This window comes from Streptomyces sp. NPDC030840, from assembly GCF_055572015.1.
In genome coordinates this window covers 91,431-149,101 of the sequence record NZ_JBVIEE010000010.1, presented here as the reverse complement: position 1 = coordinate 149,101, position 57,671 = coordinate 91,431, and the positions used below count along the sequence as shown (strand labels likewise).

The window sequence follows — 57,671 nt, the reverse complement described above, 5'->3', positions numbered from 1 at the left end:
GATCACGACGACGTTCGCCCCGTAGTCGGCGAGGTACAGCAGGCCGTCGCCGGAGCACTTCATCAGGGGCGCGCCCTCGCCGGTGGCCCAGTCCCGGGCGATCTGGCGCACGGCGGGCGGGTTGGGCTCGTACTGGACGAACCCTTCGTAGGCGACCATCGACCCCACGCGCGCGAGGAGGTCGTTCCCGGTCTGCATGGCGACCTTGAGCATGTGGTCGCCGTGGTTCTCCATGCGGGCGGCGACAGGAGCGGGGGCGAAGCCCGCGAGCGGCTGGTTCATGACGGGCTCCCTCAGACCTCGTACGGCTGGACGACGATGAAATTGCCGGGCGCGCCGCGGAACTGGAGGTTCACGCTCTCGCCTGTGTCACCGGGGTAGGCGTTGCGGCGCATCCGCACCTGGCTGGAGACGATCACCTGGGAGGCCGCGGACCAGGCGACCACGGCGTTGCAGTCGGCGAACGTCGTGGGCGTCACCGGCAGCACGACGGGCGCGCCGTGCGTCTTGACGACGATCGTGCCGGTCCCCTGGAACTGCATCGTGAACAGCGCGCCCCCAGGAATGCCGTGCCCCTCGACCCTGCGCACCTCGTACTGGAGGGTCTCGTCGAAGGCGAGGACGTTCTCCGCGGACACGCAGATCGCGTCGCCCTGGAGCTCGATGGGGTGCAGCATCGCGGAGTTCTCGGCGAGGAACACCTGTCCCTTGCCGGAGCACCGCATCAGCTGCATCTCCTGGCCGGTGGCGTTGCCCACGATCCGGCCCGCGAAGCCCGCTCCCTTGTAGCTGAAGTCGACCTTGCCCTGGTAGAGCACCATGCTGCCCTGCCGGGCCAGCACGGCCTGGTCACCGCTGACGCCGAGGTCGACGCGGACGAGCTTCTTGTTCTGCTGGGTCCACCGCTGCCCGGTGGGCGTCTCCTTGAACTTCTGGAGCGCGGCGGTCACTCCGGCACCGCCCTGCGGGGCGCCCTGGGGCACACCGTACTGCGACGGGGCGCCGGGAGCGCCGGGCTGGCCCGGGACCTGGCCGTACGGAGGCTGCTGGCCGTAGCCAGGGGGCGCGGTTGGGGGCTGCTGGCCGTAGCCCGGAGGCGGGGTGGGGGCCTGGGGAACCTGGGGCTGGCCGTAGCCGGGCGGCAGCGGCGCACTCGGGGCGGGGGGCTGCTGCCCGTACGGCGGAGGCGGAGGCGGAGGCTGGACGGCGCCGCCCGGAGGAGTGTTCACGGGCGCGACGATCGTGGGCTGCGCGTGCACCGCGGGCGAGGGCGCGGGGGCCGGAGCGGGGGCCGGGGGCGGCGCGAAGCCCTGCGCGGGCTGGGGCGCGGGGGCCGAGGCGGGCGCGGGAGCTCCTGCCGCCGGGGGCGCGAACGTCGGCGGCGCGGCGGCCTGGGCCGGCGGGGCGAAACCCGGCGCGGCACCGGACTGCGGCTGCTGCGGGGCGGCGGGCTCCTCCTCGGCGACCTCACCGCCGAAGTTCTTCAGCAGCGCGTCCAGGCCGCCGTCGAAGCCCTGTCCGACGGCGGCGAACCGCCAGACGTCCTTCAGGTAGAAGTCACCCAGCATCACGGCGCGTTCGGTCGAGAACTCGGCACCGTCGAACGAGTACCGGGCCACCTCCTCGCCGCCGGCGACGATGCGGATGTAGCCAGGGGCGATCTGCGACATCTGCCCGGCGCCGTCGATGGTCGCCGTGAACGACAGCTTCTGGATCTGCTGCGGGATCTTGTCGAGCGTGACGCGGAAGGACTCCGTGTCACCCGCCTGGGACCCCAGCAGCTGGATGGCTTCCTCCGGGGACTTCGGCTGGTTGAAGAAGATGAAGTACCGGTCGTCCGAAAGCCGTTCATCGGCGTCCAGACCGAAGCAGCTGATGTCGAAGGTCAGCCCGGGGGCCGAGATCTGTACACCCACGTACAGATCCGTGCCCGCCGTGAGGTCACTGATCCTGGCCTTGTGGCCGCGTTGGAATTCCCTGGCCATGCGTAACGACCGTCCCCCATCCCGAAAGCGAGTGCGTCGCGCCAGGCTAACGGCAAAATCCGACATTGGACGATGCCGGTACAGACCCGGTACACAACGCCCGCTTACGGACCGCTTCCCGTACGGGCCCGCGCACGCGTGGTGGCCGGTTTTCGTCGCCGCCGACGCGTCAGTCGGTCACTCGTCGCCGCCGGTGGGCCGATGGGGCAGCCGCTCGGCCGCGACCACTCCTTCGAGATAGCCGCGGGCGCGCTCGGTCCGCGGATAGGCGTCCAGCAGCCGCCAGAAGCGGGGACCGTGGCCGGGCACGAGCAGGTGGGCGAGTTCGTGGACGAGCACGTAGTCGACGACATAATCGGGCATGCCCTGCAACCGGTGCGAAAGCCGGATACTGCCCTCGGACGGGGTGCACGAGCCCCAGCGCGTGTTCTGATTCGTGACCCAGCGGACCGACGCGGGCCGGGCACGGCCGTCGAAGTACTGCAGAGACAGGCGCTCCGCGCGCTCGGCCAGCTCCGTGTCACCGATGCGCCGCTTGCTCTCCTGCGCGGCGAGCTTGTCGAGCATGACGGTCACCCAGCGCTGCTCCTCCGCCTCGGACATGCGGGCGGGAATGAGCACGACGGTGCGATCGCCCTCGCGGTACGCGGAGACCGTTCTGCGCCGGCGCGCACTCCTGCGGACCTCGATCGCGCTCGCCCCCGAGCCGCTCGGCGGCTGGCTCGTCGTGCTGCGCTCTGGCTTTCCGGCACGGTGCAGTGGGTCGGCGGGCACGCCCCGACGTTACCCGCTGCACAGGCGGGAAGTCCCGACTCCGGAACGGTTCGCTGCCGATCGGCGCTCCCAGCGCTGGATTTGTACGACTGATACAGCGGCCTGTGGACAACTCCCGACGCGAAACGGTGGGACCCCGGCATCCTGACGTTCGTCGGCGAAGCGGACACCACCCGGCCAGGGCCGCGGTGTCCGCGCGGTCGCCGGCACACGGGGACACACCTGGCGACACATCCATGGCTACGGGGGCCGATCATGCATCCGATGGTGAAGCCCGCGCTGCGGCGCGGCTGGCGGGACCTCAACACCGTGCAGTTCGGGATGGCACCCGCGCACGCGATGGTGCTGGGCCCGATGGACCTGGCGACGGGAAGCTTCCTCGCCCTGCTGGACGGGACACGCGGCTTGCCCCTCCTGCGCGACGAAGGACGCCGGATGGGACTGCCCGACGGCCATGTCGACGGGCTGGTGGAGCGGCTCGCCCAGTCGGGCCTGCTGGACGACGCGACGGGAGGAGGCCCGGACGCGGACGCCCTGCGGCAGAAGGAGTCGGTCGTGGACCGTCTGCGCCCCGACCTCGCGGCGCTCTCCCTCGTCTCCCCCGAACCTGGCGGCGCGATGGGCCGCCTGGCCACCCGCCGCTCCCTGCGGGTGCAGGTGCGCGGTGCCGGCCGGGTGGGCGTGGCGCTGGCCGCGCTCCTGGCGGGCGCGGGCGTGGGCCGCGTCGACGTGCGCGATGTCGGGCGGGTGGAGCCATGGGACGTGGCGCCGGGCGGGCTGCCTGCCGACTCGATCGGCGAGCGCAGGGAGGAAGCGGCACGCCGGGCGGTACGCAAGGCCGCGCCGGAGCGCCTCCCCCGGGCCACCACGTCCGGAGACGATCCCGGCTTCTCCCTGGTGATCCTCGCCCCGCGCAACGGGGTCGACGTCCACGCGCCCGACCCGCTCGCCGCCGAGCCGCTCATCGCCTCGGGAACGCCGCACCTGTACGCGGGAGTCGTGGAAGGGACGGGTGTGGTCGGCCCGCTGGTCCTGCCCGGCGAGACGGGCTGCGCGGGCTGTCTGCATCAGGGACGGGCCGACCGCGACGCGTGCTGGCCGCGTCTCGTCGCACAGTGGCGCTCGGGCAGACAGCGCCAGACCGAGGCCTGTGACCTGGCGCTGGCCTCGACCGTGGCCGGACTGGCCGCGGGGCACGCGCTCGCCTTCCTGGACGGTCGGGTACCGTCCAGCGCGGGCGCACGCTGGGAGGTGTCCTCCCCGGGGCTCGACTGGCATTCCAGGCCGGTGTGGGCACATCCCGCATGCCCGTGCGCGGCCGCGGAGAAAGGTAAGGAGGAACACACCTCGGAGGACGGGGAGTCACACGAGACAATGGCGGGGCAACAGCGGTCAACGAGCTTGTCCCGCACACCACACGCAGCACGGCGGTCTGGGACTTGGAGGGCGCATGTCTGATCTTCCCCGGAAGGCGGTCACCCGTACCGCCAAGCTCGCCGCGCTCCCGCTCGGCTTCGCCGGGCGGGCGACCTGGGGGCTCGGCAAAAGGATCGGCGGGAAGTCGGCGGAGATCGTCGGCCGTGAACTGCAACAGCGCACGGCGGAGCAGCTGTTCAAGGTGCTCGGCGAGCTCAAGGGCGGCGCGATGAAGTTCGGGCAGGCCCTGTCCGTCTTCGAGTCGGCGCTGCCCGAGGAGATCGCGGGGCCCTACCGCGCGGCCCTGACGAAGCTCCAGGAAGCGGCACCCCCGATGCCCACGAGCACGGTGCACTCGGTGCTGCGGGAGCGGCTCGGCGAGGACTGGCAGGAGCTGTTCCTTCAGTTCGAGGACAAGCCCGCCGCCGCGGCCTCGATCGGCCAGGTGCACCGCGCGACCTGGCACGACGGCCGTGAGGTCGCGGTCAAGGTGCAGTACCCGGGCGCGGGCGAGGCCCTCCTGTCCGATCTGAGCCAGCTCAGCCGGTTCGCCCGTCTTCTGGGGCCGCTGATCCCGGGGATGGACATCAAGCCCCTGATCACGGAGCTGCGCGACCGCGTGTCCGAGGAACTCGACTACGGCCTGGAGGCCCAGGCCCAGGAGGCGCACGCAGCGGAGTTCGCCGACGACCCGGACGTCCTGGTTCCGGCCGTCGTCCACCAGTCCGAGCAGGTCCTGGTGACCGAGTGGATCGACGGCACACCGCTGTCGGAGGTGATAGCGGACGGCACCCAGGAGCAGCGCGACCGTGCCGGCCAGCTGCTCGCCCGGTTCCTCTTCTCGGGCCCCGCCCGCACCGGCCTGCTGCACGCGGACCCGCACCCGGGCAACTTCCGCCTGGTGCCGGACGAGAAGAGCGGCTGGCGTCTGGGCGTTCTCGACTTCGGCACGGTGGACCGCCTCCCTGAGGGCCTGCCCACACCGATCGGGGACTCCTTGCGGATGACGCTCGAGGGTGAGGCCGAGGCGGTGTACGAGCTCCTCTGCGCGGAGGGCTTCGTGAAGGAGACCGTGGAGCTGGACCCTGACGCCGTCCTCGACTACCTGCTGCCGATCATCGAACCTGCCCAGGTCGACGAGTTCACCTTCACCCGGGGCTGGATGCGCACTCAGGCGGCGCGCATAGCCGACCCGCGCTCCCCCGCTCACCAGCTGGGCAAGCAGCTCAACCTGCCCCCGTCATACCTGCTGATCCACCGGGTGACACTGAGCACCATCGGAGTGCTGTGCCAGCTGGGCGCCACCGTCCGGCTGCGGGACGAACTGGAGGAATGGCTGCCGGGATTCCTGCCGGAGCAACAGCAAGCCGCGGAGGCGTGAGGGGCTGCCCGCCACTGCGGCTCCCCGGAAACCTGGTTGCCGTAACCAAGTACCGCTGAGAGGGTCTTGGACATGCCTGCCTTCGCCGCACATGACGGGATCAAGCTCACATATCACATGTCAGGAGACGGCCCTCCTGTGGTCTGTCTGCCCGGGGGCATGCAGGCCTCCGAGTACCTCGGCGACCTCGGCGGGCTCTCCGCGCACCGGCAGTTGATCATGCTGGATCTTCGGGGCACAGGCGAGTCCGCGACACCGGAGGACACCGCCTCCTACCGCTGCGACCGCCTCGTCGAGGACGTGGAAGCCCTGCGTGAGCACCTGGGGCTGGAGACAATGGACCTGCTCGCGCACTCGGGCGGCGCGAACGTGGCCGCCCGGTACGTCGAACGCCACCCGCAGCACGTCGACAGGCTGGCGCTGATCACACCGAGCGTCATGGCGGTCGGCATCGCGATCAGCGGAGAGCTCCGGCGCGAGACCGCACTGCTCCGCCGGGACGAGCCGTGGTTCGACACGGCCTTCGCGGCCCTCGAAGCGATCACCGCGGGGGATGCGACCAACGACAACTGGCAGGCCATCGCGCCTTTCTCGTACGGCCGTTGGGACGAGAGGGCACAAGCGCACAAGGCTGCCGAGGAAGGGCAGCGGAACATGGACGCCTTCGCCGCTTCCAACGCACCGGGCGCCTTCGAGCCGGACGCCACCCGCGCGGCACTCGCACGGTTCGGCCCACCGGTGCTCCTGCTCGCCGGGGAGGTGGACCCGGCGGCCCCTCCGCGAGCGCTGACCGAGTTCACCGCGCTGTTCGCGAACGCCAGGCTCGTCGTCCAGTCAGGAGCCGGGCACTTCCCCTGGCTCGACGACGCCGACCGGTTCGTGTCGACCACCGCGGCGTTCCTGGGGTAGCCAACCGCCTCACCACCACGTGGTTCCTCGGCCGGGGTGCCGCACTGGGTGCGGACCAGGCGGGGAGTGTCCCGTGGTCTCCGGCCACTGTACGGAGCCGCTGTTGTCGCTGCCTCCGGGAAGAACCGGCATTCGGGGACGATACCGCCGTATCGGGCGGTCCCGTGGACACAGCGCACAGCGGGGGCCGGCCCGTCCGGACCGGCCCCCTCAGATTCTGCTTCTGGTCAGTGCCCGCGTGACTGCGTGCCTGTCGGCGGCTACTGCATCACGGCCATGGCGAGCGCGCGGCGAGCCCGCATCGAGGCGCGCTCGGCGCGGCGCTGCATCCGCTGGGCCACCACCAGGCGCATGGCCCGGCGTTCCTGCTCAGCCTCCTGCAGTCGGTCGCGCATATGCGCACGAGCCAGGGCTTCTGGGATGAGTTGCATCTCTCGGGTCCTGTTCTGACGCGAGTCCGTCGCGCCGGTGGTGGTGAAGTCTGGAATCGCGGAGCCTGTGGGCTCGTTGGTGGACGGCTTCATTGGGGCCTGCTTCTTGGGGTCGTGCGTGAGAGGGCGGTCGATCGTTCCCAGGGTGTTCATGCCGTGACCGGGTTCTTGCGCGGGCGGCCACGCGGCCGCTTGCGGGCCACAACGACACCCTGGACGAACAGCTCGCCACCCCAGACGCCCCAGGGCTCACGCCGCTCCTTCGCGCCGGCGAGGCAGGCCTCGATCAGCGGGCAGGTGCGGCAGAGGGACTTGGCGTACTCGACGTCCGCCGGCGACTCGGCGAAGAAGACCTCCGGGTCGTAGGAGCGGCAGGGGACGGGTACGCCGAGGTTCTCGATGGCGTCGTCGAGCGCGGTGAGCGGAGTGAGCGGGGTCAAGGTGGAGTCCTCCGTGAGGCCGGGCGGGGGGATCGTTTCGGAAGGCGGTACGGACGGGGCGTGCGCTTCGAGTTGCACGATTCGTCTTCCTCGTCTGGTCGTTCCGGCCGGTTGGCCGGGTGGCGGCTGGTACCGGGTTCTTTTCTTGTCCCGAGGCCCCTTCGCTCCGTCGTCCCCGGTCAGGGACAAACAGAAGGGCCGCGGATCCCGGATGGGGTTCCGCGGCCCTGAAGGCGCCGGCCTGATCGGCGATCAGGCTGGATCACTCCAGGGGTCTGGCCCACGGAAGGCCCACATCGTGTGGTGCTGCGTCGTCTGCTTCTGGGATCCGGCACCGGCGGCCGCCGCAAAGGCATAGGCCTGCGCCTGTGCCACTACTGCTGCTTCCAGTGCCTTGGTCGGTCGCTCATTGCGCTCACGGACGGGAAGGCCCGCGAGAGACAGGGAGGAGGCCGGACGGACGGCACGGATGCCGGACAGACCGGTGCCCCGGTTGGAGACGCCGAGCATGCACAGGGAGACGGCCGAGCGATCGGTCAGTTTGACGGTGCTGACGGTGCTGGTGTTGATGCTGATCACTGGACTCGCCTCCTCTCGGCGTCTAGAGGGATCGAGATGAACCCGATCCGACGGATATTAAGTACAGCACGGAACCGGTGCCTCGGAGAAGGCCGCCGTTCCCGTGCCTAAGAACCTATGGGGATCGCTGGGGCATGCGCAAACTATTTTTTCGACGAGTTGGAATCAGTCACCCTTGCCACCTGCCTCAACCTCCTGACCTGCACAGATGGCCAGAACATCGGCCCCGTAGCGCTGCAGCTTGCGCGCGATGACCCCCGGGATGCGCGCCAGTTCGGCCGGAGTGGTCGGTACCGCTTCTGTGATGGCCATCAGGGTCCGGTCGGTGAAGACACAGAAGTCCGGCTGGCCACTGCGTCGCGCCTGCACCGCCCGCCACTCCCGCAATCGCTCGTAGAGGGCCTCGTCCATGTCGGAGGGGCAGTCCTCACACCGCATCAGTTTCATCTCACCGGCGTCCCTCAGGGTGCGACCGCACACGCGGCAGCGGGCCGGGGTCCGGCTGGCGGGCCGTGGGGCCACTGCGGCCGTGCCGCCCGGGACACCGCGCTCGATACCACCGGCGCCTCCCCCGCCGGCCCTGGCCGCGGTGGCGGAGGACCCGGGGCGCAGACCGTCGAGGAACCGGCTCGGGCGGCGGTTCGGGCGCCCGCCGGGCGAGCGGGACAGGGACCAGGAGACAAGGAGGCGTTGCCGCGCCCGCGTGATGCCGACGTAGAGCAGACGCCTCTCCTCCTCGATCTGCTCGTCGGTCCTGGCGTAGGTGATCGGCATCATGCCCTCGGCGACTCCGACGAGGAAGACGACGTCCCACTCCAGGCCCTTGGCGGAGTGCAGCGAGGCGAGGGTGACGCCCTGCACCGTGGGCGCGTGCTGGGCGTTCGCCCGCTCGTCCAGCTCCGCGACGAGGTCGCCGAGGGTGGCATCGGGCTTGGCCGCGGCGAAGTCCTGCGCCAGGTTCACCAGCGCGGCCAGCGATTCCCAGCGCTCTCGGACGGCGCCGGAGCCCGCCGGAGGCTCGCTGGTCCAGCCCTCCCCCGACAGCACGGCCCGTACCTGTGAGGGCAGGTCGACGGTGTCGGCGAGAAGGGAGTCGTTGGCACCGAAGCGGGCCGCTCCGCGCAGGGCGACCCCAGCCTTGCGTACCTCGGGGCGGTCGAAGAACCGTTCAGCCCCGCGGAGCTGATAGGGCACCCCCGCGTCGGCGAGGGCCTGCTCGTAGGTCTCCGACTGGGCGTTCGTACGGAACAGGACGGCGATCTCACTGGCGGGAACACCGGAGGTGATGAGGTCGCGGATACGGCGGGCGGCGCCCTCGGCCTCGGCGGGCTCGTCGGCGTACTCGGTGTAGACGGGCTCGGGGCCGGGGTCGCGCTGGGAGATCAGTTCCAGGCGGTGCTCGGCGGCACGGCCCCGGGCCTGGGCGAGCAGGCCGTTGGCGAGGCGGACGACCTGGGGTGAGGAGCGGTAGTCGCGGACCAGCTTGACGACCGTGGCTCCGGGGTGGCGGATACGAAAGTCGAGCAAATGGTCCGGAGTTGCACCCGTGAACGAGTAGATGGTCTGGCTGGCGTCGCCGACGACACACAGGTCGTCCCGCTCGCCGAGCCACAGTTCCAGCAGGCGCTGCTGCAGCGGGCTGACGTCCTGGTACTCGTCGACGACGAAGTGCTGGTACTGGCGCCGGACCTGCTCGGCGATGTCGTGCCGGTCCTGGAGGACACCCACTGTGAGCAGCAAGACGTCCTCGAAGTCGATGACGGCGCGCTCACGCTTGAGGTCCTCGTACGCCGCGTAGATCTGGGCGATCTCGGCCGGGTCGCGTGGGGCCTCGCGGCCGTGCTTGGCCGCCATGGCGGCGTAGTCCGCGGGGACGGTCCGGGTGACCTTGGACCACTCGATCTCGGCGGCGGCATCACGCAGCTCGTTGCGATCGAGACGGATTCGGCAGGCGGCCGCGGCGTCGGCGACGATCTGGACCTTGCGGTCGATGAGCCTCGGCATGGAGCCGCCGACCGCCTTCGGCCAGAAGTACTGGAGCTGGCGGAGGGCGGCCGAGTGGAACGTCCTCGCCTGGACACCGGCGGCACCGAGCTGGCGCAGACGGCCGCGCATCTCACCTGCTGCCCGGTTGGTGAACGTGACGGCCAGCACACTGGACGGCTGCAGTATCCCGGCACGCACCCCGTAGGCGATGCGGTGGGTGATCGCCCGCGTCTTGCCCGTGCCGGCCCCCGCCAGCACGCACACCGGGCCGCGCAGGGCGGTCGCCACCTCGCGTTGCTCGGGGTCGAGCCCTTCGAGCACCGCGTCGGGAGTGTCCGGAACCTGCGGGAACAGGGTGGAGTGCGTTGCTGCTGTCACCCCGCCATGCTGCCAGGTCCCCGGTGACGGATGCGCGAGTTGTCCACAGGCCTGGCCCTGCGGTCGTACTAATGCGGCAGGCGCCACGGGATGCGCCTTGTGCCCCTGTCGCGCGGGCAGGACCGCGGAGGCGCCCGCGCAAGGGAATGACGGACCGGCCCCGCGCGTTCACCTCACAGCCTCTGATCCCCGAGCCGTGAAGGAGCGCCAGAGAGATGCTGGGCACTGTGACGATGTACAGCACCACGTGGTGCGGCTACTGCCGTCGGCTGAAGAGCCAGATGGACCGCGAGGGCATCGCGTACACCGAGATCAACATCGAGCAGGACCCGGAGTCCGCGGCGTTCGTGGAGAAGGCGAACGGCGGCAACCAGACGGTTCCGACCGTTCTGTTCCCCGACGGTTCCACGCTCACCAACCCCTCGCTGGCGCAGGTCAAGCAGAAGATCGGCGCGTAGCCGGGTCCTGGCTCGGTGTGTTGCCGGGTTCCCGATGTGGCAGTGAGAGAAGGCGGTCCCCGGATGTCTCAGGGACCGCCTTCATTTTGTTCCGCGGTTGTCAGGCGGCGCTGCCCGGCCTCGGCAGGGGCTTGCCGTACCAGAGTTCGATCAGGCGGGCCGCGATCGAGATGCCGTAGGGCGGCAGCACGTCTCCGGATTCGAAGGCGGCCCGGAGCTCCTCGCGGGAGAACCATCGGGCCTCGTGGATCTCGTCGCCGTCGACGGTGATGTCGGTGGACGTGGCGTGGGCCAGGAAGCCCAGCATGAGGCTGGAGGGGAACGGCCAGGGCTGGCTGGCGACGTACTCGACCTGGCCGACGGTGATGCCCGCTTCCTCGAACACCTCGCGTCGCACGGACTGCTCGATGGACTCCCCGGGCTCGACGAAGCCGGCGAGGGTGGAGAAGCGGCCCTCGGGCCAGTGCACCTGACGGCCCAGCAGGATCCGGTCCTCGTCGTCCGTGACCGCCATGATCACCGCAGGGTCGGTGCGCGGGTAGTGCTCGGCGCCGCAGGCCGGGCAGCGGCGGATGTGGCCGGCCGCCGCGATGACGGTGCGCTCGCCGCAGCGCGAGCAGAAGCGGTGGGTGCGCTGCCAGTTCTCCAGGCCGACCGCGTGCACCATCAGGCCGGCGTCGCGCGGAGACAGCAGCAGACCCGCCTCCCGCAGACCCGCCGGGCGTGCGGACTGGTCCATACGCCCCGGGAGCGCGTCCTTCTGGAGGGCGAAATAGGCCACACCGTCGCCGTCGATGCCCAGGAAGTAGCGGTGGGCCTCGGTGAGCGGGGCCTCGAAGGACGGGGTCATGACGAGTTCGGTGGTGCCGTCCTCCGTCTCGTCGATGAGGACCTGGCCGCCGGAGACCACGAAGCAGCGCGTCGTCGGATGGCTCCACGCCGCCGCGAGCCAGGCCTCGTCGAGGCGGTGGTGGGCGGCCCGGTCGATGCCGCTCGGGGCGGTGAGGGAGATGGGGCGGTCTGCTGTGTGGTCGGTCCAGGTGGTCACGGGTGCTTCCAACTCCCCCAGGGGAACGGTTGTTTCAGCGGGCGGTCAGGCAGGGTCTGCGGCGGACGGGTGCGCGGGCCTCGGGGCCTTCTCAGGGTGTCTCATGCCCGTTTCCGGCCAGGTCGCCCCACAGGTGGGCGGATGCTTCTACGCCTTTGAGGAGGAGGTCGAGTTCCACCTTCTCGTTGGGGGCGTGCCAGCCGTCCGAGGGGACGGAGATGCCCAGGAAGAGCACGTGTGCGCCGAGGACGTCCTGGAGGTCGGCCGCGGGACCGGAGCCGCCCTCACGCGTGAAGCGGACGGGCTGTTCGAAGGCGCGTTCCATGGCTCGTACGACGGACTGCAGGGCGGGGTGGTCCAGGGGGGTCAGACAGGGGCGGGTGGCCGGGCCGAAGGTGATCTCGCAGCGGATCCCGGCGGGCACCTGGTCGGCCGCCCACGCGCGGACGGCCTTCTCGATGTGGTGCGGGTCCTGGCCCGCGACCAGCCGGAAGGACAGCTTCACCAGGGCCGAGGACGGGATGATCGTCTTGCTGCCGGGGCCCTGGTAGCCGCCGTCGATGCCGTTGACCTCGGCGGTGGGGCGGGCCCAGACGCGCTCCAGAGTGGTGTACCCGGTCTCGCCGTGGGTGGCCTTGGACCTGGCCGTGCGCAGCCAGCGCTCTTCGTCGAAGGGGAGTTCCGCGAAGAGATCCCGCTCGCGGTCGGTGAGGTCGACGACTCCGTCGTAGAAGCCGGGGATCGCCACGCGCGCGTGCTCGTCGTGCAGGGCGGCGATCAGGCGGGCTGCGGCGGTGGCCGGGTTGGGCACGGCGCCGCCGAAGGCCCCGGAGTGGATGTCCTGGTCGGGCCCGTGGAGCTCGATCTCGCACTCGGCGAGGCCGCGCATGCCGGTGCACACGGTGGGGGTGTCCTCATCCCACATGCTGGTGTCGGAGACGATGACGGCGTCGGCGGCGAGCCGCTCGGCGTCCTCCTCGACGAGGGCGCGGAAGTGCGGTGAGCCGGACTCCTCCTCGCCCTCGACCAGCATCTTCAGGTGGACGGCCGGCGTGGTGCGGCCGGTGGCGGCGAGGTGGGCGCGGACGCCGAGTGTGTGGAAGAACACCTGGCCCTTGTCGTCGGCGGCCCCGCGCGCGTGGAGGCGGTTTCCGCGGATCACCGGATCGAAGGGGTCCGTGTCCCAGCCGTCCGTGCGGGCGGCCGGCTGCACGTCGTGGTGGCCGTAGACGAGGACCGTGGGGGCTTCGGGGTCGTCGGAGGGCCATTCGGCGAAGACGGCCGGCGCTCCGGGCGTCTCCCAGACCTCGGCGGTGGGGAAGCCGGTCTCCTTGAGTTTTGCGGCGAGCCAGTCGGCGCTGCGCCGCACGTCAGCGGTGTGCTCGGGCTGGGCGGACACCGAGGGGATGCGCAGCCATTCCACGAGGTCGTCGAGGAAGGCGGCGCGGTGGTTCTGGATGTACGTACGGACGGCGCTGACGGCACTGTCAACGGGCTGGCTCATGCTGATGAGCCTATCGGCCCGTGCCGACATGCTCGTCCGGCGGTTCGTCCGGTGCCTGCCCGCCCGGGTCCGCGCCGGGCTCCTGGCCGGGTTCTTCGAGGAGCAGGCGCTGCAGTGCGGCCCGGTCGGGCAGGGCGGCCGGGCGTACGACCTCGCCGGTGCGCACGTACAGGAACGCGGCCTTGACGGACTCCAGGGGCACGCCCTGCTGCTCGGCCCAGGCCAGGCGGTAGAGCGCGAGCTGGAGGGGATCGGCGGTGCGGCTTCGGCTTGTCTTCCAGTCGACGATCTCGTACGTGGTGCCGTCGCCCTCCGCGTCGGCGTCCTCGCCCTCCCTGTAGACGGCGTCGATGCGGCCGCGGATGACGCGTCCGGCGATCATGAGCTGGAAGGGAGCCTCGACGCGGTAGGGCGTCCGGTGCGCGTACGGCGTGCGCTCGAAGGCGTCCTTGAGTGCCTCCAGATCGCGTTCGTCGGCGATCTCGGCCTCGCTGCCGGGCAGGTCGTCGGGTTCCAGCATGGGCAGCCGCAGTTCTTCGAAACGGGCCTCGACCCAGGCGTGGAAGCGGGTACCGCGGCGCGCGGCCGGCTGTGGGGGGCGCGGCATGGGTCTTGCGAGCTCCTGGGCGAAGCCGTCCGGGTCGGCTGCCAGGCGCAGCAGCTGGGAGGCGGTGAGCGACGCGGGCAGGGGGACGTCGGTGACACCCTGGCGGGCGCGCAGCAGCTCTCCGGTGAGGGCGTCCAGGTCGCGGTCCCAGGAGGCGATGGTGCGTGCCTCCTCCGGTGTGAGGGGCGCCGAGTCCTCCGGGGGTTCGTCCGGGCGGGGAAGGGGGGCTTCCGGGGCCGACGCCTGGCGCGGAACCATGGGGCGGGCCTTCGTCCAGGAGTCCCAGTCCGCGTCCTCCTCGGGGAGGTTCTCCTCCTCGAACGAGGGTTCGCCCGGGAATTCCCCGTCGTCGTAGAGGGCTTCCCCGTCGTCGTACAGAGCTTCCCCGTCCTCGTGCAGGGCTTCCTCGTCAGGCGGAGGCGGCCAGTCCGGGTCGTCGTAGGTGTCCGGGTCGTGGGTGACCGCGGGACGGGTGGCCACGGGGGAGGCAGCCCTCTCCAGGTGGGCCAGTACGGTCTCCGCGGCCGCGCGGCGGCGGGCGAGGGCCGCCTCGTCCAGCGGGAGCGGCCACGCGTGGTCCGCGGCCGCCTCACGCAACGCGGGGTTCTCCTCGTCCTCCTCGGGTTCGTCGGCCCAGGCCTCGATCTCGCCGTACCCGGCGGCGCAGTGCTCGTACAGGGCGAGGAGGAAGTCGGACGGCCCGCGCGGGCGCTTCTGGGACGGGCCCCACCAGTGGCCGGAGCCTAGGAGCAGGGAGCGGGGTCGGGTGAACGTGACGTAGCCGAGGCGGAGTTCCTCGGTGTGCTGGTGGTCCTTCATGGCCTCGTGGAAGGCCTTCATGCCGCGGGAGTCCCAGGCCTCGATGTCGGGCAGTGTCTCGGCGTCGCCCCGCAATTCGTGCGGGAGGACCTTGCTCTGGGCGGTCCACTTCTCGCGGCCCCGGTCGCTGGGGAAGGTCCCGGTGACGAGGCCGGGGACCGCCACGACGTCCCACTCCAGGCCCTTCGACTTGTGCGCGGTGAGAACCTTGACGGTGTTCTCGCCGCCCGGGAGGGCGTTGTCGAGACCTTTCTCGTACTGGGCCGCGGTGCGCAGGAAACCCAGGAAGGCCAGCAGGGTGGCCTCCGACTCGTTGGCGGCGAAGGACGCGGCGATGTCGAGGAAGTTGGACAGCGTCTCGCGGCGGCGGGCGGCCAGGGCGTGCGGGGACGCGGAGAGCTCGACCTCCAGGCCGGTGACGGCGAGCACCCGGTGCAGGACGTCCATCAGAGGGTCGGCGAGCGAGCGGCGCAGGTCGCGCAGTTCGGCGGCGAGGCGGGCGAACCGTACGCGCGCGTCCGGCGAGAAGGGCAGCCCGTCGTCCTCCCGGTCGGCCTCGAAGGGCAGTTCCAGGAAGGTGTCGAGCGCGTCCGCGAGGGAGATCACCTCGGCCGGGTCGACGCCCTCCACGGCCGCGGCGAGCCGCCTGTCGGGGTCGTCGTCGGCGCCCACGCGCGCGTGGGACACCAGAAGCCGGGCCCGCCGCCCCAGGAGGGCGAGGTCGCGCGGGCCGATGCGCCAGCGCGGGCCGGTGAGAAGGCGCACCAGGGAGGCGTTGGCGCCGGGGTCCTGGAGGACTTCGCACACGGCGACGAGATCGGCCACCTCGGGGAGGTGCAGCAGCCCGGACAGGCCCACCACCTCCACGGGGATGTCGCGGGTGACGAGGGCGCCCTGGATCTGCGCGAAGTCGGTTGCCGTGCGGCACAGGACCGCGATCTCGCCGGGCTCCTTTCCGGTGCGTACGAGGTGGGCGATCGAGTCGGCGATCCAGTCGACCTCCTCGGCGTGGGTGCGCAGGAGGGCGCAGCGGACCATGCCGTCGCGCTCTGCGCCGGGGGCGGGGCGGAGGGCCTCCACGCCCGCGTGCATGGCGCGCAGGGGCTCCGCGAGGCCGTTGGCGAGGTCGAGGAGACGGCCGCCGCTGCGGCGGTTCTCGCTGAGGGCCTGACGGGTCGCGGGGCGGTCGTCGGCGTGTGCGAAGTGCTCGGGGAAGTCGTCGAGGTTGGCCACGGAGGCGCCGCGCCAGCCGTAGATGGCCTGGCAGGGGTCGCCCACGGCGGTCACGGGGTGGCCGGTGCCGTCGCCGAACAACCCGGCGAGCAGGACGCGTTGCGCGACAGAGGTGTCCTGGTACTCGTCGAGCAGCACCACCCGGAACTCGTCGCGCAGGACGCGGCCCACTTCGGGGAGCCTGGCGAGCTGGGCCGACAGGGCGATCTGGTCGCCGAAGTCGAGGAGGTCGCGCTCGCGCTTGGCCGCCCGGTAACGCCCCACCAGTTCGGTGAGTTCGCGACGGGCGGCGGCCGTCTCGGGGACCTTGCGGAGGTCGGCGTTGGTGAGTTTGGCGCCCTCCAGGGTCCTGAGCAGCTCGGTGTCGTAGGCACGCAGGTCCTCGGGGCGTACGAGGTGCTCGGCGAGTTCGGAGTCGAGGGCCAGGAGGTCGCTGACGAGGTCCGGGAAGGAGCGGGTGAGCGCCGGGTAGGGGCCGGGGGCCTCGCGGAGTACGCGCGCGGCGAGTTGGTAGCGGGTGGCGTCGGCGAGGAGACGGGAGGTGGGTTCCAGCCCGATGCGCAGGCCGTGGTCGGTCAGCAGGCGGCCCGCGAAGGCGTGGTACGTGGAGATGACGGGCTCGCCCGGCGGGTTGTCGGGGTCGATGACGTCCGGGTCGGTGACGCCGGCCTTGACGAGTGCCTTCCGTACGCGCTCGGCGAGTTCACCGGCAGCCTTGTTGGTGAACGTCAGGCCCAGTACCTGCTCGGGGGCGACCTGTCCGGTGCCCACGAGCCACACCACGCGCGCGGCCATCACCGTGGTCTTGCCGGACCCGGCTCCGGCCACGATCACCTGCGGGGCGGGCGGCGCGGTGATGCAGGCCGTCTGCTCCGGGGTGAAGGGGATCCCGAGGAGCTCCTTGAGCTGCTCGGGATCGGTGATACGGGCGGACACCCAAGAGAGGCTAGCGGTGCCCACTGACAACGGGTCCCGGCTCGTCCCGGGGCGGAGGGAAACGCCGGCCGGCCCGCATGGTGCTGTGTGACAGGCGTCACTCGACGACGTGACGCCCCTCCGGCCTGGCGCTGCACGACGCCCGGAACGAGCAGTGGGCGCAGTGCTGTCCCGTGGTCGGTGAGAACCGCTCGTCGAGGACCTTGCCCGCCGCGTTGGCCAGCAACTCGCCGACCCACTCCCCCGCGAGGGGCTGCTGGGCCTGCACCTTCGGTACGGCATCGCCGCCGTCCTTCTTGGCCGCCCCCTGACGCAGCTGTACGAGCTCGGCGCCGCCCGGTTCGGGACGTACGCCGTCGAAGGCCTCGTCGACGGCGCCCTCGCGGACGGCGAGCTGGTAGACGGCGAGCTGGGGGTGGCGCGCCACCTCGGCGGCAGTGGGCGACTGTTTGCCGGTCTTGAAGTCGACGACATAGGCGCGGCCGTCGCCGTCCGTCTCGACGCGGTCCATGGAGCCGCGGATGCGTACCTCGTAGTCGCCCGCCTCCAGGGTGACGTCGAAGTCGTGCTCGCTGGCCACCGGAGTGCGTCCGGTGCGGTCCATGACGTGCCATGCCAGGAAGCGTTCGAGCGCCACGCGCGCGTGCTCTTTCTCCTGGGCCGACTTCCAGGGCGCGTCGAAGGCGAGCGCGTTCCACACGGAGTCGAGGCGCTCCATGAGGACGGCGAGGTCGGCGGGGGTGCGGCCGGAGGCGACCTCGTCGGCGAGGACGTGGACGACGTTGCCGAAGCCCTGGGCCGTTGTCGCGGGCGCGTCGGCCTTCACCTCGCGGCCCAGGAACCACTGCAGGGCGCAGGTGTTGGCGAGCTGGTCGAGGGCGCTGCCGGAGAGCACGACGGGCTGGTCGCGGTTCCTGAGCGGGACCTTGCTCTCCGTGGGTTCGAACATGCCCCACCAGCGGTACGGGTGCGCGGAGGGCACCAGGGGGCGGCCGTCCTCGTCGCCGAGCGCGGCGAGCCGGGCCAGGCGGCGGGCGGCGGCCTCCCTGAGGGCGTCCGACGCGCGCGGGTCCACGGTCGTGGCGCGCAGCTCGGCGACGAGTGCGGCGACGGACAGCGGGCGGCGGGGGCGGCCGGTGACGTCCTTGGGCTCGACGCCGAGTTCGGTGAGGAACCTGGAGGGCTGGTCCCCGTCGTCGGCGGGGGCCTTCACCGCGGTGACCACGAGGCGTTCACGCGCGCGCGTGGCGGCCACGTAGAACAGGCGCCGCTCCTCCGCCAGGAGCGCGCCCGGAGTGAGGGGTTCGGCGAGTCCGTCGCGTCCGATGCGGTCGGCCTCCAGGAGCGAACCGCGGCGGCGCAGGTCCGGCCACAGTCCCTCCTGGACGCCCGCCACGACCACCAGGCGCCACTGAAGGCCCTTGGAGCGGTGCGCTGTCATCAGGCGGACCGCGTCGGGGCGTACGGCCCTCCTGGTGAGCGTGTCGGCGGCGATGTCCTCGGCCTCGATCTCCTCGAGGAAGTTCAGGGCGCCGCGCCCGCCGGTGCGCTGCTCCGCGCGCGCCGCGGTCGCGAACAGCGCGCACACGGCGTCCAGGTCGCGGTCCGCGTTGCGCCCGGCCGCGCCGCCGCGCCGGGCGGCCCACTCCAGCCGCCTGGGCCACGGGGTGCCGTCCCACAGCTCCCAGAGCGCCTCCTCGGCCGTGCCGCCGTCGGCGAGGCGCCTGCGGGCCCGGCGCAGCAGTTCGCCGAGCCGCTGGGCGCCTCGCGCGTACGTCGGGTCGTGCGCGACCAGGCGCTCCGGCTCGGCCAGCGCCCGCGCCAACAGGTCGTCCGAGGGCGGGGGCAGGGCGTTGCCCGCGGCCCGTTCCTCCTCGCGCAGGGCGCGGCCGAGGCGCCGCAGGTCGGCCGTGTCCATGCCCGCGAGGGGGGAGGCGAGGAGGTCGAGGGCCGTTTCGGTGTCGAGCCAGGGGGCCCGAGGCCCGGAGTCCTCGGGGCCTTCGTGCTCGCCGGGCCGTTCGGAGTCCTCAGGGCCTGCGTGCTCGCCAGGCCGTTCGAGTTCCGCTGGCCCTCGGTGCTCCTCGGAGGTCGTCTCACCGCTCTGGCCCGCTTCCGCGCGCGCCACCGCACGCAGCGCTGTCAGCAGGGGTGCCACGGCCGGTTCGTGCCGCAGCGGGAGGTCGTCTCCGTCGATCTCCAGGGGTACGCCCGCGGCGGTGAGCGCCCGCCTGACCGACGGGATCATGCGGGAGCCCGCCCGCACGAGGACCGCCATGTCGCTCCACGGGACACCGTCCTCCAGGTGGGCCCGGCGCAGGATGTCCGCGATGTTGTCCAGCTCGGTCCCCGGGGTCGGGTACGTGTACACCTCCACGCGCCCCCCGTCCGTCACCGGCTTCAGCTCGCGGTGGGCCCGTACCTTCTCGGCGGGGAGGCGGGTCAGCGGCATGCGCTGGGTGAGCAGGCGCGTGGCGGTGAGCAGGGCGGCGCCCGAGCGGCGGGAGGTCCTGAGGACCTCCACCGGGGCCGGACGGCCGTCCGCGCGCGGGAAGGCGACCGGGAAGTCCAGGATGCCGTTCACGTCGGCGCCCCGGAACGCGTAGATCGACTGGTCGGGGTCCCCGAAGGCGACGAGTGTGCGGCCGGCGCCCGCGAGTGCGTCGAGCAGCCGTACCTGTGCGGGGTCGGTGTCCTGGTACTCGTCCACGTAGACGGCGTCGTACTGCGCCGCGAGGCGCTCGGCGACTTCGGGGCGCCGGGCCAGGAGCACGGCGCGGTGGACCAGTTCGGCGTAGTCGAGGACGCCCTGCAGGTCGAGGACGTCGAGGTACTCGGCGAGGAAGGCGGAGGCCGCGAGCCAGTCCGGGCGGCCCGTGCGGGCGGCGAAGTGCCGCAGGTCGGCGGGGCCCAGTCCCAGCTCGCGGCTGCGGGCCAGCACCGCACGGACCTCGTCGGCGAAGCCGCGTGTGGTCAGGCAGGCGCGCAGTTCGTCCGGCCAGCGGACGTGCGCCAGACCGAGGCGCTCCAGGTCGGGCTGGCCGGCGAGCAGTTCACGGACGGCCACGTCCTGTTCGGGACCGGAGAGCAGCCGCAGGGGCTCGACGAACAGGTCGGTGTCCTGATGGGCGCGGACCAGGGCGTAGCAGAAGGAGTGGAACGTCGTCGCCTGGGGCGCGTGCGCGGCCCCGATGCACAGGGCCATGCGGTCGCGCAGTTCCACCGCCGCCTTGCGGCTGAACGTCAGGACGAGCACCCTCTCGGGGTCCGTGCCGCGTGCGATACGGGCCGCCACGGACTCGACGAGCGTGGTGGTCTTGCCGGTGCCCGGACCTGCGAGAACGAGCAGTGGACCGGTGCCGTGGTCAACCACGGCGCGCTGGCCTGCGTCAAGACGAGGGGGATCCACCCTGTCCGGCGGGGTACGCACCAGCCGGTAGGCGCCACGGCTCCCCTGCCGCGCCCTGGGGTGCGGCAGGTGTGTGGTGGAGGAAGAGGAGCTCACGTGGTTCGCCGGTCCTGGAGGTCGTACTCGGGTTGTGCGTGGAGGGCGGTGGCAGCGGGGTGAGAGGGGCACGCGACATTGACGCTACGCCGACGCACGGCGCGGAAGCGGGGCTTCCTCTTGTTCCCTCCCGGCCCGCGTGGCACACGCGTCCCTCACCTCACGAACGTACGCCATGCCACGGACATGCCCCGCTTGCCCCGTGCGAGCCACAGGGCACCACCCGGCCCGCTCGATGCCGGAAGGTGTCAGGTGTGATCCTGCGCGCGTTCGCCGCCGTCCCATCGCGCCCGCTTCATATCGACTCGCGGCATGTGTCCCTCGGAGGCACGGCTCGCCTCGCGCAGCGGTGTGCCCTCGGCGCGGTAGCGCCCCAAGGCATCGAGTTCGTGGCCCGGGAGAAGTACGCCGTCCGCGCGTATGACCCGCCACCACGCGACCGCGCCCCCGTAGAGGGCCATCACGCGTCCCACCTGGCGCGGGCCGCCCTCTTCCAGCCACTCGGCGACATCGCCGTACGTCATGACGCGCCCGGGCGGGATCATTTCGGCGACCTCAAGGACCCGCTCCGCGTACTCCGGCAAGGCGTCCACCGGAAGGCTTTCCTCGCTCATCCGCCCCATCCTGCCCGACCCCACCGACAATGGGACGTGGTGGCAGCCGCGCGTATCGCTCGCCCTCGCGGCACGCTTCGGGCAGACTGTGCGCCCCCGTGTCGCACCCTGATGCCCGCGCGTGTCGACGGGGCATGCCACCATCGTGCGGGCGGTGACCGGTGATACGAGACCAAGAAGAGACGATGAGGCAGCAGAGCGTGCACCCAGAAGACGCTGCGGGCACCTCTGACGCGTCGTCGCGTCCGGACACCTCCGGCGAGGACAGGACGACCGGCACGTCACCCGCCCGTGAGACGACCGGAGAATCACCCTCCCGCAAGGCACACGAGGACGAGAAGCCGCAGGTGGAGTCGAACGCGGAGGGTTCGGACGAGGCGTACGTCGACGAACTGGAGGGCGACGAACCGCTGCTCCCCGCGCGCGTGCACCGCCCCTCCGACCTCATGAGGCTCTCGGTGGGCCTGCTCGGGATCGTGGTGCTGCTGGCCATCGCCGCGTTCGCGCACGGCACCACGTCCGGGCTCGAACAGGACATCAACAAGGGCACCGGACAGGCACCCGATCTACTGATCAAGATCGCGGGTCTGGCGTCGAGCATCGCGATCCTCCTGGTGCCGGTCGCCTTCGCGATCGAGCGGCTGATCAAACGCGACGGCCTGCGCATCGCCGACGGCGTGCTCGCGGCGGTCCTCGCGCACGGAGTGACCCTCGCCACCGACCTCTGGGTCGCCAGAGCGGCCCCGGACTCGATCCAGGAGGCGCTCACCCAGCCCTCGCCCGGCGACATCACCGCCCTCACGGACCCGGTGCACGGCTACCTCGCACCCGTCATCGCGTACATGACCGCTGTCGGCATGTCCCGCAGACCGCGGTGGCGCGCGGTGCTGTGGATCGTGCTGCTGCTCGACGCCTTCTCGATGCTGGTCACCGGCTATACGACACCGTTCTCGATCATCCTGACGGTGCTGATCGGCTGGACCGTGGCCTACGGGACGCTGTACGCGGTGGGCTCGCCGAACGTGCGCCCCACCGGGCGGACCCTGATGGCCGGGCTGCGGCGCGTCGGCTTCAAGCCCGTGAGCGCGAGCCGTGAGGAGGTCCCGGACACCGCCGAGAGCGGCGACCGGGGCCGCAGGTACTTCGTGACGCTGGAGGACGGCCGGCCGCTGGACGTCACGGTGGTCGACCGGGAGCAGCAGGCTCAGGGCTTCTTCTACCGCGCCTGGCGCAACCTCACGCTGCGCGGCCTCGCCACCCGCCGCAGCCTCCAGTCCCTGCGCCAGGCCCTGGAACAGGAGGCCCTGCTCGCCTACGCGGCCATCGCGGCGGGTGCCAACGCCCCGAAGCTGATCGCGACCTCGGAACTCGGCCCCGACGCCGTGATGCTCGTCTACGAGCACACCGGCGGGCGCACCCTCGACTCCCTGGAGGACGAGGAGATCACCGACGAGCTGCTGCACGACACCTGGGACCAGGTGAAGGCGCTGCAGTCGCGGCGCATCGCGCACCGCAGGCTGGTGGGTGACGCGATCCTGGTGGATCGTTCCGGCACGGTGATCCTCACCGATCTGCGCGTCGGCGAGATCGCGGCTGGTGACCTGCTGCTGCGCATGGACGTGTCCCAGCTGCTCACGACGCTCGGCCTGCGGGTGGGCGCCGAGCGCGCGGTGGGCTCCGCGGTGAGCGTGCTCGGCCCCGACGCGGTGGCCGACTGTCTGCCACTGCTGCAGCCCATCGCGCTGTCGCGCTCCACACGCGCGACACTGCGCAGGCTGGCGCGGGAGCGCGCGGAGCGAGAGCGTGAGGCGGTCCTGGAGGCGTCGCAGCACGCCAAGCAGGCCCGACTGGAGGAGTCCGAGGAGCCCGCCCCCGGGAAGCCCGCCAAGAAGACCGTACGCGCCGAGCAGCGGGCCGAGAAGCGCGCGATCGACGAAGCCATCGAGGAGGCGCGCGAGGAGGACCTGCTCACCCAGATCCGCCATCAGGTCCTGCTGATCAGGCCGCAGGCCCCGGTCGAACCGGCCCGGCTGGAGCGCATCAGGCCGCGCACGCTGATCAGCTTCATCGCCGGCGCGATCGGCGGGTACTTCCTGCTGTCGCAGCTCGCCCACATCGAGTTCGGGCCGCTCATCCAGAACGCCGAGTGGGGCTGGGTCGCCGCGGCCGTCGCGTTCTCCGCGCTGAGCTATGTCGCGGCGGCCATGAGCCTGCTGGGCTTCGTACCCGAGCGCGTGCCGTTCCTGCGGACCATCGCGGCGCAGGTCGCCGGATCGTTCGTGAAGATCGTGGCGCCCGCCGCGGTGGGCGGGGTCGCCCTCAACGCGCGGTTCCTGCAGCGCTCGGGGGTGCGACCAGGGCTCGCGGTGGCGAGCGTCGGCGCGTCGCAACTGTTCGGGCTCGGCTGTCACATCCTGATGCTGCTGTCCTTCGGCTATCTGACGGGTACCGAGAAGACTCCCTCCCTGTCACCGTCCCGTACGGTCATCGCGGGCCTGCTGACGGTCGCGGTCCTCGTGCTGGTGGTCACGTCGGTGCCGTTCCTGCGCAAGTTCGTCGTCACGCGTGTGAGGTCGCTGTTCGCGGGCGTCGTACCGCGCATGCTCGACGTGCTGCAGCGCCCGCAGAAGCTGATCACGGGCATCGGCGGCATGCTGCTGCTCACGGCGTGCTTCGTGATGTGCCTGGACGCGTCGATCCGGGCGTTCGGCAGCGAGGACATGCCCTCCTTGAGCATCGCCAGCGTCGCGGTCGTCTTCCTCGCCGGCAACGCGCTCGGCTCCGCGGCGCCGACCCCCGGTGGTGTGGGCGCGGTCGAGGCCACCCTCACCGTCGGTCTGATCGCGGTCGGGCTCCCCAAGGAGGTCGCGGCGCCGGCCGTGCTCCTGTACAGGCTGCTCACGCTGTGGCTGCCCGTGCTGCCGGGCTGGCTGGCGTTCAACCATCTGACACGCAAGGGCGCACTGTAGGCAGACGTACGACTGCCGGGCCGGGCACGCGCGGAAAACACGGCGCACGCGCGCGTGACCGTGAAAACGGCACACGCGCGAACACGGCACACACACGCGCGTGACCGTCGGAAAGCGGTCCTCACCCGCCCGGCCCGCGCCCCGAGCGCACCGGACGGAGCGCGGCCAGGATGGGAAGCATGCCCATCGCGTCCCGGTTGCGCGCCGCCCTGACCGCCACGGCCGTCCTGCTGTGTCCCCTGCTGACGGGCTGCGGTGACGACGCCGAGGACGAGGACCTGACCGAGCAGAAGCTGAGCTGGGAGGACTGCCCCGCGCCATCCACGTCCGAGGGCGGAGGGGAGGCACCCTCCCCGCTGCCGGACGGCGACGTGTGGCAGTGCGCCACACTGAAGGCCCCGCTCGACTGGGACGACCCCGGGGGCGACACGATCGGTATCGCGCTCATCCGGGCGGAGGCGAGCGGCGACAGGAGCGAACGCATCGGCTCCCTCGTCTTCAACTTCGGTGGTCCCGGCAGTTCGGGTGTCAGGAGCCTGCCCGCCTTCGCCGACGGCTTCGCGAAGCTGCGCACCCGATACGACCTGGTGAGCTTCGACCCTCGCGGGGTCGGCCGCAGCGCGGGCGTCGAGTGCGAGGACGCCGAGGGCCTCGACGAGTACCTCCAGCAGGACATGACACCCGACGACGACGCCGAGGAGGAGAAGCTCCGCGACAGCACCGAGTCGTTCAACTCGGCCTGCGAGAAGAAGTCCGGTGCGACGCTGCCGCACGTCCGCACCACGGAGGCGGCCCGCGACATGGATCTGATGCGCCACGTTCTCGGTGACAGCAAGCTGTACTACTTCGGCATCTCGTACGGAACCGAGCTCGGTGGCGTGTACGCCCACCTGTTCCCCAGGAACGTGGGGCGGGCCGTCTTCGACGCGGTCGTCGACCCTACGCAGACCCCGGAGCAGGGCTTGCTCGGACAGGCCAGGGGGTTTCAGCTGGCGCTCGACAACTACGCGCGGGACTGCGCCTCGAAACAGGAGGGCTGCCCCGTCGGGGACACCGCGCAGCAGGTCAAGGACCGGATCGCCGCGCTGCTGAAGGACCTGGACGCGGAGCCGATCCCCGGCGTCTTCCCACGCGACCTGACCCAGTCACTCGCGACGGGCGGAATCCTGCATGCCCTTTACTCCAAGGGCCTCTGGGAGTACCTGACACAGGGTCTGGAGCGGGCGTACCGGGGTGACGGCCAACTGCTGATGGTGCTGGCCGACTCACAGAACGGACGGAACGAGGACGGCGAGTACAGCAACGTCATCCCGGCGAACGTCGCCATCAACTGCGCGGACGCCGCACCTCGCTACACCGTCGAGGACGTGACGGCGAAGCTGCCCGAGTTCCGGGCCGCGTCCCCTCTCTTCGGCGACACCCTCGCCTGGGGGATGATCAGCTGCACCGGCTGGGCCGTGCCCGGCGCCGCCGAGCATCCCGACGTGAGCGCGCCCGGCGCGGCACCGATCGTCGTGGTCGGCAACACAGGCGACCCGGCCACACCCTACGAGGGCGCGAGGAAGATGGCGGAGGCGCTGGGTGAGGGAGTAGGGGTCGAGCTGACGTACGAGGGGCAGGGACACGGCGCGTACAGCAGCGGGAACCCGTGCGTGCGGGGTGCCGTGGACGCCTACCTGTTGCTGGGGAAGACACCTGCGGCGGGGAGCGTCTGCTCGTGAGGCAGGGCTGTGCACTTGCGCCCCACACCTACAAAAGCGCAGGTCATGTAGTTATCCACAGGCCGCCGTGTGGTTCGTGGCGGTACGCCTACCATGGCATGACTGTCATCCGCGGCATCCGGCGGACGACGAGGCGAGGGGGGAACTGCTCATGGCGCGACACGGACGGTGGACGGCTCTGGCCGCCGCCGCGGTACTGATGGCCGGCTGCAGCGGCGGATCAGAGGGCGGCTCGGACGACGGGAAGGACGACGCGGGAGCGCCGGCCTCGTCGTCGGGTGCGTCATCGAAGCTGCCCGCCTCCCTCACGTCCCAGAAGCTGGACTGGGGCCGCTGCAAGGCGACGGCGGACGGCCCGGCGCCCGGCGGCGACTGGCAGTGCGCCACCTTGAAGACACCTCTCGACTGGAACGAACCGAACGGTGAGACGATCGGGCTCTCGCTGATCCGTTCGAAGTCGACCGGCGGTCAGGGTGACCGCATCGGATCGCTCATGTTCAACTTCGGGGGCCCCGGCGGCTCTGGCGTCTCCATGATGCCGTCGTACGCCGATATCGTGAGCAGCCTGCACGAGCGGTACGACCTGGTGAGCTGGGACCCGCGCGGGGTCGGCGGGAGCGAGGGCGTGCGCTGCCGCAGCGACAAGGACATCCAGGCGGCGGAAAAGGTGGACGCCACTCCGGACGACGCGGCCGAGGAGACGGCGTACCTCAAGGACGCCGCCGACTTCGGGGCGGGCTGTGAGAAGGCGGCGGGCAAGCTGCTGTCGCACGTCTCGACAACCGACACGGCCCGGGACATGGATCTCATGCGACAGGTCCTCGGCGACAAGAAGACCCACTACTTCGGCATCTCGTACGGAACGGAGCTCGGTGGCGTCTACGCCCACCTGTTCCCCAGGAACGTGGGTCGTCTGGTGCTGGACGCGGTCGTCGACCCGAGCGCCGACGCGGTGGGCCACGCGGAGAACCAGGCCCGCGGGTTCCAGCGCGCCCTCGACAACTACCTGAAGTCGACGGGCCAGGACCCGAAGGAGGGTACGCAGAAGATCGTGGACCTCCTGAAGCGGATCGACGCGAAGCCGCTGGCGGCGTCGTCCGGCCGCGAGCTCACTCAGACACTGGCCGTCACCGGCATCGTCCTGCCGCTCTACAGCGAGCAGAGCTGGCCGACCCTGACCAGCGCGCTCAAGGCGGCCCAGGCCGGGGACGGCTCCCAGCTGCTGGCGCTCGCCGACGGCTACAACGAGCGCGACTCCTCCGGCCGCTACGGCACGACGACGCATGCACAACGGGTCATATCGTGCTTGGACCAGAAGCAGCGGCCGACCGCCGAGGAGACGAAGAAGCTGCTGCCGGAGTTCCGCGAGATCTCGCCCGTGTTCGGGGAGTTCCTGGGCTGGGACACGGCAGGCTGGTGTCACGACTGGCCGGTGCCGGGTCAGTTCGACACACCCGAGGTCAGTGCTCCGGGAGCCGAACCGGTGCTGGTCGTGGGCAACACCGGGGACCCGGCGACGCCGTACGAAGGCGCGAAGAAGATGGCGGACGAGCTGGGCGACGGCGTCGGTGTGGAGCTCACCTGGAAGGGCGAGGGCCATGGGGCGTACGGGAGCGGGAGCGAGTGCGTCGACTCCACGGTGGACGCCTACCTGCTGAAGGGCACGGTGCCCGAGGACGGCAAGGTCTGCTCCTAGCCCGGCCTGAGCGCGGGCTGCCCGCCCGGCGGCCCGTCCCCGCACCCCTGCCGCCGGCGCCGGCAGCGGAGAGGGGCCCGGCACCCACGGTGCCGGGCCCCTTGGCGGGATGCGTGTGCCTAGTACACCGGCTTGTGCGGCTCGATCTGGTTGACCCAGCCGATGACGCCGCCGCCGACGTGGACCGCGTCGGCGAAGCCCGCGGACTTGAGGACGGCGAGAACCTCCGCACTGCGGACACCCGTCTTGCAATGCAAGACGATCTTCTTGTCCTGCGGAAGGCTCTCCAGGGCGGAACCCATGAGGAACTCGTTCTTGGGGATCAGACGGGCGCCGGGGATCGAGACGATCTCGTACTCGTTGATCTCGCGGACGTCGATGATGTCGATGTTCTCACCGTCGTCGATCCACTCCTTGAGCTGCTTGGGAGTGATCGTCGAGCCGGCGGCCGCCTCCTGGGCCTCCTCGGAGACCACGCCGCAGAAGGCCTCGTAGTCGATGAGCTCGGTGACGGTCGGGTTCTCGCCGCAGACCGCGCAGTTCGGGTCCTTGCGGACCTTGACCTGGCGGTACTGCATCTCCAGGGCGTCGTAGATCATCAGGCGGCCGACCAGCGGTTCACCCGTGCCCGTGAGGACCTTGATGGCCTCGGTGACCTGGATGGAGCCGATGGACGCGCACAGCACGCCCAGGACTCCGCCCTCGGCGCAGGACGGGACCATGCCCGGCGGCGGGGGCTCGGGGTAGAGGCAGCGGTAGCAGGGGCCGTGCTCGGACCAGAAGACGGAGGCCTGGCCGTCGAAGCGGTAGATCGAGCCCCACACGTAGGGCTTGTTCAGCAGCACGCACGCGTCGTTGACCAGGTAGCGGGTCGCGAAGTTGTCGGTGCCGTCGACGATCAGGTCGTACTGGCTGAAGATGTCCATCACGTTGTCGGCTTCGAGCCGCTCCTCGTGAAGGATCACGTTCACGTACGGGTTGATGCCCTTGACCGAGTCACGCGCGGACTCGGCCTTGGAGCGGCCGATGTCGGACTGACTGTGGATGATCTGGCGCTGCAGGTTCGACTCGTCGACCTCGTCGAACTCCACGATGCCGAGCGTGCCGACGCCGGCCGCAGCCAGGTACATCAGCGCCGGCGAGCCCAGGCCGCCGGCGCCCACACACAGCACCTTGGCGTTCTTCAGCCGCTTCTGCCCGTCCATCCCGACGTCGGGGATGATCAGGTGGCGGGAGTACCTGCGGACCTCGTCTACGGTGAGCTCAGAAGCGGGCTCTACCAGGGGTGGCAGCGACACGGGGACTCCGTTGATCGGTCAATCACTACAGTTGTTCTCTCCGTAACACTGCCACGCCCTTTTTCATTCCGAGACACCCGGTCCAACACGCGAGACAATGTCGTCCCAGTAGCCGGGCATGGTCTCCCAGGGGTCGGTGCGGCCGCCGCGGTCCGTGCCATCCGTGAAGTAGATGGTGGCGGCGCCCTGCCAGCGGGCGACGCGGAGGGCCTCGTCGAGGTGGCCGCGGGGCACGCCGTGCACGAAGTGACAGAAGCGTTCGGGCGGGTGGTCGGCGGTCCACTCGGCCACCTGCGACCAGCGGTACTCGCTCCAGGGCCCGGAGAAGGTCACCAGCTGATCGGCGTGCTCCACATATCCGGGGTACGGGTGGGTCCCGTGGCCGAGGACGATGTGTCCCCCGTCGCGCTGTTCCCCTTCGTGCAGTTCCCCGTCGTGCAGTTCCCGGAGCGCGGTTACGGCGCGGCGGACCTCGGGGAGCGCCGCGCGGTCGGTGGGGCAGCGGTCCAGGAGGAAGCCGTCGGCCCTGTACCAGCCGAGATACCGGTGCGCGTCGAAGAGCAGTTCGCTCAGCGTCCGTGCGCCGTACGCCACATCCAGGTGTCCGAGGACGCGAATGCCCGCGTTGCGCAGTCGGCCGGCGGCCTCCAGGCAGTGCGGGTCGGGTCGTGTCCCGGGCCCGCCGCTCACGCTGAGGACGACCCAGTGCACAGGGGTGCCGGGACGCGTGAGTTCTCTCCACTCCATCGGTGCGAGAAGGGGGTGCGCATAGCCGGGAATGCCGAGCCCGAGGACCGCGCCGGTGCTCGCGGCGCCGACCGCGGTGCTGGTCAGATGCGGCATGCCGCCTCCATCCAGATGTCGGCGAGGGACTCTTCGAGGTTGATGCGGGGCCGCCAGCCGAGCCGGTCGCGGGCCGTGCGCACGTCGGCCTGCTGCCAGCTGCCGCAGCCGTCGGGGTACGGATATGCGACGGGGGCGGCGTGGTCCGGCTCGGGGCGGGGGTGCCCGATGGACGGCCTGACATGGCCGGGCGGTCCGTCGAGTTCGTGGAGGGCGCCGCCGTATCCGGCCACGCGGGCGAGAACGGCGGCGGCGTCGCGGAGGCGCACGGCACGGCCGGAGCCGATGTTGATCACGCCCTGGGCTGCGGAGAGAGAGGCGGCGTGGACGGCGCGGGCGATGTCGCGGACGTCGATGAAGTCGCGCTGGACGCCGAGACCGCCGAGTTTGAGCTCTCCGTCGCCGGACTGCATGGCACGGCGCATGGCCTCGGCCAGGCGGCCGAGCGGGGAGCCGGCCGGGGTGCCGGGACCCGCGGGTGAGAACACCCGCAGCACCACGGCGTCCAGACCGGAGCCGAGCACCAGTTCGGTGGCGGCGAGCTTGCTCACGCCGTACGGGCCGCCGGGGCGGGGCACGGCGTCCTCTGCGGTGGAGGAGCCGTGCTGGCTGGGGCCGTACTCGGCGGAGCAGCCGAGCTGGACGAGGCGTGCCCCGCAGCCGCTGCGGCGGAGGGCCTCGCAGACGGTGGCGACGGCGACGGTGTTGTGCCGGGTGAGTTCGCGAGCACCGCCGCGGGTGGCTCCGGCGCAGTTGACGACGACTCCGGGGTGAACGGCGTCCAGGAAACGGGTGAGCGCGCCGGGGCTGCCGGTGGCGAGGTCGAACCGTACGTCGGCGTCGTCGCCGCGGCCGAGCGCGGTGAGCTGGACGGCCGGGTCGGCGAGCAGGCGGTCGGCGACGAAGCGGCCGAGGTATCCGTTGGCTCCGATCAGCAGGACCCTCATCGGGCGGCTCCCGGGGCGGATCGTCCGGTTCGGGAGGTGATCATCTGGCGTTCTCCTTGTGGGGTTGCCGTGGATCGGGGGAAGGCCCGCGGTGTCGGCCCCGCGGGAGGGACGGGCTGAGGACTCATCACTGGACTCCGGAGGGCGCGGCGTGGGCCGAGGCCCGGGTCAGGGTGCGGGTGGAGTGGATCAGGAGGATCAGGGCGGCGAGGCCGCACGCGAGACCCGGGACGGCGGCCGGTCCCGAGGCACCGACGACGGTGTCGAGGGGGACGGCCAGGAAGGAGCAGCCGGGCAGACGGCTCGCGAAGACCGCCGCGAGAGCGACCACCTCGATGGTCGCGGCCGCGCCGAGGGCGAGGACGGGAGCGCGGGTGAAGCCGTGCGTGGTGAGGAGGCGGGCGAGCAGGAGCAGCGCGCCGAGGGAGCCGGCCGCGGCGTATGCGACGGGCTCCTTCAACGCCGCGCCGCACAGGGCGAGCAGGACGGCCAGCGCGCACAGGAAGAGGGCGAACACCGCGAGGAAGACAGGTCGTACGGAGTCCGCGAAGTCGGCGAGGCCACGGCTCGCGGCCAGTTTGCGGCGGGCGTGTACGGCGAGGAGGTGGGCGCACCAGGCGGCCGGCGCACAGGCGAGGGCGAGGGCCAGGACGGGTGCGGTGGCCAGGGGCCAGGGGCCGCTCGGGCCGCCGTCGAGGCCGGCGCTCAGCAGGCCGTCGCCCCCGACGGCGTACGCCAGCAGCCAGCACGTCCAGGCACGTGTGCCGCTCGCCGTGTCCGACGTCGTGCGCAGCGGGCCCCTGCCGAGCGCCAGGCGCAGACCCAGGAACACGGCGAGGGCGCCGACGGCGGCGATCACGAGGCGGGGCCGGCCGTCGGTGAGCCGCACACCGAGCACGGCCGCCGTACACAGGGCGCCCGGCAGCAGGGCGAGTGCTGCCCACCCGGCCCAGCCCGCGTGTGCGCCGGGCGCGTCGGTCGCGGCCTGCTCCGCGCACCGCTTCTCCTCGTCGCGGGGCACGCGCGCGTACATCTCCTCGGCCAGGGAGAACACGTCGCGGTGGCGGAAGCGGGCGGCGGTACGGTCGGTCACGCCGTGTGCCTCCAGCCCGGCAGCGATCTCGAGCGGGTCGACGGCTCGCTCGCAGAGGGCGCGGTGACGGTGCATCAGCGCCTTGACGGGGTCGGCGCCGCCTCGCTGGGAGGGCGGCTCGGGGGTCGTCACCGTGGCGACTTCGTCGGAGGCACCCTGGGAGGGTTCGGCGACGCCCGGCGCCACGGGCTCAGGGCCGATGTGGTCCTCGGCGCCTCCAGGATCAGCGGATGCCTCGGCTCCCGCTGTCAAGGTGTCTCTCGGCTCGCTCATCCCGCCACCTCCGCAGCCGCGACCGGCGCGACCGGTTCGCCGGACGACGCCGCGCCCGAAGCGGGGGACGGGGCCGAGGCCGGGGCTGCCGCCCCGCCCGGAGCCGCCGCCCGCACCGGAGCCCGGAGCGCCCAGCTCGGACGGCCTTCACGCGTCGGCCGACCATCAGCTGCCAACCGGCCCTCCCCCACCGACCGGCCCTCCCCCACCAACCGGCCTTCCGCCGCCGGCAGGCTCTCGGCCGTCAGGCCGACCTCCGTCCACCGACCGGGGACGTGGGCCTCGGCGGGGACGCCGAAGGGCAGTGGGTCGCCCATGTGGTCCACGGCCATCCTCCGAACCGGTGAGTGGGAGACGACCTCGAGATAGATGCCACGAAATGCCTGGACGTTCTGCTCGACGGTGAAGAGTTCGAGTGCCCTCGCGCGGGCGGCCGCGCCGAGGCGCGCACGGCGCTCGGGGTCGTGCAGCAGCGCCACGCACGCTTCCGCGAGCGCCCGCGGATCGCGCGGCGGCACCACGAGCCCCGTACCTCCGATGACCTCCACCACCGCGCCCACGTCGGTCGACACGGTCGCTCTCCCGCAGAACATGGCCTCGACAAGGCTGATCGGGAATCCCTCCACGGCGCTCGACAGGACGACGACCGCACCGGCCGCGTACGCCTGCGCCAGGTCCGGCACGTCCGGTCCGCCGATCTCCTCGAACGACACCGGGCTGTCTCCGGCGGAGCATGTGTCCCCCGCCTCGTCGGGGAAGAGCTGTGCGGCCAGCGTGCGGCAGTGGGCGAGGTAGGCCGCGCCCTCCGGTCCTCGGGCGGGGGCACCGACGATCCGCAGCCGTGCCCGCGGTTCGCTCCGGCGGACCTCCGCGAAGGCGTGCAGCAGGGAGATCAGGTCCTTGGCGGGTTCGATGCGGCCGATCCAGACGAGCGTGTACGGATCGGCGCAGTCCGCGGACTCGCCCACGTCCGCGAAGCGGGACGCGTCCATACCGGGATAGACCGTCCGGAGCTTGGTCCGGTCGGCGCCACAGCGTTCCTGCCAGCGGCGGGCGTGTGTGTTGCCGGGGGTGATGCAGGCGGCCTGCCGGTAAACCTCGGCGGCCAGACGCTGGTGGAAGGCGGAGAGCAGCGCGCGGACCGGCGCGTCGCCGGAGACCGCGAGGTAGTGCGCCCGCAACTGCACCCCGTACTCCGTCACGAGCAGCGGAACACCCGAGAAGTGCCGGGCCACCAGCCCGGGCAGTGCGGCCGATCCGCCGGCCGCCGCGTGGCAGAGGTCGACCGAGCCCAGGCCGTCGCCCTCGTACCAGTCGAGCGAGAGGGGGCGCAGGGCGCGTTCCAAGTGTGCGGCGACGGTGAGCAGATCGGGCACGCGCGCCTCGCGCGCCGCGCGCAGTGCGCCGGGGGCGCGACAGGCGCCTTCCAGTGTCCGTACGGCTGCTTCCGAGCGCAGGGCGCGGACCAGTCCACCCTCGTCGCGAGCGAGTTCGGCGAGCCCGTACAGCGCGGCGCCGAAACGGTCCGCCTCGGCGCCCGGCGCACCTCCCGAGTCAGGAGCACCCTCCGGGTCGAGGGCACCTCCAGGCTCGGAGGCGCCCGCCAAGTCCGAAGCGCCCCCCGATGCGCCCGCCCCGCAGACCACCGCCGCCAACTCCTCGTACGCCTCCGCGAACCGTCTCCGGGCCCGGCGGCCGTACACGACACCGTCGTCCTGCGCGCTCCACAGCGGAGCGGTCCGTACCCGGCTGACCTGAGGCGGCAGTTGGATCCAGCCCTCGTCCTCCTGCTGCTCACTGCGGCTCAGCGCGTAGATGTCGAACTCGTGCTGCCCGAGTCCGCGCACGAGCCGGTCGCACCAGAGCCTGGCGTCACCGCTCACATACGGATAACCACCCTCCGTAAGCAGTCCGATGCGCACGCGTGCACCCCCGATCTCCCGTTTGGGAGCCGCCATGGGACCGGCGGCTCGCAGCGGGACGAACGTATGCGGACATGACGGTGGCGCGACGGACGGTTGTCCGTCGCGCCACCAAAAGGGGTGAACGGTCGTGACTTTCGCCTGCGGGCGGCGTTTCGTCACGCTACGGGATCAAGCGACCGTGCTTCGGCAGGTCATGACCGGCTCCGGGCCGGCCCGCCTGTCACCCTCCGCCCGCCGCTCGGCTTCCTCGGGGAACTCAGCTTCCCGGGAACGGCCAGGGGTTGGCCCGGCAGTGGATCCCGTCGTGGTCCAGGAACTTCGTCTGCTGCTGCATGACAGGAGCGAGCTCGCCGTCCTTGTCGCAGGTCACATGGTTGTTGCCCAGGCGGTGGCCGACTTCGTGGTTGATCAGCATCTGCCGGTACGCGTACATCTTGTCGCCGTACGTCTTGGAGCCCTGGGCCCAGCGGTAGGCGTTGATCATCACGCGGTCGGTGGAGAGGGAGTCGCAGGAGACGTTGTCGATGGTCGTGTCGAGGCCCGACTTGGCGCACCACTCGGCGGTGGTCCCCGGACTGGCCAGCGTGATCACGAAGTCCGGCTTCCCCGAGGAGATCCGCTCGAAGGTGCGGCCGCCGTTGTGTGCCCAACTCCTGTCGTCATTCAGGGTCTTGTGGACGGCCTCTGCGAACAGTCCGGCGTCGAGGCCGAGCCCCTCCTCGACATCGACGCGGTACCGGTACTTCTGGCCCGTGCCGGGCGCCTGGTCGAAGCCCATGACCGCCTGGAACCTCCCGTTCCCCTTGAGGTCGGGGGAGAGCGGGTACTTCTTGCCCATCTGCTCGCCGTACGTCAGCGGGGCCGCGCTCGGTGTCCCGGAGTGGGTGGGCCGGCTGTCGCTCCGCGAGGCGGAGCCGCGGGCGTCGCGGTCACCGCCCGTGGCGGCCTGCGACTGCACGGGGGAATCGTCACGACCGGCGATCACCTGTCCGCCCACGACGACGGCCAGCACGGTGGTGACCGCGGCGGCCGCGATCCCGGTGAACGTCCGGCCCTTGGACCCCCTGCCCTTCGCGGCCTCCGGCGCCTCGTCCCGCAGCCCCTCGTCCTGCGGCGCCTCCCCGGCCTCGCCGGCCTCCTGGCCCGGGGCCGCGCGGTGGGTCCGGCCGGGAGCGAAGACGTCGTCGACCTCGTCGAAGGCATCGAGGTACGCCTGCCGCGGCCCGGCACCGGCACGAGCACTCGCACCGGCAGCGTCGGACCGCCCCGGGCGGGGCGCCGCAGGAGCCCCGGACTCCGGCCCGGGACCGGAGACGGGCTGCTGCCGCTGTCGCGGTATGCGGGGGTCCGCGTACCCGGGCGCGTGCGACGCGCCCCGTGGCATGTCCTGCGGAGCGCCCCCGGCGGCGAACCGCCCCCATGCCCCGCCCTGTTCCAGATGCTGCGGATGCCCGCCCCGCACCTCGGGCGTGCCCTGCGCGGGGGTGCCGTCCACGAATCGGGGCACCCCGCGCGCGGGCGTACCGTCCCTGAAGCTCGGCGTGCCGTGAGCCGGAGTGCCGTCAGGCAACCGCGGAACCCCGCGCGCCGGAGTGCCGTCCGGGAAGCGGGGCACCCCTTGCGCCGGCGTACCGCCAGGAGCCCCGGGGAAGCGCGGGACGCCTTGAGCGGGCGTCCCGTCGTGCACGCGCGGCACCCCACGCGCGGGGGTGCCGTCGGCGAATCGGGGCACTCCCTGTGCGGGTGCGCCCTCCGGGTGGCGCGGCGTCCCGCGCGCAGCGGTGTCGGCCGCCCCGGCCACCGGCGGCCCCTGGGCCATCGCTGCCTCGGTTGTCCCGCCCTTGGCGGGCCGTCCCTTGCGGCTGTGTCGTCCCACGCCGCGCCTCAACTCCCCGCGCCGGAGACGCCTGTACCGCCTTCGCCCGTGCCGGACCTGTCCACCTCGGAGACCGGGCCGCCGTCCGCGCCGGCGATCAACTCCTCCGCACCGGAGGCGGACCCGACCTCGTCCGCCGCGTCCGACGAACAACCCGCCGAACCCGACAAACCCGCCGGGCCACTCAACTCCACCGTCTCCGTGAGCAGTTCACGGAACGCGGTGGCGACCGTCTCCGGGTACTCCATCATTGCCACATGCCCCGCGTCCGGCAAGGACAACAGGCGGGAACCGCGGAAGGCCCGGGCCGCACGCTGGGCCATGCGATAGGAGACGAGCTGGTCACGGCCGCCGTAGACGAGGAGCGTGGGCGCGAGGACGCGCTCGGCCTGACGCCAGAGGTTGTGCTGCCCGCCCAGGGTGTACGCGTTCACGATCCCGCGCGCCGATCGCGCCATCGCGTCCCAGAAGTACGGCAGCTGCAGCCGCCGCTCCATCTCCTCCACGGCGTTGCGGAACCCCTCGGGCGTGACCCGGCCGGGGTCGCCGTAGCACAGCGCCGTGACGCCTCGTACCCGCTGCTCGGCGCTCCAGCCCTTGGTGAAGCGTGTGAAGAGCGCCGCCACCCCGGGCAGGGCGAGCAGCGCCGTGGGCACCGCCGTCCGCTGCACGCGGAGCTCGGGCAGCGCGGGCGAGACCAGCGTCAGCGTGCGGACCAGATCGGGGCGTACCGCCGCGACCCGGGTCGCGACCGCGCCGCCCATCGAGTTCCCGAAGAGGTGGACGGGCCCGCGCTCGGCCGCGTCGAGATAGCGGATCACCGAGCGGGCGTGCCCGGTGACCGAGTAGTCGCCGTCGTCGGGCGGCGGGGAGTCGCCGAAGCCGGGCAGGTCGAGTGCCTCGCTCTCGACCAGGCCGTCGAGCAGCGGCATCAGGGCAGACCAGTTCTGCGAGGAACCGCCCAGGCCGTGCACGTACAGGGCGGGCGGGAGTCCCTCCCGCGCCGGTGGTCTCGACCGTACGGTCAGGGTCACCCCCGGCAGTCCGACCGACCGCAGCCGCTCGCCGTCCGCGACCCGCACCGGGCTCGCCTTCGGCGTGACAGTTACGGCTAGCGCGGACGGCAATTCGGTCGAAGACATGCGGCAATGTTACGAGACGATCACGCAGTGGTTCATGTGTTCGCCGTCACAGACACCCGCTGCGCATACGGACGTTCGCCCTCGCGGCACCTTGGGAAACCGTACAGCGACCACCTGGACCGCAGAGGCCGCGGGCGGATCGCATAGCGCGGCCATCGCGTGTCTCCTAGGCTCGTAGCACAGGGAACCCGCACGTGACCTCTGCTTCTTCCAGGGATGCTCAGGGATGTTCTGGGAAGGGAGCCCAGCATGACCGTCGACCCCACCGATCCCGAGACCCTCGACGAGCAGAACGACACCGAGTTCGGCGTCGAGGCCCCCGAGGCCGATGCCGCCGAACAGCACGCGGACCTCGCTCCGCGCCGCGACGACCCCCTGACGGCCGTGGACCCGGACAGTGCCAACGAGGCCGACCGTGCCGAGCAGGCACGCGTCGTCGAACTGGACGAGGACGACTATCGATGACGGGCCGACGACCGGCGAGGTGACGCCACCGGGCTCGCGGGCGGTACCGGACTCGCAGGGAACACCCGGTCTCGCGGGCAACACCGACGGCCCCGTTCGAACCGGCTCCAGGAGAGAGACCTCCACCCGACCCACGTGCGACTCACCCGGCAGCAGAACCGCGAGACGAACCGGCAGAAACCGGGCAGAACTACACCGTGAACGACGACCCGGGAGGTGCGGATGACGAGAGTCCGGGACGCGTGGACGGCCGGGCAGGGCGCCCATCTACCCAGCTCACCCCTGTTTGATGCGCACCACGCCATTTCCTCCTGCGTCCGGTCCATGAAATTCTGCGCTGGCACCGCGCACAGCAGGGTTACCGAAAAGTACGATGGCCGCGCGGCGCACACCGCATGTGGACGATCTTGGGAGGCGGCGTGACAGCCATCGAGCAGACAGAGGCGGCACGCCCGCGGGGCACTCGCCTGCCGCGCCGAGCCCGACGGAACCAGCTCCTGGGTGCCGCCCAGGAGGTTTTCGTGGCCCAGGGCTACCACGCGGCCGCGATGGACGACATCGCCGAACGCGCCGGCGTCAGCAAGCCGGTGCTCTACCAGCACTTCCCGGGCAAGCTGGACCTGTACCTGGCCCTGCTGGACCAGCACTGCGAGGCACTGCTCCAGGCGGTGCGCGGCGCGCTGGAGTCGACGACCGACAACAAGCAGCGCGTACGGGCCACGATGGACGCGTACTTCGCGTACGTCGAGGACGAGGGCGGAGCCTTCCGGCTGGTCTTCGAGTCGGACCTGACGAACGAGCCCGCCGTGCGCGAGCGCGTCGACAAGGTCACGAACGAGTGCGCCGAGGCGATCTGCGACGTCATCGCCGAGGACACCGGCCTGTCGCGCCCGGAGTCGATGCTTCTCGCCTCCGGTCTGGGCGGGCTCGCCCAGGTGGTGGCGCGCTCCTGGCTGAACAGCGACCGCAGCGTGCCGCGCGAGGAGGCGGTCCAACTGCTGGCCTCGCTGGCCTGGCGGGGCATCGCCGGGTTCCCCCTGCACGGCAGCGAGCACCACTGACCTCCGCCATGTGCCGGGGCCGTACGGCTCTTTGTTCCCGTCCCCTGTTCGCTCCTGGCGTTCTCGGCCGGACGGTACGCGTCCCCTCACCGGGCTAATGTGTGCTGGGTACGGCGCGGACGGCCGCGCACTTCAATGACCGTCGGAGGGACATAGCCGTGGAGGTCAAGATCGGCGTGCAGCACGCGCCCCGCGAGATCGTTCTGGAGAGCGGTCAGAGTGCCGAGGAGGTCGAGCGCGCGGTGTCCGACGCGCTGGCCGGCAAGTCGCCGCTGCTGAGCCTCGTGGACGACCACGGCCGCAAGGTCCTGGTTCCCGCCGAACGCCTGGCGTACGTGGAGATCGGCGAGCCCACCGCCCGCAAGGTGGGCTTCAGCAGCGCGCTCTAGCGGACGCGTGCGCCGGCGGTACGCACGCGTACGCGCCAAGCGCGGGGAGGGGCCCGGTGGCGAGTCGCCACCGGGCCCCTCCATTGCTCCGTCCGGTACTCCGCTTGTTGCTCCACCAGAGGCCTGAACTGCACGGACGGAGCACAACTCCCCCACGAACGATGATTGCCTTCCGCAGGCCAGGGGTAAGACGGGCTACGACCGATCTGCTCACTGCCGTGCGGGAGGGAACCCAGCATGTTCTTGGAAGCGCTCGGCTCCGCGTTGCTCGGTCTCGCCCTGGCCTGGGCGGCCCTGCACCGGCTGCCGCACCGCCTGCCGTCCCGGACGCTGGTCCTGCCGACCGGTGCCGCCGGGGCGCTCTTCGGCGCGTTCCTCACCCGCAGCGCGCTGGAAGCCGGGCACCCCCTGGTCGTCCTCGCCGGCGCGCTGATCGTCTCCGTGGCCTCGCTGTCCCTGCTGCTCCACCCCACGGAGAGGTTTCGGCGTAGCTCAGCGACGGCGTAACGCCGGTCGCCGACCCCGGCACCGGGGCAAGCGCTCCCCTTAGGGCCGCGCCCCAAGGGGAGCGGGGCCGTCTCGATGTCCGGCTCCTCCGCGTGGGCGCGACCAACCGCGACGCACCCACACCCCCGCCCGCGCCCGCGCCCGCCCACCGACGGACACCCCCCCCCCCACGGCACCCGGGCGAACCGATCAGGCCGCGAGCCCCAGCGCCGCCATCCGCTTCGTGTGCGCCTCTGTGATCCGCGAGAACATCTTGCCGACCTCCGCGAGGTCGAACCCGTCCGCCACCCCGCCGACGAGCATCGTCGACAGCGCGTCCCGGTCGGCGACCACCCGCTGGGACTGTGACAGCGCCTCACCCATCAGCCGCCGCGCCCACAGCGCGAGGCGGCCGCCCACGCGCGGGTCCGCGTCGATCGCGGCGCGCACCTTCTCGACGGCGAAGCCTCCGTGGCCCGTGTCGTCGAGCACGGCGAGCACCAGCCCGCGCGTGTCGGAGTCGAGGCGGGCCGCGACCTCACGGTAGAAGTCGCTGGCGATCGAGTCACCGACGTAGGCCTTGACGAGGCCCTCCAGCCAGTCCGAGGGCGCCGTCTGCTTGTGGAAGCCGTCGAGCGCGGCGACGAACGGCTCCATCGCCCGCGTCGGTTCCTCGCCGATCTCCGTGAGACGGTCGCGCAGCTTCTCGTAGTGGTGGAACTCCGCCGACGCCATCTTGGCCAGCTCGGCCTTGTCCGCGAGCGTCGGCGCCAGCTTGGCGTCCTCCGCGAGCCGCTCGAACGCCGCCAGCTCCCCGTACGCGAGCGCTCCGAGCAGGTCCACGACCGCGGCGCGGTACTGCGGGTCGGTGGAGGCCCGCTCCCAGTCCTGGGCGGCGACCCCGGTGTGCCCGGAGGCCTCGGTGGCGGTGTCGTCAGCGTGGTCAGGCGTGTCAGACGTCGTCATGCAGCGCACAATAGCTCGCCCGCCGTGCGGCGTAAGTCCCTGGTCAATCACTGTGACGACCACTACGTGACCAATTCGGCCATCGCATGTGCGCGATTCCGGGGTATGGTGGTAATGCGCCCGCCGAATATTCGACGGGCCGTATGAATGAGGATGCCCGGTCGGTGGCCCGATCGGCTCCGACCCGACAGCCCTCCTGGGTCGTACGCCACTGTGCGTACGGAGTTCGGAGGGGCCCTCAGCGGTTCGAGCGCTAGAGCGTCGGCAGTGGTCCCGTGCCCCACGGCCAGCCCGTGAGGCGGCCGACGTCCCCCTGGCACGGTCCGACACGACCCCCGCGCTCGCCTCGCGCCGCCCACACAGAAGAGGCAGCACCCTGACTACGACGTTCCGAGAACTCGGGATCCTTCCCGAGACCGCCGAGGCCCTGGAAGCCGTCGGCATCACCACTCCGTTCCCCATCCAGGAGATGACGCTCCCGGTCGCCCTCTCCGGCACCGACGTCATCGGCCAGGCCAAGACCGGCACCGGCAAGACGCTGGGCTTCGGCCTCCCCCTCCTCGAGCGCGTCACCGTGCCCGCCGACGTCGAGGCCGGCCGCGCCCGCCCCGAGGACCTCACCGACGCCCCGCAGGCACTCGTCGTCGTCCCCACGCGCGAGCTCTGCACCCAGGTCACGAACGACCTGCTGACCGCGGGCAAGGTCCGTAACGTACGCGTGACGGCCATCTACGGCGGACGCGCGTACGAGCCGCAGGTCGAGGCGCTCAAGCTCGGCGTCGACGTGGTCGTCGGCACCCCGGGCCGCCTGCTGGACCTCGCCGGGCAGAAGAAGCTGAACCTGAAGCACGTGCGCTGCCTGGTACTCGACGAGGCCGACGAGATGCTCGACCTGGGCTTCCTGCCCGACGTCGAGAAGATCATCGACATGCTGCCGGCCAAGCGCCAGACCATGCTCTTCTCGGCCACCATGCCGGGCGCGGTCATCGGTCTCGCCCGTCGCTACATGTCGCAGCCCACGCACATCCGGGCCACGGCTCCGGACGACCAGGGCGCGACGGTCGCGAACACGGCGCAGCACGTCTACCGCGCCCACTCCATGGACAAGCCGGAGATGGTCGCCCGCATACTGCAGGCCGAGGGCCGCGGCCTGGCGATGGTCTTCTGCCGCACCAAGCGCACGGCCGCGGACATCGCCGAGCAGCTCCAGCGCCGCGGGTTCGCCTCCGGCGCGGTGCACGGCGACCTCGGCCAGGGCGCCCGCGAGCAGGCGCTGCGGGCCTTCCGCAACGGCAAGGTGGACGTCCTCGTCTGCACCGACGTCGCGGCCCGCGGTATCGACGTCGAGGGCGTCACGCACGTCATCAACTACCAGTCCCCCGAGGACGAGAAGACCTACCTCCACCGCATCGGCCGCACGGGCCGCGCGGGAGCGTCGGGCACCGCCATCACGCTGGTCGACTGGGACGACATCCCCCGCTGGCAGCTGATCAACAAGGCGCTGGAACTTTCGTTCAACGACCCGCCGGAGACGTACTCCACGTCCCCGCACCTGTTCGCCGACCTCGGTATCCCCGAGGGCACCAAGGGTGTCCTCCCCCGTGCCGAGCGCACCCGTGCGGGGCTTGCGGCCGAGGAGCTGGAGGACCTGGGCGAGACAGGCGGTCGCGGCTCGCGTGGCCGTGCCTCCCGTCCCTCCGAGGACCGCCCCGCGCGCACGGCGCGCACGCCGCGTCGTCGCCGCCGTACGCGCTCCGGCGCCCCGGTGGAGTCCCCGGCGCCCGGGGCGCTCACGGACTCGCCGGACTCCACGAACGACGTGGACACCCCGGAGGACTCCGAGCCTCGTACGCCGCGTCGCCGCCGCCGTACCCGCGCCGGCGTCTCCGCGGACCAGCCGGCCGTCCAGGAACCGGCCGCCCAGGAACCCGCTGCCCCGGTGACCACCGAGGCGGTTGCTCCGACGGCGCCCAGCGAGGCCCTGGAAGAGGCCCCGAAGCCGCGCCGCCGCCGCACGCGCAAGTCCGCGGCCACCGCCGAGGCAGTAGTGGACACGGCGGAGGCCACCGAGACGGCCCTGGCCCCCTCCGAGACCACGGAGACCAAGCCGCGCCGCCGCACCCGCAAGACCGCGGCCACCGCCGAGGCCCCGGCCGACACCGCCGCGGAAACCGCCGCGGACACGGCCGAAGCCACCGAGACCAAGCCCCGCCGCCGCACCCGCAAGGCAGTGGCGACGCCTGAGGCCGAGATCCCGGCGCAGACGGCCGAGGCGTCCGAGAGCAAGCCCCGCCGCCGCACCCGCAAGGCCACGGCCGCGGCTGACGCCGAGGCGGCGGTGGACACGGCCGAAGCCACCGAGGCCAAGCCCCGCCGCCGCACCCGCAAGACCGCGGCCACCGCCGAGGCCCCGGCCGACACCACCGCGGAAACCGCCGCGGACACGGCCGAAGCCACCGAGGCCAAGCCCCGCCGCCGCACCCGCAAGGCCACGGCCGCGGCTGACGCCGAGGCGGCGGTCCCGGCGCAGGCCACCGGAGAAGCCGAGGCGAAGCCCCGTCGGCGTACCCGTAAGGCTGCGGCCGCCGCGGAGGGCGCGGAGGCCTGATATCCCGCTGCCGATGGCCCGGTACCTCCTGCTGGAGGCCGGGCCATCGGCGTTTTCTCGACGCGTGCGGACGTGGTTCGTCTTGTCCGCCGGGGTTCGGCCGGTGGGCGGCTGTGTGCCGTTGTGGGATATCGCGCAGTTGCCCGCGCCCCTGTCGGGGCGCGCCCCCGATAACCTCACCCCATGAGCCGTCCCGCCACCTTCACTCCGCCTCCGGGAGCACGAGCGCACCGTCTCCGTACCTCTCGCGGGGAATTCGCCGTGATCGATGCGGGTACGGCCGAGAAGGGCACCGCCCTGCTCCTTCCGGGCTTCACCGGCAGCAAGGAGGACTTCATCGCCCTCCACCAGCCCCTGGCGGCCGCCGGCTACCGGACCGTCGCCGTGGACGGCCGGGGCCAGTACGAGTCCCCCGGGCCGAGGGACGACGAAGCCCCGTACGCCCAGGAGGAGTTGGCGCAGGACGTCCTCGCCCAGGTCGCCTCGGTCGGCGACACTCCCGTACACCTCGTCGGCCACTCCCTCGGCGGTCAGATCGCCCGTGCGGCCGTACTCCTCGATCCGGCGCCCTTCGCCTCCCTCACCCTCATGTCCTCGGGTCCGGCCCAGATCTCGGCCTCGCAGCAGCAGCGCGTGAAGCTGCTCCGGGACGCCCTCGCCGTGATGAGCATGGCCCAGGTGTGGGACGCCATTCAGGCCATGGAACCTCCCGAGGACACCGACACGCCCGCGCTGGACAATGGCCTGGAGGACCGTGCCGCCCTGCGTCACCGCTGGCTCGGCAACAGCCCGGCCCAGCTCCTCGCCACGGGCCGCCAGCTCTGCTCGGAACCCGACCGCGTCGCCGAACTGGCCGCGCTCCGGCTGCCGGTCCACGTGCTCTCCGGCGAACGCGACGACACCTGGCCCGTCCCCCTCCTCGACGACATGGCCGTACGGCTCGGCGCGCACCGCACCGTCATCCACGGGGCCGAACACTCGCCGAACGCGGACCAGCCGGAGGCGACGGCCCAGGCGTTCATCGAGTTCTGGGACGGCGTCACGGGCACGGCGCCCCGGTGACCGTGGAGCACGGCGCCTGAGCCCGAGGGGCCCGTGACCCTAGAACTGGGCCTGCAGGTGCTCCCAGAAGCCGTCCCGCAGCGCCCTCCGCAGGTCGGCCTGTCCCCGCAGGGAGTACTGCAGCAACCCCTCCGCCTCCACGAGCAGGTCCTGGTCCACCGACCCCGGCAGATACGGATGCCCGGGCAGCAGTTCCCCCACCGCCTCCCGGCCCCGCGCCGCCAGCCACTTCGCCGCGATCTGGGCACCCACGAAGCGAACGTCCTCCCGGGTCGGACGGGCGGCGTTCGACGCGTCGTACGCGGGGGCGGTCCGCCGTGACACATAGGGCTTGAAGAAGTCGAGGTCGAGGGTCCGCTGGCTGTCGACCTCCCAGAGCAGCGGCTCCGCCTGGTTGCGGCCCTCGGGCGCCTCGATGCCCCAGAGGTGCACCCGCGCCCCGTAGCCCTGGGCCGCCTCGACCGCCGACACCAGGTCCTCGTCGCCGCCGAGGAGCGCCGCGTCGCTGATGGCCCGGTGGCGGGCCAGGGACTCGAGGTCGGTCCTGATGAGGGAGTCGACGCCCTTCTGCTGGTTGTTCGCGTTGAGGTTGCCGAGCCGGACCTTCACGTCGGGCAGTTCGGCGATCGACTGCTGCTCCGCCGTGTGGATGCGGCGTCTCGCCCCGTCGTACCAGTACACCCTCAGCAGCCGGCTGTCGGCGAAGACCGTGCGCGCCCGGTCGATGAGTGCGTCGATCAGCCCTTCGGCGTCGAGGTCGAAGGACCGCCGGTCCTCCGTTCCGGCGACGAGCCGTCCCGCGGCCGCGTAGAGGTAGCCCGCGTCGACGAAGATCGCATGCGTCGAGGGCGTCTTCGCCACCTCGGCCAGCATGCGCTGGAGCAGCTCGTTCGTTCTGTCGATGCGGGCGCCGAGCGCCGTGAGGTCGTCGTCGTTCATATGCATACATTGTCCCGGCGGTCACGCTGCGAACACAACCGGTCCCAATCAGTCTTCTTCACCCGGTGGCACGCGCTCCGGACAGTCCGCTCACCTGCGAGTAATTAGCTACTCGAAAAATTTCCTTAGCGTAGGGAATGTTTGTAACGGGCATCCCGTTGACTCTTCTGGGAACCCGGGGAACCAACGCCCCACGGCCCCACTCCATCAGTAGTTCTCCTCAGGAGGATGACCAGACGAAGGGAGAAGCCTTGCGCTTCGAAATCATGCGACTCGACGACGTCGACGGCACGCCCGTGGACAGCACCGTCGTGGACGCCGCCTCCGTCAACCGGATCGTTCAGCAGGCCGCCGCCACCGGACAGCGACTGTGGATCCGCCCGGCCGAATCGACCGCTTCGTAACGCGGCCTACCCGGATTTCAGGGCCCCGTACGGCATTGGCGCCGTACGGGGCCCTGCTCGTGCCCGTGGTCGACTCGTGGGAGCAGAAGCAGGAGCGGAGTGGCCAGCAGCAGCACGCCCGCAATCCCGACCGCCGTACGGGTGCCGACGACGCCGGCCAGCACGCCCCACAGCGCGGTCAGGGCCGCGATGGTGCCCTTGCTGGTGACGGACCATGCGGTCAGGGTGCGGGCGACTCGTTCCGTCGGTGTCCGTTCGAGCCGGCAGGTGGCGAACACCGGGTTGAACACACCCATGCTGGTGATCAGCCCCAGCTCGACGGCCATGACCAGGACAAGGCCGGCGGTGCCCGGGCCGACGAAGGCCAGCCCGACCGACCAGCAGGCGCGCAGCGTCCCGGCGGTGAGCATGACCCGGTGCTGCCCGAACCGCGCCACGAGCGGGCGGGCCAGTCGCGAGCCGACCAGTCCGCCGGCGCAGGGCGCCGTGAAGGCGAGTGCGTACTGCCAGGGCGCGAACCCCAGGTGGCCGAGCATGAGGACAGCGAGCAGGGGAGATGTCGCCATGATCAGGCCGCCGACCAGAGCGGTGTTGAGGAACAGCGGGCGCAGCACGGGGTCGGCCAGGATGTACCGCCATCCGTCGAGGAGCTCACCGGCACGTGGCCGCGACGCCGCCTTCCCCTTCGCTCGCGACGCCTTCTCGGCCCGCGACGCCTTCTCGGCATGCGAGACCTTCTCGGTCGGCGGGACCTTCTCGGCATGCGAGACCTTCTCGGTCGGCGGGACCTTCTCGGCATGCGAGACCTTCTCGGTCGGCTGCGGCGACCCGGCACCGCTGGGCGGTTCTATCGGTCCCGGCGGTTCCATCGGTCCCGGCGGTTCCCCCATCCACGGCCGCCGACCGGGAACTCGCGGCGCCCGGGCAGACCCGCGACGTGGAGCCGGCAGCCGTTCGGGCGCCTTGTCGATACGCACGGGGCGCTGCTCCCCGCCGCCGATCGCCCGGATGCCCACCGCGGAGAGCAGATAGCTCACCGCGTTGGCGACCACGGTCATCATCGGGCCGAACATCCCGACCGCCGCCCCGCCCAGCGTCGGTCCGAGCATGGTGGTCGTCCAGGTGGTGGCCTCGAAGCGGCCGTTGGCGACGAGCAGGTCCTCCGGCGGTACGAGTGCCTTCAGACACGCCCCGGCGGCCGCGTTGAAGGTGATGTCGGCCGTGGCGACCACCACCGACACGACCACGAGCTGGGCGAGGCTCAGCCGGCCGAGCGCGAACGCGGCGGGGACGCTCAGCAGCACCGCGAACCGGACCAGGTCCATCGCGATCATCACCGGCCGCTTGCGGTGGGACTCCACCCACGGGCCGAGCGACACCGCCAGCACCGCCCCCGCGGCCGGCCCCGCGGCCGCGAGTGCCGAGACCTGCGCGGGCCCGGAGTGCAGCACCAGTACCGCGATCAGGGGGAACGCGTCGAACGCGAGCCACGTGCCGAGCGAACTGACCGCGTACGCCGCCCACAACCACCCGAACCGCCGCCCCAGCGACCGTCTGTCCCCCAAACCCCGCCCACCCCCAGCCGCCGCCGTACCGAACCAGCTTCCGTCGAACAGCGACAGCCAAGCGCCCATCGGGTCGCCTGATCAAACAACCACCTGGACGTCCGCCACAACCAGGCGTTGTACGGCCGGCTCCGGGACTCCGCGCGGACGCCCCGGACTCAGCCGCCCCGCACCACCTGCGTCACCCCGTTGATGATCTGCTGGACGGCGATCGCGGAGAGCATCATGCCCGCGAGCCGCGTCACCAGCACGACCCCGCCGTCCTTGATGAGCCGGATGATCAGCAGCGAGTACCGCATCGTGAGCCACAGCACGACGTGTATCGCGAGGATGGCGGCCCAGACGGACACCTGGGAGGACAGGCCGTCCGCCTTCTGGACCGCGAGGATCACGGACACGATGGCACCGGGTCCCGCGAGCAGCGGCATGCCCAGCGGCACGAGAGCGACGTTGACGTCCTTGGTCTGCTTCGGCTCGTCGGTCTTGCCGGTCAGCAGGTCCAGCGCGATCAGCAGGAGCAGCAGCCCGCCGGCGATCATCAGCGCGGGCACGGAGACATGCAGGTAGTCCAGGATCTGGTGCCCCAGGAGACCGAAGGCCGTGATGACCCCGCCGGCCACGCAGACGGCCTGGAACGCCATCCGCTTCTGCACTCTGGCCGGACGGCCCGCGGTGAGTGCCAGGAAGACCGGGGTGATCCCCGGCGGATCCATGATCACGAACAGGGTGAGGAAGAGCGAACCGAAGACGGCGACATCGAACACAGTGGTGCCTTGCGGAGGAGGGAAAGGAGCGGAGGAGGGAAGGGAGAAGGGAAGAGGGGAAAGGGAGGAGGAACCGAACGGGGTGGCCGGTCTGCGCGGCCGTGGCCAGGAGCGCCGGGACGCAGCCGGACAAGGCCGGGGTGCCGTGACCGTGCGGCACCGGTACGGGTACGGGAGGCCGTCGGGCTCGGGCAAGCTGCGTGGCCGACGAACGGACCGTACGAACCATACGAACCAGACGAGCCAGGCGGGCCTCAAGCGCCGGATGCCTCTTGCCGGAGGGCCCGGCTTCTCAGCGACCCCGGCTTCCCAGCGGCTCGGGACGATCCGCCCTCCGCCGGCCACGCGCCGGGCGGCCGGGCGACCAGACAGCCGGGGCGGCCAGACAGCTGAGGCGACTAGGCGCCGCGGCCCCCGCCGGTCCCCGGCACGGGGAACGCCCCGGTCGCTCGCCGCGTGATCTCGCCGTACACCTCGGGATCCGTCGTGTACTCGCCGAGCACGCAGGTCTTGCGGCTGCCGTGGTAGTCCGAGGAGCCCGTGGTGAGCAGTCCGAGCTCCTTCGCCAGCCCGCGCAACCGCGCCCGGGTCTCGGGCTCGTGGTCCATGTGGTCGACCTCGATGCCGTCGAGCCCGGCGGCGGCCATCTCGGCGATCGCGGACTCGGGCACGGTAAGGCCCCGCTTGGCGGCGCCCGGGTGCGCGAAGACGGCGACTCCGCCCGCGCCCTTGATCAGCCGGAGCGCATCGAAGGGGTCGGTCTCGTGCTTCTCGACGAAGGCACGGCCGCCGTCCGCCAGCCAGTCGGCGGTGAAGGCGTCGCCCACGGTCGGTACGACGCCGAGTTCGACCAGGGCGGTGGCGACGTGCGGGCGTCCGACCGACCCGTCTCCGGCGATCCGCGCGACCTGCTCCCACGTCACCGGCACACCCAGCTCGTTCAGCTTGGCGATCATGCCTCGGGCCCTGGGCACCCGGTCGTCCCGGACGAGCTCGCGCTCGGCGAGCAGCTCCGGCTCCTCGGGATCGAAGAGGTACGCCAGCATGTGCATGCTCACCCCGTCGATGCGGCAGGAGAGCTCCGCACCGGTGACCAGCGTGAGGCCCTCGGGCACCGCCGCGATGGCCTCGGCGTACCCGCGGGTCGTGTCGTGATCGGTCAGCGCGACGACGTCCAGCCCGGCAGCGGCGGCGTTCCGCACCAGCTCGGCCGGCGTGTCCGTACCGTCGGAGGCCGTGGAGTGACAGTGCAGGTCAATACGCACGACACGAACTCCAGGCACAACGAGGCGGAAGGGACCGCTCTAGAGTAACCGCCCCTCAGACCCACCCTGTCACCGCCAAGCGCCCACCAGCGAGCAAGAAACGCGGGGGCCCAGACGACCCCGCCGGGGCCCCAGCAACTGCGCGACCCGTCAGAGGCGCAAGCAACTACGCGCCCCTCCGGGACGTGGGGAACAGCGCGGTCCTTCAGGGACGCGGGGAACAGCGCGGTCCTTCAGGGACGCGGGGAACTGCGCAGTCTTTCAGGGGCGCGGGGAACTGCGCGACCAGCCACAACGCACCCGCACACCGACACGAACCCCTGCACGCCGCACCCCCACACGAACCCCCACGCGCCCATGCGCCCACGCACCCGCACACCCACGAACCCGACCCCCCACCCCAGCGGAGCGCCCCGTCACGGTTCGAGAATCCGCGGCGACAACGCCCCACAAGGCAGCAGATCGACCTCCGCCCCCGCGTCCCGCAGATCGGTCAGCACCAGTTCGTCGTACATGAGCAACCCCGTCGTCTCGGGCCAGACGACCGCCCACAGCCACAGACCGCGCGCCTCACCGGCGAAGACGGCCCGGTCGTCAGGGGTGCCGGAGACATGCCAGAGCGGAGTCGGGCGGCCGGCGGCCAGGACCTTGGCCTGGGGTGGCTTCTCGACATTCATGTACGGGCCGGGGTCGGGCCCGTCGATGCCCGCGTACCGCGCCCCCAGCCCGACGCCGAGTTCCTCGGCGATCAGCACCAGTTCACCCACACCGCCGAGCGGGCCAGGACCGGAGCAGGCCACCAGGGTGGCGCGACCGCCGCTGCGCTCGTCCCCCGCGAAGGCCGCACCGGTGAACAGCCAGCCGACCGGCAGCGGCCACGGCATCCACACCGGCACCCGGGCACGGTGCACCACGACGCTGAGGGCCTCGACGCTGGGCGGAATCACGGGCTGCAGCGGATGCACAGGTCCGTGCACATCGCACTGCCAGGCATCGGAGAAGAGTCCGGGAGCCCTGACCCGGCCACCGCACTTCGGGCAACTGGGTTCGCCCCTCATAGGGCCCAACGGTCCTCCCCGTCCTTCCTCGCGTCAAGGACGATCACCCGTCCGGAGGGACTCGATCACCAGGCGAGATTAGATGTATCTTGCATTAATTAGCTACTCTAACTTATTGTGTGCATGTACCACCGATCCACGTCCTGTTGGAGGAACAGACATGAGCAGGAGGAGTACGGGAGGCGGCGGCCACGTGGACGCGTTCGACGCCGGCGCCGGCGGGGTGCTGCGGCAGCCGAAAGCCGTCTGGGCGACCGCGGGAGCGTCCGTCGTCGCCTTCATGGGCATCGGACTCGTCGACCCGATCCTGCCGTCCATCGCCAGCGGCCTCGACGCCACGGCCGGCCAGGTCTCGCTGCTCTTCACGTCGTACTTCCTGATCACCGCCATCGCGATGCTGGTGACCGGCTTCGTCTCCAGTCGCGTGGGCGGGCGGAAGACCCTGCTGCTCGGCCTGGCACTCGTGGTGGTCTTCGCGGGTCTGTCCGGCACGTCGCAGTCGGTCGGCGAACTGGTGGGCTTCCGCGCCGGCTGGGGACTCGGCAACGCGCTGTTCGTCTCCACGGCGCTCGCGGTCATCGTCGGCGCGGCGGCCGGGGGCAGCGCCGCCGCGATCCTGTTGTACGAGTCGGCCCTGGGACTCGGTATGGCGTGCGGACCGCTGCTGGGCGCGCTGCTCGGGGACGCGAGCTGGCGGTACCCGTTCTTCGGCACCGCGTTCCTGATGGCGGTCGGGTTCCTGTGCATCACGGCGTTCCTGACGGAACAGCCGAGGCCCGCGCGGAAGACGGGACTGCTCGACCCGATCAAGGCGCTCGGCCACGGAGGTCTCGCCTCGGCAGCGGTCTCGGCGTTCTTCTACAACTACACGTTCTTCACCGTGCTGGCCTTCACGCCGTTCGTGCTGGACATGAGCCCGTACCGGTCGGGCGCGGTGTTCTTCTGCTGGGGTGTGCTGCTGGCGGTCTTCTCGGTGATCGTGGCGCCGCGGCTGCAGAAGCGGTTCGGCTCGCTGAAGGTGCTGGGCGGTTCACTGATGCTGCTCGCGGCGGACGTGCTGGTCCTCGGGTACGGCGACCACGGCACCGCCGTCGTCTGCACGGTCCTGTCGGGTGCGTTCATCGGCGTGAACAACACGGTCTACACAGAGCTGGCCCTGGGCGTCTCGGACGCTCCGCGGCCGGTGGCGAGCGCCGGATACAACTTCGTACGGTGGTTCGCGGCCGCGGCAGCTCCGTACTTCGCCCCGAAGATCGAGGAGTGGACCGACGTCCACGTCCCCTTCGTGGTCGCCGCCGTGACAGCCGTGGCGGGTGCCCTCGTCGTCCTCGTACGGCGCGGGGCGCTCAGTGACGAAGCCGAGGAGCACCAGCCGCAGCACGCCACGGAGGACGGCGTCGCCGTCTTCGCCAACTGACCGCCTTCGCCGGCCAACAGACCGCGCCGCCCCACAGGCTTCACCCCCCCCGCAAGCTTCGGCCCACAGGCTTCACCCCTCGCAGGCTTCGCCAACGGACGGACCGGACCGAGCAGTCCGGCGCCGCCGACCGTCGCGGCCGACCGCCGTGACCAAACGCCGTAACCGACCGCCGTAACCGACCGCCGTAACCGAACGCCGTCAGCAGTCAACTGCCCACCGGAGCGCACGTTTTCGGCCACATGCGCGGGTCAGTCCAGGGACACCGACCGGCGGGACGGATCGCGAAGGTCCGTCCCGCCGGCGAGCCATCGTTCCTGAAGGGCCTGGGCGCCGTGGACGCGCTTCCAGGCAGCCTCGTTCGGGGTCATCGGCAGCAGCGGCAGAAAGCGCACGGGGTCGGCGGGCTCGTCCAGCTCCAGGTCCTCCACCAGGCCGCCGGACTCGGCCACGAGGACGGAGGTGAACGGGGCACCGGGCCACAGGGGCTCCCCCACGTCGAGTGAGGCCCCGGGGGCCACGACCACGCCCTCGACCTGCGGGGACGCGGCGAGCACGGCGAGCGGCCGGAGCACCTTGTCGGTGTCGGCGCCGGCACCGCGCCGGACCGTGAGGATCAGCTCGGCGCGCGGTCCCCTGACCGGGTCGGCGAGCACCGCCGTGGGGTCGGCCATCGGCTGGGCGGACATGCCGAGCGTGGCGTAGCGGACGATGTCGCCCTCTGTGAAACGGAGCACCTCGATGCGGTCCGTGCCGAGGAAGGTGACCGCGGCGCGCGCGTCCGGTTCGCCCAGCGCAGAGCGCAAACGGGCCTCCACCAAAGGAAGAACATCAGCCATGAGCCGAGCATAGAACTCGTCAGCAACGGGCAAAGCGGCGCCTTGACTCCGAGGGCTGCTGATATTCTTGGCCACCGGTCAGGGCAGCACGCCAAGCGTCGCTCTCGAGCCCTGACCCGCTGAAACTCCCCTACGGGGACCGGGAACCCTCAGGGTTCCGGGAATGGATCGTCCCTTACGGGGGACCGGCCGGAGGAGGTGGGGCTGCGATGGACCGAAGTCGACCGTGCAGTACCACCCGCTCTTCCGGCCACCGCGTTCCGTAACTCCTGGTTCCGGCTGTCGCTCCGTCGGCCGTCGCCTCCCGCATACGCGTCACATCCGCTGTCGTGTCGCTCGTGCACAACGGAAGAGCACTTCGTCCCACTGATCCGACCGATCCTCCGGACGTCGTCGACCCGGCTCGAAACCACACCCGAGCCCGATCTCGTCGTTCCATCCGATCCGTCCGATCTGTCTTGATCCGAATCAAGCGAAGCTGCCACCGCGACGGTGCGGTGCTCCCCGCTTTGTGGACGTGCCAAACATCCTTCCTACCTGAAAGGTGGGGAGACCCCTTGTCAGGACGTCTTCATTCCGGGCAGTTCCAACCGCCGTCGGCGGCCTTTCGTTGCGAAGGAGCCTGCCATGTCGATGATCCGTGACCTGCGAGCCGCGGTCCGCCCCCGTCCCGCGCTGCGCAAGAGCGGCGCGGCGTACGAGACCACGCGCGCGGCGGAGAACAACTCGGCCGTCGTGGACTGCGCCGTCTACCGCGACGGCGAACGCGTCACCGTCGGCCGGGACCTGACGCCGCATGAGGCGATCCGTCAGGTGCGCCGGGACGGAGGGTTCGTGTGGATCGGCCTGCACGAGCCGTCCGAGGCCGAGTTCGCGGACATCGCCGCCGAGTTCGGGCTGCACCCGCTGGCCGTGGAGGACGCCGTCCACGCGCACCAGCGGCCCAAGCTGGAGCGGTACGACGACACGCTGTTCACGGTCTTCAAGACCGTCCACTACGTGGAGCACGACGAGCTGACCTCCTCCAGCGAGGTCGTCGAGACCGGCGAGGTCATGTGCTTCACCGGACGGGACTTCTTCATCACCGTGCGGCACGGCGGGAAGGGCTCCCTGCGGGCGCTGCGGCACCGGCTGCAGGAGGACACCGAGCTGCTCGCCAAGGGCCCGTCGGCAGTGCTGCACGCCATCGCGGACCACGTCGTGGACGGGTACATCGCGGTGGCGGACGCCATGCAGGACGACATCGACGAGGTGGAGACCGAGGTCTTCTCCCCGGGCCGCAAGGGCGGGCCGCGCGGTACCGACGCGGGCCGGATCTACCAGCTCAAGCGCGAGGTGCTGGAGTTCAAGCGCGCGGTCTCGCCCCTGGTGCGGCCGATGCAGCTGCTGAGCGAGCGCCCGATGCGGCTGGTCGACCCGGACATCCAGAAGTACTTCCGTGACGTGGCCGACCACCTCACGCAGGTCCAGGAGCAGGTTCTCGGCTTCGACGAGCTGCTCAACTCGATCCTCCAGGCGAACCTCGCACAGGCCTCGGTGGCGCAGAACGAGGACATGCGCAAGATCACGTCGTGGGCGGCGATCATCGCCGTGCCGACGATGGTCTGCGGGGTGTACGGCATGAACTTCGACTACATGCCGGAGTTGCACTGGAGGTTCGGCTACCCACTGGTGCTGACCGTCACCGTGGCCATCTGCTTCGGCATCCACCGCTCGCTGAAGCGCAACGGGTGGCTGTGAGGCGGGGCGCCCGCGTTGTCGGTGGCGCTCGTTAGGCTTGCCCCATGACCGTCACCGACACGCTGCTCGACCGGGCCCTGGTCGAGGAGGCCACCAAGAAGTCCGGGCTCATCTGGGTCCAGGGCTCCGGCGCGCCGGCCCGCGCCCTGTGGCACGTCTGGCACGAGGGCGCGGCGTGCGTGGTCGGCGACGGGCCCGGTGAGCAGCCGCTGCCGGGACTGGTGGACGGCGCCGAGGCGGCCGTGACGGTCCGCAGCAAGGACAAGGGCGGGCGCCTCGCCACGTGGACGGCGAGGGTCAGCGAGCTGGCCCCGGGGTCCCCGGCCTGGGAGGCCGCGGTCGCCGAGCTGAAGGGCAAGCGTCTGAACGCACCCGACGGTGAGGCGATGCCGGAGCGCTGGTCCCGCGAGTGCCGGGTGCTCCGCCTGGAGCCCACGGGGGTCACGGCACCGCTGCCGGACTCCTCGCTGGCCGCGGCCCCGCTCCCCACCTCGGCCACCACGCGTCGGCCCATACCGGCAGGGCTTCCCCGTCTTCTGTTGAAGAAGCGGTAGCCGGGGTTCTTCTTACGACGACGGCAGCTGCTTGCCGTAGTCCACGACCTCGTCCTCCTCGGGTTCCTCGAGGGGGAAGGTCCTGCCCCAGTCGGTGAGGCGGATGGTGCCCGCGTCGCCGGCCCGGACGAGGCGCAGGGGGTAGGGGGTGCCCTTCAGGGACACGTCGAGGGTGCCGCCGGAGCCTTCGTCGCCGGTGATGCGGATCGTGGGGACGCCGGACTGCTCGTGGCGCCCGTCCGTGGAGAGGTCGCCATGCAGCGTCAGCAGGCCCTCCAGCAGGACGTCCTTGTCCGTGAAGCCGCTGAAGCGCTGGTACGCGGGGTCCCCCGTCGGCACCTTCACGTACATCCCGTCCAGCTTGTCCGCGGCGGCCGCGTCCGACTCGCTGTCGTCGCCCTTGCCGTCCTCGTGGTCCCAGAACTCCTTGTCGGCCTTCAGGTACAGGTGCTCGCCGACCTTCAGCAGCCGGAACGTCGAGCCCTCCGACGCCACCGAGCCCGTGCCGCCGTTCCGCGCGAGCCGCATGTCCAGCTTGTACGTGCGGCCGTTGCTCACCACCGTCCCGGACAGCCGCACGGTGCGTGCCGCCTTGGCGGCCGCGGTCGTCCGGCTCTGGATCTTCGTGGCCGGCAGCTTCCCGACACCGTTCGTGCCCGCGTCCGGGTCCTCACCGCACCCCGTCAGCCCGGCCCCGGACGCCACCAGCGCACAGATCGCGCTGACCATCGCGGCCCTTCGGGTACGGGGAATCACAGTCACAGGCGGGACACCTCTCGTACGCGGGACTCAAGCGGCGTACCGCAGCGTACCGGTGCCCCGCGCGCCCCTCGGAGGCAGTCCGTCCGCAGCGCTCACCAGGGCGTATCCGACCGGGACGGGCTAGCCTGAAGCCCACCTTGGCGGACAATCCCGTATGAAACGAAAGGCGCGGCACATGGCGGCCGGCACGCCCCGGATCTTCGTCTCCCACCTCTCCGGCATCGCCGTCTTCGACCCCACCGGAGACCAGGTGGGCCGTGTCCGTGATCTCGTCGCCATGCTCCGCGTGGGCCGCAAGCCGCCGCGGCTGCTGGGGCTGGTCGTGGAGCTGACGACCCGGCGCCGCATCTTCCTGCCCATGACCCGGGTCACCGGCATCGAGTCGGGGCAGGTCATCACCACGGGCGTGCTGAACGTCCGCCGGTTCGAGCAGCGGCCCACCGAGCGGCTGGTCCTCGGTGAGCTCCTCGACCGGCGGGTACGGCTCGTGGGGACCGAGGAGGAGGTGACGGTCCTCGACGTCTCCGTGCGGCAGCTGCCGGCCCGCCGGGAGTGGGAGATCGACCGGGTCTTCGTGCGCAAGGGGAAGAACGGCGCTTTCCGGCGCAGCAGGGGGGAGACGCTGACCGTCGAGTGGTCCGCCGTCACCGGGTTCTCGCTGGAGGAGCACGGACAGGGCGCCGAGAGCCTGCTGGCCACCTTCGAGCAGCTGCGGCCCGCCGACCTCGCCAACGTGCTGCACCACCTGTCCGCCAAGCGCCGCGCCGAGGTCGCCTCCGCCCTGGACGACGACCGCCTCGCCGACGTCCTGGAGGAGCTGCCGGAGGACGACCAGATCGAGATCCTCGGCAAGCTCCAGGAGGAGCGCGCCGCGGACGTTCTGGAGGCCATGGATCCGGACGACGCCGCCGACCTGCTCTCCGAGCTTCCGGAGGAGGACAAGGAGCGGCTGCTGACACTGATGGAGCCGGACGAGGCCGCCGACGTGCGCCGGCTCATGGCGTACGAGGAGAAGACCGCCGGCGGGCTCATGACCACCGAGCCGATCGTGCTGCGGCCCGACGCGACGGTCGCCGACGCGCTCGCCCGCGTCCGCAACCCCGACCTCTCCCCCGCGCTCGCGGCGCAGGTGTACGTGTGCCGTCCGCCGGACGAGACCCCGACCGGCAAGTACCTGGGCACCGTCCACTTCCAGCGGCTGCTGCGCGACCCGCCGTACACCCTGGTCAGCTCGCTCGTCGACGACGACCTGCAGACGCTCGGCCCCGAGGCCCCGCTGCCCGTGGTGGCCGGGTTCTTCGCGACGTACGACATGGTCGCGGCGCCCGTCGTGGACGAGAGCGGCTCACTGCTGGGCGCGGTGACCGTGGACGACGTGCTCGACCACATGCTGCCGGAGGACTGGCGGGAGACGGAGTTCCACCTGGACGAGGAGGCGGGCGAGGGGGCGGGCACGCATGGCTCCTGAGCGCGAGGGACGCGAGCGTGTCCACGGCGGACGTGAGCGCGTGCCCGCCGGCGCCACGGCCACCGCCCGGTCCCGTGCCCGCGTCCACCTCGACCAGCCGCGCCCGCCCCGCCGGAGGTTCCTGCCGGAGTGGGACCCGGAGGCCTTCGGGAAGCTGTCCGAGCGGATCGCCCGGTTCATCGGCACCGGACGGTTCCTCGTCTGGATGACCGTGGTCATCATCCTGTGGGTGGTGTGGAACGTCTCCGCGCCCTCCGGCCTGCGGTTCGACGAGTACCCGTTCATCTTCCTGACGCTGGCGCTGTCGCTCCAGGCCTCCTACGCCGCGCCGCTGATCCTCCTCGCGCAGAACCGCCAGGCCGACCGCGACCGGGTCAACCTCGAACAGGACCGCCAGCAGAACGAGCGGTCGATCGCGGACACCGAGTACCTGACACGGGAGGTCGCCGCCCTGCGGATCGGTCTCGGCGAGGTCGCCACCCGCGACTGGATCCGTTCCGAACTCCAGGATCTCGTCAGGGAACTGGACGAGCATCACGCGGACGGCCACAAGGGCGCCGTATTCCCGGCCGAGCCCGGCCGCGGACGTGACATGGACGACCGCTGACGGGGCTCCCGGGGCCCCCGCGGAGCGCCGTACCATCGTTCCTATGGCTACGGAAGACGCGGTGCGCGAAGCACTGGCGACGGTGAACGACCCCGAGATCAACCGCCCCATCACCGAACTCGGGATGGTCAAGTCGGTGGACATCGGTGCGGACGGAGCGGTCGCGGTCACCGTGTACCTGACGGTCTCCGGGTGCCCGATGCGCGACACGATCACGCAGCGCGTGACGGACGCGGTCTCCGGGGTCGAGGGCGTCACGCGCGTCGACGTCACGCTGGACGTCATGAGCGACGAGCAGCGCCGCGAGCTGGCGTCCGCGCTGCGTGGCGGCCAGGCCGAGCGCGAGGTCCCCTTCGCCAAGCCGGGCAGCCTGACCCGCGTCTACGCCGTCGCCTCCGGCAAGGGCGGCGTCGGCAAGTCCTCCGTCACGGTCAACCTGGCGGCGGCGATGGCGGCCGACGGCCTGAAG

At 71.5% G+C, this 57,671-nt stretch carries 47 protein-coding genes (2 of these 47 cut by a window edge); 20 read left to right on the top strand and 27 right to left on the bottom strand.

Features of this window, described 5'->3' with window-relative positions; translation table 11 throughout:
* The 3 genes from ACZ49J_RS22675 to ACZ49J_RS22665 all read right to left on the bottom strand — a co-directional run.
* Positions 1–282, bottom strand: partial view of an AIM24 family protein gene (locus tag ACZ49J_RS22675; protein ID WP_467450944.1) — the 5' end (the start) only. Its footprint begins 399 nt before the window's first position; only the first 282 of its 681 coding nucleotides appear in the window; the start codon lies at positions 280–282; its stop codon lies beyond the left edge, outside the window.
* Positions 283–293: 11 nt separating this feature from the next.
* Positions 294–1,985: a TerD family protein gene (locus ACZ49J_RS22670; protein ID WP_467450945.1), complete on the bottom strand. Its 1,692-nt coding sequence runs from the start codon at positions 1,983–1,985 to the stop codon at positions 294–296.
* Between the two features lie 177 nt (positions 1,986–2,162).
* On the bottom strand, positions 2,163–2,759 hold the full coding sequence (locus tag ACZ49J_RS22665; protein WP_467450946.1) for a M48 metallopeptidase family protein: 597 nt from the start codon (positions 2,757–2,759) through the stop codon (positions 2,163–2,165).
* Between the two features lie 255 nt (positions 2,760–3,014).
* Here ACZ49J_RS22665 and ACZ49J_RS22660 point away from each other — a divergent pair, with 255 nt between their 5' ends.
* The 3 genes from ACZ49J_RS22660 to ACZ49J_RS22650 all read left to right on the top strand — a co-directional run bounded on the left by ACZ49J_RS22660 (position 3,015) and on the right by ACZ49J_RS22650 (position 6,465).
* The gene (locus ACZ49J_RS22660; RefSeq protein WP_467450947.1) at positions 3,015–4,217 is read left to right on the top strand and encodes a TOMM precursor leader peptide-binding protein; all 1,203 of its coding nucleotides are present in this window, start codon (positions 3,015–3,017) and stop codon (positions 4,215–4,217) included.
* Entirely contained in the window at positions 4,210–5,556 is a 1,347-nt protein-coding gene (locus ACZ49J_RS22655) for an ABC1 kinase family protein (protein WP_467450948.1), read from the top strand. Before ACZ49J_RS22660 ends, ACZ49J_RS22655 begins: the two co-directional genes overlap by 8 nt.
* A 72-nt stretch (positions 5,557–5,628) precedes the next feature.
* Positions 5,629–6,465 (top strand): alpha/beta fold hydrolase, encoded by an 837-nt coding sequence (locus tag ACZ49J_RS22650; protein WP_467450949.1) that lies wholly within the window; start codon positions 5,629–5,631, stop codon positions 6,463–6,465.
* 260 nt (positions 6,466–6,725) lie between these two features.
* Here the strand turns inward: ACZ49J_RS22650 and ACZ49J_RS22645 are convergent, their stop codons facing one another.
* The 4 genes from ACZ49J_RS22645 to ACZ49J_RS22630 form a co-directional block, all read right to left on the bottom strand.
* Entirely contained in the window at positions 6,726–7,049 is a 324-nt protein-coding gene (locus ACZ49J_RS22645; protein WP_467450950.1) for a hypothetical protein, read from the bottom strand.
* Positions 7,046–7,414 (bottom strand): WhiB family transcriptional regulator, encoded by a 369-nt coding sequence (locus ACZ49J_RS22640; RefSeq protein ID WP_361772473.1) that lies wholly within the window; start codon positions 7,412–7,414, stop codon positions 7,046–7,048. Before ACZ49J_RS22640 ends, ACZ49J_RS22645 begins: the two co-directional genes overlap by 4 nt.
* A 174-nt stretch (positions 7,415–7,588) precedes the next feature.
* On the bottom strand, positions 7,589–7,915 hold the full coding sequence (locus tag ACZ49J_RS22635; protein ID WP_467450952.1) for a hypothetical protein: 327 nt from the start codon (positions 7,913–7,915) through the stop codon (positions 7,589–7,591).
* A 165-nt stretch (positions 7,916–8,080) separates the two neighbouring features.
* Positions 8,081–10,366: an ATP-dependent DNA helicase UvrD2 gene (locus ACZ49J_RS22630; RefSeq protein ID WP_467450953.1), complete on the bottom strand. Its 2,286-nt coding sequence runs from the start codon at positions 10,364–10,366 to the stop codon at positions 8,081–8,083.
* 128 nt (positions 10,367–10,494) lie between these two features.
* Between ACZ49J_RS22630 and ACZ49J_RS22625 the strand changes: the two genes are divergently transcribed.
* Positions 10,495–10,737 (top strand): mycoredoxin, encoded by a 243-nt coding sequence (locus ACZ49J_RS22625; protein ID WP_003992805.1) that lies wholly within the window; start codon positions 10,495–10,497, stop codon positions 10,735–10,737.
* A 100-nt stretch (positions 10,738–10,837) separates the two neighbouring features.
* Here ACZ49J_RS22625 and nudC read toward each other — a convergent pair whose 3' ends face one another.
* The 5 genes from nudC to ACZ49J_RS22600 all read right to left on the bottom strand — a co-directional run bounded on the left by nudC (position 10,838) and on the right by ACZ49J_RS22600 (position 21,000).
* Entirely contained in the window at positions 10,838–11,785 is a 948-nt protein-coding gene (nudC, locus tag ACZ49J_RS22620; protein WP_467450954.1) for an NAD(+) diphosphatase, read from the bottom strand.
* A gap of 91 nt (positions 11,786–11,876) precedes the next feature.
* The gene (locus ACZ49J_RS22615) at positions 11,877–13,289 is read right to left on the bottom strand and encodes a dipeptidase (protein ID WP_467450956.1); all 1,413 of its coding nucleotides are present in this window, start codon (positions 13,287–13,289) and stop codon (positions 11,877–11,879) included.
* Positions 13,290–13,299: 10 nt separating this feature from the next.
* A complete protein-coding gene (locus ACZ49J_RS22610; RefSeq protein WP_467450957.1) occupies positions 13,300–16,884 on the bottom strand; it encodes a UvrD-helicase domain-containing protein in 3,585 nt (1,194 codons plus the stop codon).
* Between the two features lie 97 nt (positions 16,885–16,981).
* On the bottom strand, positions 16,982–20,386 hold the full coding sequence (locus ACZ49J_RS22605; RefSeq protein ID WP_467450958.1) for an ATP-dependent helicase: 3,405 nt from the start codon (positions 20,384–20,386) through the stop codon (positions 16,982–16,984).
* Positions 20,387–20,634: 248 nt separating this feature from the next.
* Complete coding sequence (locus tag ACZ49J_RS22600; protein ID WP_467450959.1) at positions 20,635–21,000, bottom strand: MGMT family protein; 366 nt, start codon at positions 20,998–21,000, stop codon at positions 20,635–20,637.
* Between the two features lie 185 nt (positions 21,001–21,185).
* On the opposite strand from ACZ49J_RS22600, the gene ACZ49J_RS22595 reads away from it, so the two are divergent.
* From ACZ49J_RS22595 to ACZ49J_RS22585, 3 genes are all read left to right on the top strand, one after another.
* Positions 21,186–23,969: a lysylphosphatidylglycerol synthase transmembrane domain-containing protein gene (locus tag ACZ49J_RS22595; RefSeq protein ID WP_467450960.1), complete on the top strand. Its 2,784-nt coding sequence runs from the start codon at positions 21,186–21,188 to the stop codon at positions 23,967–23,969.
* Positions 23,970–24,148: 179 nt separating this feature from the next.
* On the top strand, positions 24,149–25,690 hold the full coding sequence (locus tag ACZ49J_RS22590) for an alpha/beta fold hydrolase (RefSeq protein WP_467450961.1): 1,542 nt from the start codon (positions 24,149–24,151) through the stop codon (positions 25,688–25,690).
* Positions 25,691–25,841: 151 nt separating this feature from the next.
* The gene (locus tag ACZ49J_RS22585) at positions 25,842–27,386 is read left to right on the top strand and encodes an alpha/beta hydrolase (RefSeq protein ID WP_467450962.1); all 1,545 of its coding nucleotides are present in this window, start codon (positions 25,842–25,844) and stop codon (positions 27,384–27,386) included.
* Between the two features lie 119 nt (positions 27,387–27,505).
* On the opposite strand, the gene moeZ is transcribed toward ACZ49J_RS22585, so the two are convergent.
* The 7 genes from moeZ to ACZ49J_RS22550 form a co-directional block, all read right to left on the bottom strand.
* On the bottom strand, positions 27,506–28,684 hold the full coding sequence (gene moeZ, locus ACZ49J_RS22580) for an adenylyltransferase/sulfurtransferase MoeZ (RefSeq protein WP_467450964.1): 1,179 nt from the start codon (positions 28,682–28,684) through the stop codon (positions 27,506–27,508).
* Positions 28,685–28,747: 63 nt separating this feature from the next.
* Positions 28,748–29,527: a spherulation-specific family 4 protein gene (locus tag ACZ49J_RS22575; RefSeq protein WP_467450965.1), complete on the bottom strand. Its 780-nt coding sequence runs from the start codon at positions 29,525–29,527 to the stop codon at positions 28,748–28,750.
* On the bottom strand, positions 29,515–30,474 hold the full coding sequence (locus ACZ49J_RS22570) for an NAD-dependent epimerase/dehydratase family protein (RefSeq protein ID WP_467450966.1): 960 nt from the start codon (positions 30,472–30,474) through the stop codon (positions 29,515–29,517). The genes ACZ49J_RS22575 and ACZ49J_RS22570 overlap by 13 nt, the downstream gene beginning before the upstream one ends.
* 127 nt (positions 30,475–30,601) lie before the next feature.
* A complete protein-coding gene (locus tag ACZ49J_RS22565; protein ID WP_467450967.1) occupies positions 30,602–31,840 on the bottom strand; it encodes a hypothetical protein in 1,239 nt (412 codons plus the stop codon).
* Positions 31,837–33,762, bottom strand: a complete 1,926-nt coding sequence (locus tag ACZ49J_RS22560) for a DUF3492 domain-containing protein (protein WP_467450968.1) — start codon at positions 33,760–33,762, stop codon at positions 31,837–31,839. Before ACZ49J_RS22560 ends, ACZ49J_RS22565 begins: the two co-directional genes overlap by 4 nt.
* A gap of 259 nt (positions 33,763–34,021) precedes the next feature.
* Positions 34,022–35,641 carry a DUF3152 domain-containing protein gene (locus ACZ49J_RS22555; protein WP_467455839.1) on the bottom strand — a complete coding sequence of 540 codons (1,620 nt, stop codon included), beginning with the start codon at positions 35,639–35,641 and terminating at the stop codon, positions 34,022–34,024.
* Positions 35,642–35,649: 8 nt separating this feature from the next.
* Positions 35,650–36,783: an alpha/beta fold hydrolase gene (locus ACZ49J_RS22550; protein ID WP_467455838.1), complete on the bottom strand. Its 1,134-nt coding sequence runs from the start codon at positions 36,781–36,783 to the stop codon at positions 35,650–35,652.
* Between the two features lie 249 nt (positions 36,784–37,032).
* On the opposite strand from ACZ49J_RS22550, the gene ACZ49J_RS22545 reads away from it, so the two are divergent.
* The 4 genes from ACZ49J_RS22545 (at position 37,033) to ACZ49J_RS22530 (ending at position 39,205) form a co-directional block, all read left to right on the top strand.
* A complete protein-coding gene (locus ACZ49J_RS22545; RefSeq protein ID WP_467455837.1) occupies positions 37,033–37,248 on the top strand; it encodes a hypothetical protein in 216 nt (71 codons plus the stop codon).
* A gap of 419 nt (positions 37,249–37,667) precedes the next feature.
* The gene (locus ACZ49J_RS22540) at positions 37,668–38,309 is read left to right on the top strand and encodes a TetR/AcrR family transcriptional regulator (RefSeq protein WP_467455835.1); all 642 of its coding nucleotides are present in this window, start codon (positions 37,668–37,670) and stop codon (positions 38,307–38,309) included.
* A 158-nt stretch (positions 38,310–38,467) separates the two neighbouring features.
* Positions 38,468–38,698: a DUF3107 domain-containing protein gene (locus ACZ49J_RS22535; RefSeq protein WP_467455834.1), complete on the top strand. Its 231-nt coding sequence runs from the start codon at positions 38,468–38,470 to the stop codon at positions 38,696–38,698.
* Between the two features lie 237 nt (positions 38,699–38,935).
* On the top strand, positions 38,936–39,205 hold the full coding sequence (locus ACZ49J_RS22530; protein ID WP_467455833.1) for a hypothetical protein: 270 nt from the start codon (positions 38,936–38,938) through the stop codon (positions 39,203–39,205).
* A gap of 189 nt (positions 39,206–39,394) precedes the next feature.
* On the opposite strand, the gene ACZ49J_RS22525 is transcribed toward ACZ49J_RS22530, so the two are convergent.
* Positions 39,395–40,159, bottom strand: a complete 765-nt coding sequence (locus ACZ49J_RS22525) for a ferritin-like fold-containing protein (RefSeq protein WP_467455831.1) — start codon at positions 40,157–40,159, stop codon at positions 39,395–39,397.
* 460 nt (positions 40,160–40,619) lie between these two features.
* On the opposite strand from ACZ49J_RS22525, the gene ACZ49J_RS22520 reads away from it, so the two are divergent.
* Positions 40,620–42,758 (top strand): DEAD/DEAH box helicase, encoded by a 2,139-nt coding sequence (locus tag ACZ49J_RS22520; RefSeq protein WP_467455830.1) that lies wholly within the window; start codon positions 40,620–40,622, stop codon positions 42,756–42,758.
* Between the two features lie 183 nt (positions 42,759–42,941).
* Complete coding sequence (locus ACZ49J_RS22515) at positions 42,942–43,820, top strand: alpha/beta fold hydrolase (protein ID WP_467455829.1); 879 nt, start codon at positions 42,942–42,944, stop codon at positions 43,818–43,820.
* A gap of 39 nt (positions 43,821–43,859) precedes the next feature.
* Here the strand turns inward: ACZ49J_RS22515 and ACZ49J_RS22510 are convergent, their stop codons facing one another.
* Complete coding sequence (locus ACZ49J_RS22510) at positions 43,860–44,765, bottom strand: NYN domain-containing protein (RefSeq protein ID WP_467455828.1); 906 nt, start codon at positions 44,763–44,765, stop codon at positions 43,860–43,862.
* Between the two features lie 245 nt (positions 44,766–45,010).
* Between ACZ49J_RS22510 and ACZ49J_RS22505 the strand changes: the two genes are divergently transcribed.
* Complete coding sequence (locus tag ACZ49J_RS22505) at positions 45,011–45,163, top strand: hypothetical protein (RefSeq protein WP_467455826.1); 153 nt, start codon at positions 45,011–45,013, stop codon at positions 45,161–45,163.
* A 17-nt stretch (positions 45,164–45,180) separates the two neighbouring features.
* On the opposite strand, the gene ACZ49J_RS22500 is transcribed toward ACZ49J_RS22505, so the two are convergent.
* The 4 genes from ACZ49J_RS22500 to ACZ49J_RS22485 all read right to left on the bottom strand — a co-directional run bounded on the left by ACZ49J_RS22500 (position 45,181) and on the right by ACZ49J_RS22485 (position 49,815).
* Positions 45,181–46,728, bottom strand: a complete 1,548-nt coding sequence (locus ACZ49J_RS22500) for an MFS transporter (RefSeq protein ID WP_467455825.1) — start codon at positions 46,726–46,728, stop codon at positions 45,181–45,183.
* A gap of 158 nt (positions 46,729–46,886) precedes the next feature.
* Positions 46,887–47,492, bottom strand: a complete 606-nt coding sequence (locus ACZ49J_RS22495; RefSeq protein WP_467455824.1) for a MarC family protein — start codon at positions 47,490–47,492, stop codon at positions 46,887–46,889.
* A gap of 398 nt (positions 47,493–47,890) precedes the next feature.
* Positions 47,891–48,757, bottom strand: coding sequence for a PHP domain-containing protein (locus ACZ49J_RS22490; RefSeq protein WP_467455823.1), 867 nt, complete (start codon positions 48,755–48,757; stop codon positions 47,891–47,893).
* Positions 48,758–49,173: 416 nt separating this feature from the next.
* Positions 49,174–49,815, bottom strand: coding sequence for a DUF6758 family protein (locus ACZ49J_RS22485; RefSeq protein WP_467455822.1), 642 nt, complete (start codon positions 49,813–49,815; stop codon positions 49,174–49,176).
* A 193-nt stretch (positions 49,816–50,008) separates the two neighbouring features.
* Between ACZ49J_RS22485 and ACZ49J_RS22480 the strand changes: the two genes are divergently transcribed.
* Positions 50,009–51,232 carry an MFS transporter gene (locus tag ACZ49J_RS22480; protein ID WP_467455848.1) on the top strand — a complete coding sequence of 408 codons (1,224 nt, stop codon included), beginning with the start codon at positions 50,009–50,011 and terminating at the stop codon, positions 51,230–51,232.
* A gap of 251 nt (positions 51,233–51,483) precedes the next feature.
* Here ACZ49J_RS22480 and ACZ49J_RS22475 read toward each other — a convergent pair whose 3' ends face one another.
* Entirely contained in the window at positions 51,484–52,071 is a 588-nt protein-coding gene (locus tag ACZ49J_RS22475) for a suppressor of fused domain protein (protein ID WP_467455821.1), read from the bottom strand.
* Positions 52,072–52,698: 627 nt separating this feature from the next.
* Here ACZ49J_RS22475 and ACZ49J_RS22470 point away from each other — a divergent pair.
* The gene (locus ACZ49J_RS22470) at positions 52,699–53,811 is read left to right on the top strand and encodes a magnesium and cobalt transport protein CorA (protein ID WP_467455820.1); all 1,113 of its coding nucleotides are present in this window, start codon (positions 52,699–52,701) and stop codon (positions 53,809–53,811) included.
* Positions 53,812–53,855: 44 nt separating this feature from the next.
* Positions 53,856–54,365 (top strand): hypothetical protein, encoded by a 510-nt coding sequence (locus ACZ49J_RS22465; protein ID WP_467455819.1) that lies wholly within the window; start codon positions 53,856–53,858, stop codon positions 54,363–54,365.
* 12 nt (positions 54,366–54,377) lie between these two features.
* Here the strand turns inward: ACZ49J_RS22465 and ACZ49J_RS22460 are convergent, their stop codons facing one another.
* Positions 54,378–55,127, bottom strand: coding sequence for a hypothetical protein (locus tag ACZ49J_RS22460; RefSeq protein WP_467455817.1), 750 nt, complete (start codon positions 55,125–55,127; stop codon positions 54,378–54,380).
* Between the two features lie 175 nt (positions 55,128–55,302).
* On the opposite strand from ACZ49J_RS22460, the gene ACZ49J_RS22455 reads away from it, so the two are divergent.
* The 3 genes in view from ACZ49J_RS22455 to ACZ49J_RS22445 are tightly spaced (at most 43 nt apart) and all read left to right on the top strand, a layout consistent with a single transcriptional unit that may run on beyond the window.
* On the top strand, positions 55,303–56,595 hold the full coding sequence (locus ACZ49J_RS22455) for a magnesium transporter MgtE N-terminal domain-containing protein (RefSeq protein WP_467455816.1): 1,293 nt from the start codon (positions 55,303–55,305) through the stop codon (positions 56,593–56,595).
* Positions 56,585–57,202: a DUF1003 domain-containing protein gene (locus ACZ49J_RS22450; protein ID WP_467455815.1), complete on the top strand. Its 618-nt coding sequence runs from the start codon at positions 56,585–56,587 to the stop codon at positions 57,200–57,202. The genes ACZ49J_RS22455 and ACZ49J_RS22450 overlap by 11 nt, the downstream gene beginning before the upstream one ends.
* Before the next feature lie 43 nt (positions 57,203–57,245).
* A protein-coding gene (locus tag ACZ49J_RS22445) for an Mrp/NBP35 family ATP-binding protein (RefSeq protein WP_467455814.1) crosses the window boundary here: on the top strand, positions 57,246–57,671 show its 5' end (the start). The gene runs 708 nt beyond the window's last position; only the first 426 of its 1,134 coding nucleotides appear in the window; its start codon is at positions 57,246–57,248; its stop codon lies beyond the right edge, outside the window.

What these genes read in the sequence shown, in the direction of transcription:
- ACZ49J_RS22625 (WP_003992805.1), top strand. Translation starts at nt 10,495, where the DNA reads ATGCTGGGCACTGTGACGATGTACAGCACCACGTGGTGCGGCTACTGC.
- ACZ49J_RS22575 (WP_467450965.1), bottom strand. Translation starts at nt 29,527, where the DNA reads ATGCCGCATCTGACCAGCACCGCGGTCGGCGCCGCGAGCACCGGCGCG.
- ACZ49J_RS22510 (WP_467455828.1), bottom strand. Translation starts at nt 44,765, where the DNA reads ATGCATATGAACGACGACGACCTCACGGCGCTCGGCGCCCGCATCGAC.
- ACZ49J_RS22465 (WP_467455819.1), top strand. Translation starts at nt 53,856, where the DNA reads ATGACCGTCACCGACACGCTGCTCGACCGGGCCCTGGTCGAGGAGGCC.
- ACZ49J_RS22670 (WP_467450945.1), bottom strand. Translation starts at nt 1,985, where the DNA reads ATGGCCAGGGAATTCCAACGCGGCCACAAGGCCAGGATCAGTGACCTC.
- ACZ49J_RS22475 (WP_467455821.1), bottom strand. Translation starts at nt 52,071, where the DNA reads ATGGCTGATGTTCTTCCTTTGGTGGAGGCCCGTTTGCGCTCTGCGCTG.
- ACZ49J_RS22650 (WP_467450949.1), top strand. Translation starts at nt 5,629, where the DNA reads ATGCCTGCCTTCGCCGCACATGACGGGATCAAGCTCACATATCACATG.
- ACZ49J_RS22515 (WP_467455829.1), top strand. Translation starts at nt 42,942, where the DNA reads ATGAGCCGTCCCGCCACCTTCACTCCGCCTCCGGGAGCACGAGCGCAC.
- ACZ49J_RS22470 (WP_467455820.1), top strand. Translation starts at nt 52,699, where the DNA reads ATGTCGATGATCCGTGACCTGCGAGCCGCGGTCCGCCCCCGTCCCGCG.
- ACZ49J_RS22645 (WP_467450950.1), bottom strand. Translation starts at nt 7,049, where the DNA reads ATGAACACCCTGGGAACGATCGACCGCCCTCTCACGCACGACCCCAAG.
- ACZ49J_RS22660 (WP_467450947.1), top strand. Translation starts at nt 3,015, where the DNA reads ATGCATCCGATGGTGAAGCCCGCGCTGCGGCGCGGCTGGCGGGACCTC.
- ACZ49J_RS22450 (WP_467455815.1), top strand. Translation starts at nt 56,585, where the DNA reads ATGGCTCCTGAGCGCGAGGGACGCGAGCGTGTCCACGGCGGACGTGAG.
- ACZ49J_RS22570 (WP_467450966.1), bottom strand. Translation starts at nt 30,474, where the DNA reads ATGAGGGTCCTGCTGATCGGAGCCAACGGATACCTCGGCCGCTTCGTC.
- ACZ49J_RS22545 (WP_467455837.1), top strand. Translation starts at nt 37,033, where the DNA reads ATGACCGTCGACCCCACCGATCCCGAGACCCTCGACGAGCAGAACGAC.
- ACZ49J_RS22455 (WP_467455816.1), top strand. Translation starts at nt 55,303, where the DNA reads ATGGCGGCCGGCACGCCCCGGATCTTCGTCTCCCACCTCTCCGGCATC.
- ACZ49J_RS22615 (WP_467450956.1), bottom strand. Translation starts at nt 13,289, where the DNA reads ATGAGCCAGCCCGTTGACAGTGCCGTCAGCGCCGTCCGTACGTACATC.
- ACZ49J_RS22590 (WP_467450961.1), top strand. Translation starts at nt 24,149, where the DNA reads ATGCCCATCGCGTCCCGGTTGCGCGCCGCCCTGACCGCCACGGCCGTC.
- ACZ49J_RS22600 (WP_467450959.1), bottom strand. Translation starts at nt 21,000, where the DNA reads ATGAGCGAGGAAAGCCTTCCGGTGGACGCCTTGCCGGAGTACGCGGAG.
- ACZ49J_RS22655 (WP_467450948.1), top strand. Translation starts at nt 4,210, where the DNA reads ATGTCTGATCTTCCCCGGAAGGCGGTCACCCGTACCGCCAAGCTCGCC.
- ACZ49J_RS22565 (WP_467450967.1), bottom strand. Translation starts at nt 31,840, where the DNA reads ATGAGCGAGCCGAGAGACACCTTGACAGCGGGAGCCGAGGCATCCGCT.
- ACZ49J_RS22485 (WP_467455822.1), bottom strand. Translation starts at nt 49,815, where the DNA reads ATGAGGGGCGAACCCAGTTGCCCGAAGTGCGGTGGCCGGGTCAGGGCT.
- ACZ49J_RS22520 (WP_467455830.1), top strand. Translation starts at nt 40,620, where the DNA reads ATGACGCTCCCGGTCGCCCTCTCCGGCACCGACGTCATCGGCCAGGCC.
- ACZ49J_RS22530 (WP_467455833.1), top strand. Translation starts at nt 38,936, where the DNA reads ATGTTCTTGGAAGCGCTCGGCTCCGCGTTGCTCGGTCTCGCCCTGGCC.
- ACZ49J_RS22595 (WP_467450960.1), top strand. Translation starts at nt 21,186, where the DNA reads ATGAGGCAGCAGAGCGTGCACCCAGAAGACGCTGCGGGCACCTCTGAC.
- ACZ49J_RS22550 (WP_467455838.1), bottom strand. Translation starts at nt 36,783, where the DNA reads ATGTCTTCGACCGAATTGCCGTCCGCGCTAGCCGTAACTGTCACGCCG.
- ACZ49J_RS22585 (WP_467450962.1), top strand. Translation starts at nt 25,842, where the DNA reads ATGGCGCGACACGGACGGTGGACGGCTCTGGCCGCCGCCGCGGTACTG.